This window comes from Streptomyces typhae (assembly GCF_009755605.1).
In the GTDB taxonomy this organism is placed as follows: Bacteria; Actinomycetota; Actinomycetes; order Streptomycetales; family Streptomycetaceae; genus Streptomyces; species Streptomyces typhae.
Genome location: NZ_WPNZ01000014.1, coordinates 1 through 56,194 on the forward strand (window position 1 = coordinate 1; position 56,194 = coordinate 56,194).

The window sequence follows — 56,194 nt, forward strand, 5'->3', positions numbered from 1 at the left end:
GGGGCGCTCGGCGCGCCGGCCACGGGCGGTCCCGGCCGAGGCTCCGGCGTCCCCCGCAGCCCCTGCGGCCCCCACGTTCCCTGCTGCCCCTGTGCCCCCTGTGTCCCCCGTGTCCTCGACCGGCTCGGCCCTGCGCGCCGGTGCGGGGCGCAGCCGCGGGCGGGGCACGGCGCGGCGCAGGCGGCCCGGTTCAGGGACGACGCGGCGCAGCCGGGCCGACGTCGACGACGGCACGTCGGACGCGTCGGGGATGGCGGCGGACACGTCGTCGGGGTTGTCGGCCGCCGCGTCGACGAGGTCGTCGGGCGAGCCGAGGCGGTCCAGGATGCGGCGGACCGCGGCCGGGCTGTCGGCGGCGCCGGCGCGGCGGCGGTCGATCTCGCCGCGCAGCCCCGAGACCAGCCGCATCCGCGTGCCGGACGGCAGTTGACGCTGCTGGGCCACGTCGCCGACGCGGCTCAGGTAGTCGAAGACGAGCTGGTCGCTCTCGATCCCCACGAAGTTCCCTCCGGGGCTGCGGTGTTGTGGGCCCGGACCTCGACGTTACCGTGATCCGCCGCGCCGGGCCCCCTCGTGTCCGGGGAGATCATCCACACTCGCCGCCCGGCCCTTCCCGGTCCTTGTGTCACAGAACGTCGACAGCGGTGCCCGGCCGCCAACCGAACACACGTCTCCCGCAATCTTCTTGGGCGTCCGACGCCCCTGACCGCTGACAGTTGCCTGTACGTGTACCTGTGCCTGTACCTGTGCCTGCCGAGGAGACATCTGCCATGCCCGCGACATCCTCTTCCGCGTTCCGCCGTCTCCGTGGCCGGGCCACGGGGCTCGCCGTGGCCGGTACGGCCCTCGCGCTCGTCGCCTCGGTCCCGGCGACGGCCCTGACCGCGCAGACGGCGACCGAGCGGGCGACGTCCGTGGCCGCGGCGGCCGACCCGGTGTCCGTGCTCAAGTACAAGGCGTCGGAGCGTAAGGAAGCTCTCGCGTACTGGACGCCCGCCCGGATGAAGGCCGTCGGGCGGTCCGTGGACCTCGGTCCGACCGGGCCGAAGGCCAAGCCGTGGGAGGGCCCCGAGCTGAAGACCGTGGGGCGGCTGTTCTTCGTCAACTCGACGGGCGCGGACACGTGGTGCACGGCCACCGCCGTGAAGAGCGACAACCGCTCCACCGTGATGACGGCCGCCCACTGCGTACGCCGGGGCTCCTCCCCCTGGAACACCAATACGACGATGGTGTTCGCTCCCGGCTACCACCAGGGCAAGGCGCCGCACGGCGTGTTCCCCGTCCGCCAGGCTGCGACCCCGCGCGCGTGGGAGACGGAGTCCACCGACGACCTGGCCGCGCTCGTCGTCTCCCCCGACAAGAACGGCAAGAAGCTCACCGACGTCGTGGGAGGCCGTGCGGTCGCCTTCAACCGTCCCGTCGGCGGCACCGTCTCCGCCCTCGGCTACTCCGCCACCCGCCCCCAGCGCGGCGAGTCGCTGCTGCGCTGCGTCGGCAAGGCCAAGAAGGACCAGGGCACGCAGTCCATCCCCTGCGACATGAGCGGCGGCTCCAGCGGCGGCCCCTGGTTCGCCGACTTCAGCGCCGCCACCGGCAGGGGGACCCTCATCTCCGTCAACAGCTCGCTCGACTCGCTGGAGCCGACGAAGATGTTCGGGGAGATCTTCGGTTCGCTGGCGAAGAAGGTGTACGACAAGGCGCGCAGCGCCTGACGGCGGGTCGGGCGGGGTACGGCGGTGTGGCGTCACCGGGTGTTCCGGTGATGCCACACCGCGTTCCGCGCACCGCGTTCCGCGCACCGCTTCCCGCGTTCCGCGTACGGCGTTCCGCTGTCTTCGGTTCAGTCCCCGATCGCGAGGCCCCGCTGGCGCTGTCTGTGCAGCCTGCCGACGGCCACCAGTTGCCTGTGCTCCCACTCCGTGGCCGGGCGCAGCCGGTAGAAGGCCACCCGCCACTCCATTCCCGTCGGACGGGACAGTTCCACGTACAGCCCGTCGACGAGGCGTACGACGGCGGGCATCTGATACACCCGGTCGAAGACCACCATGCCGCCGGACAGTTCCTGCGGCGACGCGAACATCCCTGACACCGGCGCGGTCATCCCTTCGACGCCTTCCAGCTGCGCTCGTTCGCCACCGCGACGCGGGCGCTGAGCAGTTCTGTGGCGTCCACGGGTTCCACCCGTGCCGGGTCCGCGTCCCACTCCTTGCCGCCCGCCAGGGGGCGTAGTTGTACGTAGGGGCCCTCATGGCCCATGACGTGTCCGAGGGCGCCGGTCTTGCCGTCCCTGACGGTGCTGCCGAGCGCGGGCTTGGCTGGGTACATCCGCTCCACCTCCCGGGTCCGGACCCGCTCCGCAGGAAGTCCTGTGCGGAGCGCGACGGTTGGGCTACCGTGCGTATTCCGGGTACTTCGAGCATGACCGGGGATTCGGGGGTGAATACCGCCGACCGGCTGTAGTTCCGGGGCGTACGGGGGTAGTTCCGCATCTGCCGTGGAGGAGACCGTCATGCCGCCCAGGCGCGCAGTCACTGGCCGTAGCCAGGAACCGAGGCTCCGCTTCGCGGAAGAGCTGCGCGCGTTGCGCGCGGGGCGCGGGGAGAGCCTGCGGCGCTTGGGGGAGGTGGTGGGGTGGGATCCGTCCCTCTTCGGGAAGATGGAGAAGGGGGAGACCCTGGGCGGGCCCGAGGTCGCCGAAGCCCTGGACCAGCATTACGGTACGGCTGGCTTCCTGCTCACGCTGTGGGAGCTGGCGCTGGGCGACCCCACGCAGTTCAAGGAGCGGTACCGGCGGTACATGGCCCTTGAGGCCGAGGCGGTGAGCCTGTGGCACTACGCGGTGAGCGTGCTCCCGGGCTTGTTGCAGACGGAAGCGTATGCGCACACGCTGCTCGCCGCAGGTGGCCTCAAGGGCGATGAGCTGACCAAGCAGGTCGCCGCACGACTGGGACGGAGCGAGTTGCTGGCCGGGGAGGACCCACCCAGCTTCCGATCCATCCTGTCCGAGGCCGTCTTGCGGACACCGCTGGGGGATCATACGCAGTGGCGGCAGCAGTTGGAGCACCTGTTGGCGATGAGCGAACGGCAGAACGTGAAGATCCACGTCGTCGAGCAGTCCGTTGGGCTCCACGCCCTGACCAACACGCACACCATGTTCCTGCGGACCATGGACGCACGCACGGTCGCCTGGGTGGAGACCGGCTACTCGGGGGACTTGGTAGAGGAGACGGCCCCCGTCGAACGACTGCAACTCAGCTACGATTCCGTGCGCGATCTGGCCCTGTCCCCGGCCGCCTCCCGGAAGTTCATCGCGGAGATGTTGGAGGAAGCACCTTGCGTTCCATCGACCTGAGCACTGCAACTTGGTGCAAGAGTTCGTACAGCAACCAGGACGGCGGCGAATGCGTGGAGGTCTCCCCCGACTTCCTGGACGCCGCCGCCTGGCGCAAGGGCAGCCACAGCAACCAGGACGGCGGCCAGTGCATAGAAATCACCCACGACTTCGAAGGCCTCGTCCCCATACGCGACAGCAAGAATCCCGCCGGACCGGCGCTGATCCTCTCGGCCCCCGCCTGGGGCGCCTTCGTCGACGGCGTCAAGGCGGGCGGCTGACGCCTGACGCCTGACGCGGGAAGGAGTGCCATGCGCACCGTCGACCTGAGTAGCACAACATGGCGCAGGAGTTCGTACAGCAACTCGGACGGGGGCGCGTGCGTCGAGGTCTCCCACGACTTCCTTGCTCTCGCCTCCTGGCGCAAAAGCAGCCACAGCAACTCGTCCGGTGGCGAATGCGTCGAGATCTCGCACGACTTCCTGGACGCCGCCGCTTGGCGCAAGAGCAGCTACAGCAACCCTGACGGCGGCCAGTGCCTGGAACTCACTCACGACTTCGAAGGCATCGTCCCCATACGCGACAGCAAGAACCCCGCCGGACCGGCGCTGATCCTCTCGGCCCCCGCCTGGTCGACCTTCCTCAACGGCGTCAAAGCAGGCGGCTGACGCGGGAAGGAGTGCAGTGCCATGCGCACCGTCGACCTGAGTAGCGCAACATGGCGCAGGAGTTCATACAGCAACTCTGACGGCGGCGAATGCGTGGAGGTCTCCCCCGACTTCCTGGACGCCGCCACATGGCGCAAAAGCAGCCACAGCAACCAAGACGGCGGCGCATGCCTAGAAGTCGCCGTCAACAGCCCAGGGGCCGTCGTGCCCGTACGCGACAGCAAGAACCCCGCCGGACCGGCGCTGATCCTCTCGGCCCCCGCCTGGGGGGCCTTCCTCGGGAGTGTCAAGGCGGGGGGCGGCAGGCGACAGGCCTAGCGGAGGCGCCCGCGCCCGGCCCGGCGGGCGAACCGCTACCGTGGCCAGGATGAGCACCCCGGACGCACCCCGTTCCCTGGCGGAAGCCCTCCGGGCGTGCGACGACGCGGCCATGGTCGCGTTGTTGCGGGCCCGGCCCGACCTCCTGACGCCGGTTCCGAACGATCTGACGCAGCTGGCGACGCGCGCGGGCACGCGCGCGTCCGTCGTGCGCGCCCTGGAGCGGCTCGACCGGTTCACGCAGCAGGTCGCTGAGGCCCTCGCGGTGGCGCCGGAACCGGCCACGTACGGGGAGCTGCTCGGCCTGGTGGCGGGCGACGACGAACCGGACGGGGTGCGGGACGCCCTGGACCGGGCCCTGGGCACACTGCGCGGGCAGGCGCTGGTGTGGGGCGGCGGCGACAGGTTCCGCCTGGTGCGGACCGCGAGGGAGCTGCTCGCGCCGACCCCGCAGCGGCCGTCGCCGACGGGCCTCGGGCCGACCGTCGGTGAGGCGATGGCGGGGATGTCGCCGGGCCGCGTACAGAGCCTGGTGACGGCGGCGGGCCTCGCGGCGACGCACGACGCGGTGTCGGCGGTGGAGGCGCTGACGGCACTGTTCACCGACCGCAAGCGGATGGCGGCGCTCCTGGACGAGGCGCCCCCGGAGTCCGTGGAGGTGCTGTCGCGGCTCGTGTGGGGGCCGCCGTACGGGCAGGTCACCGCCGAACCGGCGGGACATCTGCGCTGGCTCATCGACCGGGGCCTGCTCCTGCCGACGGCGCCGGGGACGGTGGTGCTGCCGCGCGAAGTGGCGCTGCATCTGCGCGGGGGCCGCGCCCACCACGTACTGGAGGCGGTCGCGCCGCCCGTTGTGGCCGCACGCGAACACCGTCCACAGGTTGTGGACAACACCGCGGCGGGCCAGGCGCACATGGCGCTCGCCACCGTCGAGGAGCTCCTGAAGGACTGGGACGAGGGCGGGCCCGCGGTGCTGCGCGCGGGCGGCCTGAGCGTGCGCGACCTGAAGCGGACCGCGGTGGCCCTGGACGTACCGGAGCCGCAGGCGGCGTTCTGGGTGGAGCTCGCCTACTCGGCGGGACTGCTCGCGGCCGACGGCGAGGCCGACGAGCGGTACGCGGCGACACCCGCCTACGACACCTGGCAGGAGCTGCCGGTCGCCGAGCGGTGGACGCGGCTCGCCACCGCGTGGCTGGCCGGGACCCGCACGGCGGGCCTGGTCGGCGGGCGGGACAGCAAGGACCGGACGCTGTCCGCGCTCGGCCCCGGCCTGGACCGCTCCGCCGCACCCGAGGTGCGCACACGCGTGCTCGGGCTGCTCGCCGAACTGCCCGAGGGCGCGGCGCCCGACGCGGAATCGGTCCAGGCCCGGCTCCGCTGGGAGCGGCCCCCCGGCACGGGCGCCTCCGACCTGCGCTCCCGCCTCGCGCACTGGACCCTGGAGGAGGCCGAACTCCTCGGCGTCACGGGCCGCGGCGCCCTGTCCGCCCACGGCCGTGCGCTCCTGGCCGAAGGCCTTGATCAGCACTCGCCGTCCCCCGGGAGTGGTGGAGCGGGGACCGGCGCCGCGGGTGAGCGCGCGGCCCGGCTGCTCGCGCCGCTCCTGCCCGAGCCCCTCGACCACGTGCTGCTGCAAGCCGACCTCACCGCCGTCGCGCCCGGACCGCTGCGACGGCCCCTCGCCGACGCCCTCGCGGTGCTCGCCGACATCGAGTCCAAGGGCGGCGCGACCGTGTACCGGTTCACGCCCGGCTCCGTACGACGAGCACTCGACGCCGGACAGAGCGCCTCCGACCTGCACGCCTTCCTCACCGCGCACTCCCGGACACCCGTGCCGCAGCCCCTGTCGTACCTGATCGACGACGTGGCGCGGAAACACGGCCATCTGCGCATCGGCGCCGCCTCCGCCTACGTACGCTGCGACGACGAGGGCGTGCTCAATGAAATCCTCGCCGACAGGCGGGGCGAAGGGCTGCGACTGCGGCGGCTGGCGCCGACCGTGCTCGCCACCCCCGCCGACCCCGCGACCCTCCTCGAAGGGCTGCGCTCCATGGGCTTCGCGCCCTCCGCGGAGAGCGCCGAGGGCGACGTCCTCATCACCCGCGCGCACAGCCACCGCACCCCGCCGCGCACCGCGCCCGAACCCGTGCCGGACGGGCCGCCGCTGCCCGACGCCACCCTCCTCGGCGCCGCCGTCCGCGCCATCCGCGCCGGCGACCTCGCCTCGACGGCACCGCGCAAGGAAGCGCCCACCGCCGCCCCCGGCGAACTGCCCCGCACCACCGCCGCCGAGACCCTCGCCACCATGCAGGCGGCCGTCCTCACCGGCGAGGCCCTGTGGATCGGCTACGTCAACGCCGAGGGCGCCGCCAGCCAGCGCGTCATCGCGCCCGTCCGCGTCGAGGGCGGCTTCGTCACCGCGTACGACCACACGGCCGACGAGGTCCGCACCTACCCGCTGCACCGCGTCACGGGCGTGGCGGAACTGGCGGACGAGGCGGGCTGACCACGGGCCCCGGCAGGGGCGTGCCGCCGGGTCCGGCCGGTTCCGGCAGGGGCGTGCCGCCGGACCTGGCCGGTTCCGGCAGGGGCGTGCCCCCGGGCCTGGCCGGGTCCGGCCGCCGCGTCCAGCGGTGCCACCAGTGGTGGCGCCGCGGGTGCAGCGCGCGGCCCAGGCGCCGCCCGGCCAGGAGATAGCCGATCAGCGCACCGGCCGTGTTCAGCAGGACGTCGTCGATGTCGAAGGCCCGCCCGGTGACGAGGACGCCCTGCGCGCTCTCCACCATCAGCATCACCAGGGCCGTCACCGCGGCGACCCGCACCAGGCCGCGCGCCCTCGGCATCAGCATCGGGAGCAGCACACCGAAGGGCACACCGAGCAGGACGTTGCCGCCGATCTGCTTGATCGTGTCCTTGAAGTCGGGCTGGTCCAGATAGGCGCTGATGGAGTCGCCGGGGCGCAGGTTGGTGTGGGTGAGGTCCGTGGACCCCGGCGAGGGCACCAGGGTGGCCCTGGCCAGCAGCACGGCGAACCCGACCATGCAGACGAAGCTGACCAGGAGGACCAGGCCGCGGGCGAGCAGCGCGGTGCGGGTGCCGCGCTGGAGCGGCGGCACCGCGCTCTTGTCGTGACCGTGACCGTCACCGGGCGCCGCGCTCTTTCCGCGACCGTGACCGTCACTGTGACCGTCTTCGGGCGCCGCGCTCTTCCCGCGACCGTGACCGTCACCGTGACCGTCTTCGGGCTCAAGGCCCTTCTCGTAACCGTGCTCTTGCGTCGGCTCGGCAGTCATACCCCCCGGATACCCCCGACCACGCGACGTAGCGGAGCCGTTCGGGAGAGCGGGGTTCACCGGGAGGAGAACCCCGCCCGGCGCACGCCCAGGCGCGCCAGGCGCGTCGCGCCACCCCGCCCGGAGCCCCGTGCCCCGGCCCGTCCGGACCACCTTCGGCGAACTCCCGCACGAGCACGGATCGTTACCCATAGCCTACGTAGGGTGACCGTCACCACCTCTCAGCTGAAACAGCTGCTGGACTCCGATCCGCGGCGCCTCGGGCCCTACCGGCTTGTTGGCGTGCTCGGGCGCGGCGGCATGGGCGAGGTCTTCCTCGGGCGGGACCGCGGGGGACGGCTCGTCGCCGTCAAGCGGGTGCGCCCGTCGCTGGTGCACGAGCGGGACGCCAGACGGCGGTTCGCACGCGAGGTCACCGCGGCCCGCCAGGTCGAGAGCCCCCTCGTCGCCCAGGTCCTCGATGCCGAACCGGAGGCCGACCAGCCCTGGCTGGCCACGGAGTACGTACCGGGCATCCCGCTCTCCGAGGCCGTCGACACCTACGGCCCGCTCCCGGAGCCGTACGTGCGCGCCATCGCCCGGCAGCTCACGGACGCCCTCGCCGCGATCCACCGCGCCGGGCTCGTGCACCGCGACTTCAAGCCGTCGAACGTCCTGCTGAGCGCGCACGGCCCACGCGTACTGGACTTCGGCGTCGCCCGGCACCTGCACGCGAGCACCTTCACCACCAGCCAGGCCTTCCTCGGCACGCCCGCGTTCGCCGCGCCCGAGCAGTGGGACGCGGCCGGCATCACCGGCGCGGCGGACGTCTTCTCGCTGGCCTCCACGCTGGTGTTCGCGCTGCGCAAGCGGGCGCCGTTCGACGCGGAGGACATGTGGCGGGTGATGTACGCGATCCGCTTCGAGGAACCCGACCTGTCGGACCTGCCCTGCCGCTGGCAGGCCCTGACGGCGCTCTGCCTCGCCAAGGAACCCGCCCGGCGCCCCTCCCTGGCCGAGCTGGCCACGGCCCTGGACCACTTCCCCTCCGCCGGACAGGACGTCGTCCTGCCGGACGGCCTCGCCGAACTCCTGCCCGCGCCCGCCGTGCCCCGGCCCCGGGAGCCGCGGCCGGAGCCGGGTCCCGGGCGGCGGCAGGTGCTCCGGGCGGGGGCCGCCACCCTGCTCGGGGCGGGCTGCGCGGGCCTGCTCGCGGGGGACCGGCGGGCGGGCCCCGAGGTGTGGACGTTCCCCACCCATGGCGCGGTCCACCAGCTCCTGGCCACCGACGGGACCCTGTACGCGGTGGACGGCACGGGCTACGTGTACGCCCTGGACGCACGCACCGGCGAGCTGTTCTGGAGCAGATGGCTCCAGAGCGGGAGCACCCAGCCCTGGCTCGGCGCCCCGGCCGCCGGCGCCACCGGGCTCTACGTCACGGGCGACTCCCTGTACGCGCTGAACGCGACGTCCGGGCAGGAGCGGTGGAGCCTCGGCCTGAGCGCGCTCGGCCCACCGGTGGTGACGCAGCAGGCCGTCTGCCTGATCACGCCCGACGCGCACGGCACCGGCGACCAGCTGTCCCTCGTGGACCCGTACCTGGGCGAGCAGATCTCCGTGGGCCGCGACGGCCTCGCGGCCCGGGTGCGGGCCGGGCGCGGCGCGCTCACGGCACCCGCGGCGATCGACGACACCACGCTCGTCGTCGGCGAACGCGGAGGGCTGCTGCACCGCGTCAGCCTGGAGAACCGGCGCGACCACCGCACACTGCGCCTGCCCGGCGCCGTCCTCGTCGACCCCGCCGCGCCCCTCGTACGCAACGGCATCGCCTACCTCGGCACCACGGACCCCGGCGCCGGTCTCACCGCCGTCGACGTGCACGCCATGCGGCCCGTCTGGTCCCGCCCCCTCGGCCCGCCCGGCGAAACCTGGTCGACTCCCGTCCTCGACGACCTCACCGGCCTCGTCCACCTCACCGGCCGGAGCACCGGCGTCCACGCCGTCGACCGCGGCACCGGCGAACCCGCCTGGTCCCACCGCCCCACGGCACCCACCCCGAGCGCCCCCGCCCTCGCCGACGCCGTCCTGTACGTCCTCACCGAGGCCGGCGACCTCCTCGCCCTGAACACCCGCGGCGGCGGCAGGCCCCTGCTGCGCCGCTCCTACGCCCCCTTCGCCACCGGCACCCCGGTCGCCGCCCCCGTCACCACCCACGGCCTCGTCCACTTCGCCACCGCCGACCACGTCGTCCGCGCGATCCCGCAGACGTCGGCCCTCGGCTCATAAGGACGGACCGGCAACACGGGACGGGTACGAGCGGCGATGCGGCACACTGGATGTTTGGCCTAGCGAAAGGGCACCCACCGGTGAACGGACCGCTCATCGTCCAGTCGGACAAGACTCTGCTGCTCGAGGTGGACCACGAGCAGGCCGACGCCTGCCGCCGCGCCATCGCCCCGTTCGCGGAGCTGGAGCGCGCCCCCGAACACATCCACACCTACCGGCTCACGCCCCTCGGCCTGTGGAACGCCCGCGCCGCCGGGCACGACGCCGAGCAGGTCGTCGACGCCCTCGTCGCGTACTCGCGCTACCCCGTCCCGCACGCCCTGCTCGTGGACGTCGCCGAGACCATGGCCCGCTACGGCCGCCTCACCCTCGCCAAGCACCCCGCGCACGGCCTGGTCCTGACCACCACCGACCGGCCCGTCCTGGAGGAGATCCTCCGCTCGAAGAAGATCCAGCCGCTGGTCGGCACCCGCGTCGACCCGGACACGGTCGCCGTGCACCCCTCCGAGCGCGGCCAGATCAAGCAGACCCTCCTGAAGCTGGGCTGGCCCGCCGAGGACCTCGCCGGGTACGTCGACGGTGAGGCGCACGCCATCGACCTCGACGAGACCGGCTGGGCGCTGCGCCCCTACCAGCGGCAGGCCGTGGAGAACTTCTGGCACGGCGGCAGCGGCGTCGTCGTGCTGCCCTGCGGCGCGGGCAAGACCCTCGTCGGCGCGGGCGCCATGGCCGAGGCCAAGGCGACCACCCTCATCCTCGTCACCAACACCGTCTCCGCCCGCCAGTGGAAGCACGAGCTGGTCAAGCGGACCTCCCTCACCGAGGACGAGATCGGCGAGTACAGCGGTACGAAGAAGGAGATCCGCCCCGTCACCATCGCGACCTACCAGGTCCTGACGACCAGGCGGAAGGGCATCTACCCGCACCTGGAGCTGTTCGACTCCCGCGACTGGGGCCTCATCCTCTACGACGAGGTGCACCTGCTGCCCGCGCCCGTCTTCAAGTTCACCGCCGACCTCCAGGCACGGCGGCGGCTCGGGCTCACCGCGACCCTCGTCCGCGAGGACGGCCGCGAGTCGGACGTCTTCTCGCTCATCGGGCCCAAGCGGTTCGACGCTCCCTGGAAGGAGATCGAGGCCCAGGGGTACATCGCGCCCGCCGACTGCGTCGAGGTCCGCGTCAACCTCACCGACAGCGAGCGGCTCGCGTACGCCACCGCCGAGGCCGAGGAGAAATATCGGTTCTGCGCGACCACCGCGACCAAGCGGAAGGTCACCGAGGCGCTCGTGCGCAAGCACGCCGGGCAGCAGACCCTCGTCATCGGGCAGTACATCGACCAGCTCGACGAGCTGGGCGAGCACCTGAACGCCCCCGTCATCAAGGGCGAGACCACCAACGCGCAGCGCGAGAAGCTCTTCGACGCCTTCCGCGAGGGCGAGATCTCCGTCCTCGTCGTCTCCAAGGTCGCCAACTTCTCCATCGACCTGCCCGAGGCCACCGTCGCCATCCAGGTCTCCGGCACCTTCGGCTCCCGCCAGGAGGAGGCCCAGCGCCTCGGCCGCGTCCTGCGCCCCAAGGCCGACGGCCACGAGGCCCGCTTCTACTCCGTCGTGGCCCGCGACACCATCGACCAGGACTTCGCCGCCCACCGCCAGCGGTTCCTCGCGGAACAGGGGTACGCCTACCGGATCCTGGACGCGGACGCGGTACTGGCGGAGGACGCCTGACAGCGAAGATCGGCGCTGCGCACCTCGTCCTCAATCGCCGGACCGGCTGAAATCGCGCCGGCGCGCTCGTCCTCAATCGCCGGACGGGCTGAGAACTTCGCCGGTGCGGCAGCGTTTCAGCCCGTCCGGCGATTGAGGACGAGGCCGCAGGCCGACACGGGGTCTGGGGCGGAGCCCCAGGTTCGGGAAGGGGCGGAACTGGGGCGCACCCGCGAGGACCACCCACCCGCACACAATCGCCCCCACCCCCACCCCCACCGCATACGGCGAAGCCAACGGCTGCTGCCACCACGCGAGGTGGAGATCGGCGGACCCGGCATGCGGCACGAGCCACAGGGTGCGCGCCGTGAACAGCAGGGCGACCACCCCCGCAGCCCCTCTCCGCCCCTCCCCCAGCAACACCACGACCACCGGCACACACCACACCCAGTGATGCGACCAGCTGATGGGCGAGACGAGCAGCCCGGCAAAGGCAGCCACGAGCACCCCCCGAGCAGCCGCCCCGGAGCCGGAGGCCCTCCGGGCGCCCCACAGCCCCCCGACGGCGACGAGAAGCGCGGGCCCGGCCCAGAGAATCCCCGGCTCCGGCTCATGGAGGACCCGGGCGACGACCCCCTGCAAGGACTGGTTGTCGACGATCCACGCCTTCCCGACCCGCCCGGTCTCGAAGACCCGCCGCGTCCAGAAGTCGACACTGGCCCGGGGCAGCGCGACCGCCCCGAGCAGCACGGTCCCCGCAAACGCGGCCACGGCGGTCACGGCTTCCCGTACCCGCCGGGTGAGAAGCAGGTAGAGGATGAAGAAGGCCGGGGTCAGCTTGATCCCGGCGGCGACCCCGACGGCGAACCCCCGCCCCACGGCCCCCGGCGCCCGCGTCAGATCCCACAGCACCAGGCAGGCCAGCGCCAGATTGATCTGCCCGAACAGCACGGTCTGGAAGACGGGTTCGAGCCAGAGCGCGAACGCGGCGCCCGCGCACAGGGCCGCGGGCCGCGAGGGCAGCCCGGCGAGGCGGCAGGAGAGGTGCAGGAACAGCAGCAGGAGGGCGACGTTGCCGACGAGGAAGGCCGCCTTGAGGGCGGCGAGCGGCAGCCAGGTCGTGGGGACGAAGAGGAGGGCGGCGAACGGCGGGTAGGTGGCGGGCAGTTCCCACCGGGTGACGGTGAACCCGTACAGATCCCGACCGCCGACGACGGCGGCCCCCTCGGCCCGGTACACCAGGGCATCGGCCATGGGCAGCCCGTGCACGCCACAGAGGACGGCGAAGCCCGTACAGGAGAGGGCAAGGAGGGAGATTCCGGCCACCGCGTTGGGTGACCAGCTGGCCACGTACCGTCGCATCACGGCCGTGACCCTAGCGAACGACCACGAACGTCCGGTGTATCCGGCGCGGCGGGCAGCCGCCCAGGGGTGGGCGGAGGACGGTCGCCCAGGGGTGGGCGGAAGACGGTCGCCCAGGGGTAGGCAGGACGGTCGGCCAGAGGTGGGCGGAGGACGGTCGCCCAAGGACGGGCGGAGGGCGGTCGTCTCAGCGGCGGCGGACGCCCGCCTCCTCCGCGAACTCGCCGAGCACGGCCACGCCGAAGGCCGTGCCCATGAAGACCTTGGCGGCCCGCAGGGCGGTGCCGACGCGGTGCGGACGGTGGTCGCCGGAGAGCGCCGTGGCGCCCGCGGTGGGACGGGGGCCGGCCGGCCCGGAGGACAGGGACGCTGAGGTGAAGGTTGCGCTGCTCATGTATCCATGGTCCGCCCGCGGGGGCACCCGCACATCGGCCTGGCGGGGTAACCGCCGGAGCCGCCCGGTACGACTCACGGGCGGTGCTGTCCGTCTCGGGACGGAGTCGCGAGGATGACGTCCCTCAGGGTTTTCTCGGGGATGCCTCAGGGTTTCGTGTGGCGGCGGAGACCGGCCCCGCGGCCCTGATCGCCCCTGGCGCGGGAAAACCGTTGGCTCCGCCACCGGCCGCTCACCTAACCTTTCCCCTTCCCGTCTCCCGCCCAGCGGAGCGCCGCCGTCCGGCCGGAAACCGGCGGCCCCGAGCACGCACAGAGCACCGCGCCACACGCGCCACACGCACCACCCGTAGCCGCCGGAGGCCCCGCAGTGAACGCCCCATCCGTACCCGTGCCCGACAACCCCCTTGCCCGCGAGCAGGCGCATCTCACCGCGTCCCGCTCAGCCCTGCGCGCCATGCGCGAGGACGTGGCGTCACTGGACATCCGTGACGTGACGGCGAACTGGGTCAACGCCGCCGTGCTGCAGAGCCAGATCGACGACCGGATCAAGGCGCTCGCGGACCTCGCGCACACGCCGCTGTTCTTCGGCAGGCTCGACTTCCTGCACGCGCCGGGCGCCGAGCAGGCCGAGGGCGGCGAGGGCGAGCAGTTCTACATCGGGCGCAGGCACGTGCACGACGCCGACGGCGACCCCATGGTGATCGACTGGCGCGCGCCCGTCTCCCAGCCGTTCTACCGGGCGTCGAAGAAGGACCCGCAGGACGTCGGTCTGCGCCGCCGCTTCGGGTACACCGGCGGCGACCTGACCGCGTACGAGGACGAGCATCTGACGGACCCCGGCGAGGCCGAGCAGGTCAGCAAGCTGCTCCAGCAGGAGATCGAGCGGCCGCGCGTGGGCCCGATGCGGGACATCGTGGCGACGATCCAGCCGGAGCAGGACGAGATCGTGCGCGGCGGGCTCGCCGGTTCGGTCTGCGTGCAGGGAGGCCCCGGTACCGGAAAGACGGCGGTGGGCCTGCACCGGGTCGCGTACCTCCTGTACGCGCACCGGGAACGCCTCGCCCGCACCGGCACCCTCGTCATCGGCCCGAACCGGTCCTTCCTGCACTACATCGAGCAGGTGCTTCCCGCGCTCGGCGAGTTGGAGGTGCGGCAGGCCACCGTCGCCGACCTGGTCGCGCACGTCGAGGTGCGGGGCACGGACGATCCGGCGGCGGCCCTGGTCAAGGGGGACGCGCGGATGGCGGAGGTGCTGCGCGGGGCGCTGCGCTCGTACATCACGATGCCGCGGGAGGGCATCGTGGTGGTGCGCGGCTCGCGCCGCTGGCGCGTCCCGGTGTACGACCTGGAGGAGATCGTCGAGGAGTTGCTGGCCCGCGACATGCGGTACGGGGCGGCCCGCGAGGCCCTGCCGCAGCGCATCGCGCACGCCGTCCTCGTCCAGATGGAACGTTCCGGTGAGGCGCCGGACGACCGGGTGCAGGACGCGGTGGCCCGCAACGCGGCGGTGAAGGCGGCCGTGAAGGCGATCTGGCCGCCCGTCGACCCGGCGAAGCTGGTGCTGCGGCTGCTGTCCGACGCGGAGTTCCTCGCCGCGCACGCCGGGGGAATCCTCGACGAGGCGGAACAGAAGGCGGTGCTGTGGGAGCGGCCGGGGCGCGGGGTGAAGAGCGCGAAGTGGTCGGCGGCGGACGCGGTCCTGATCGACGAGGCCTCCGACCTGGTCTCCCGTACGCACTCACTCGGACATGTCGTCCTCGACGAGGCGCAGGATCTGTCGCCGATGCAGTACCGGGCGGTGGGGCGCCGGTGCACGACCGGTTCGGCGACCGTCCTCGGGGACCTGGCGCAGGGGACCACGCCGTGGGCGACGCGGAGCTGGGACGAGGCGCTCGCGCATCTCGGCAAGGCGGACGCGGTGGTGGAGGAGCTGACGGCTGGTTTCCGCGTGCCGCGCGAGGTGATCGCGTACGCGTCGCGGCTGCTGCCGGTGATCGCGCCGGGGCTCGCGGAGGTGGGTTCTGTGCGGGAGGCTCCCGGCTCGCTGTCGGTGCGCCGGGTGGCCTCCTCCGGTCTGACGGAGGCGGTGGTGGGCGCCTGCGTCACATCCCTGTCCCAGGAGGGGTCGATCGGTCTGATCGCGGCGGACGCGCGGGTGCCCGAGCTGGCGCGGGCCCTCGACGCTGCCGGTCTCGGCTGTCTCTCCCCCGGCGAGGAGACCACCCCCGACGTCCGGCTCACCTTGGTCCCGGCGTCCCTCGCCAAGGGCCTGGAGTACGACTACGTGGTCCTGGACGAGCCGGCGGCCGTGGTCTCCGGCGAGCCCGACGAACGCACGGGCCTGCGCCGCCTGTACGTGGCCCTGACCCGAGCGGTGTCGGGCCTGACGGTGCTGCACTCGGCCCCACTCCCCCCGGCGCTGGCCTCGACCGAACACAACGGCTAGCCCAAGGGGGCCCTGTGCCCACCCGTTCCGCCCGTGGCGGACCAGCTGCCCACAGGGGGACGGCCCGCCCCACTGACCGGAGGCCGCCGAACGACGGCGGTGGCACGGGCGACCCGAGCCGGAAACCGGCTGGAAACGGGCGGGCGGGTGGGAGAGCTTTTCCCGGCGCGAAGCGGCGGGGCAGCCCCACCGGCCGACGGCCGCCGAACAACAGCCGTGGCACAGGAGACCCGAACCGGAACCCACCCGGAAACGGGCGGGCGGGTGGGAGAGGACCCCCGGCGCGAAGCGGCGGGGTCAGGCGTCCAGGGCGCGGCGCCAAGCCGAAACGGCGGCGGAGGAGAGCGGAGCGCCCCACCCGTGGGGCCGTGCGGCTCCGCCGATGTGAAAACCGTCGAGCCCCCCCGCCCGCAACCCCCCAAGATGCTCAAGCCGCAACCCACCCCCCACGAGGATCCGCGCCCCGTACCCGGGCTCCCCGCCCCGCGCGGCCTCGGCGAGCAGCGTGGGCAGCCCCTCGTCGACGCCGCCCGCCGCCCCGGCGGTGAGGTAGGTGTCGAGTCCGGGCAGATCGGCAAGCTGCTTGCGCAGGGCGTCGCGGTCGGCGGCCCGGTCGATGGCCCGGTGGAACGTCCACCGGCACCCGTCGAGCGCCCCCACGACCCGTTCGACGGCGGCGACATCGGCCCCGCCGGTCTCGGCGTCGAGGAAGCCGAGGACGAACTCGTCGGCCCCCGCGCCGCGCAGCTCCCGCGCCCGCCCCACCAGCGCGTCGACGTCCCCCGCGTCGAACCCGTCGGCGAGCCGCAGCATGACGCGCAGGGGGATGTCCACGGAGGCACGGATCTCAGCGAAGGCCTCGACGGACGGCGTGAGCCCGTCCGCGGCCATGTCGGTGACCAGCTCGAGGCGGTCCGCCCCTCCGGCCTGGGCGGCGACCGCGTCCTCGGCGTCGAGTGCGATCACCTCCAGGAGCGCGCGTCTGCTCATGGATGTCTTCCTTAGGAAATCGGCGCCTGCTGTCGGCGGGTGTGGGAGTCGTGCGGGGCGACGACCACAGAAACACAGGTCTAGTCCAATTACCAGGGTACGCGCAGATCACCCCGGCGGGAATTCGACCGCGCCGGGGTGATCAGGCCAAGCGCCGCGACGATCAGGCCACGCGGCACCGGAAATCTCAGCTCAGTGGCCGAAAGCCGCGCAGCCGCAGGCTGTTGCCGACCACGAAGACGGACGAGAAGGCCATGGCCGCACCGGCGAGCATCGGGTTCAGGAGCCCGGCGGCGGCGAGCGGCAGCGCGGCGACGTTGTAGGCGAAGGCCCAGAAGAGGTTGGACCGGATCGTGCCGAGGGTCTTCCGGGCAAGGCGGATGGCGTCGGCCGCGGCCCGCAGGTCACCCCGTACCAGGGTCAGGTCACCCGCCTCGATGGCCGCGTCAGTGCCCGTGCCCATGGCGAGCCCCAGGTCGGCCTGCGCGAGGGCCGCCGCGTCGTTGACGCCGTCGCCGACCATGGCGACCGAACGCCCCGCTGCCTGGAGCCTCTTGACCACGTCGACCTTGTCCTGCGGAAGCACCTCGGCGATGACGTGCTCGGGTGCGATGCCGACCTCGGCGGCGACGGACTCGGCGACGGCGCGGTTGTCACCGGTGAGCAGCATCGGCGTGAGCCCGAGCGCGCGCAGCCGCCGGATCGCCTCGGGGCTGGTCTCCTTGACGGCGTCGGCGACTTCGAGCACGGCCCGCGCCTCGCCGTCCCAGGCGACGGCGACGGCGGTGCGCCCGGCGGCCTCGGCGGTGTCCTTGGCCCGCTTCAGCTCCTCGGGCAGCGGGATGGCCCACTCCGCGAGCAACTGCTCCCGCCCCACGAGCACCGCGTGCCCCTCGACGATCCCCTGCACCCCGAGCCCCGCCACGTTCGCGAAGTCCGCCGGTGTCGGCAGCGTCCCGACCCGCTCGGCGGCGCCCGCGGCGACGGCCTGGGCGATGGGGTGCTCGGAGGAGTGCTCCAGGGCCCCGGCGAGCCGCAGCACCTCGTCCACCTCGGCGGACTCCTCCACCCCGGCATCGGTGGCGCCGCCTGCCACCCGGGTGGCGAGCAGCGTCATCCGTCCCGTGGTCACCGTGCCGGTCTTGTCGAGCACGATGGTGTCGACGCGCCGCGTGGTCTCCAGGACCTCGGGGCCCTTGATGAGGATGCCGAGCTGGGCGCCGCGCCCGGTGCCGACCATGAGCGCGGTGGGCGTGGCGAGGCCGAGGGCGCACGGGCAGGCGATGATCAGGACGGCGACGGCGGCGGTGAAGGCGGCCGTGAGGCCCGCGCCGTTGCCGAGCCAGAAGCCGAGGGTGGCGATCGCGAGGGCGATGACGACCGGCACGAAGACGCCGGAGACGCGGTCGGCGAGTCGCTGGGCGGCGGCCTTGCCGTTCTGCGCGTCCTCGACGAGCCGCGCCATCCGGGCGAGTTGGGTGTCGGAGCCGACGCGGGTCGCCTCCACGACGAGCCGGCCGCCGACGTTCAGGGTGGCGCCGGTGACCGCGTCGCCCACGGCGACCTCCACGGGCACGGACTCGCCGGTGAGCATCGACGCGTCGACGGCGGATGCGCCTTCGAGCACCCGCCCGTCGGTGGCGATCTTCTCGCCGGGCCGCACCAGGAACCGGTCGCCGCTCCTCAGCTCCCCGACCGGCACGGTCTCCTCGCGCCCGCCCCGGAGCACGGTCACGTCCTTCGCGCCCAGTTCGAGCAGCGCCTTCAGGGCCGCGCCCGCCTTCCGCTTGGAGCGGGCCTCGAAGTACCGCCCGGCGAGGATGAAAGCGGTGACGCCCGCGGCGGCCTCCAGATAGATATTCCCGGCGCCGTCGCTGCGCTCGATGGTCAGCTCGAAGGGGTGCGTCATGCCGGGCGTGCCCGCCGAGCCGAGGAACAGCGCCCACAGCGACCACAGGAACGCCGCCGACGTGCCGACCGATATCAGCGTGTCCATGGTGGCAGCGCCGTGCCGGGCGTTGGTGACGGCCGCCTTGTGGAAGGGCCAGGCCGCGTAGGTCACGACCGGGGCCGCGAGGGTCAGGGACAGCCACTGCCAGTACGCGAACTGGAGGGCGGGGATCATCGCCATCGCGATGACGGGCACGGAGAGCACGACGGCGGTGATCAGCCGCTCGCGCAGCGGCCGCAGCCCGGCGTCCCCCTCGGCGCCCTCGTCCCCCTCGTCACGGCCGCCACCTCCCCCGTCGTCGGCCGCCCGGGGCGGGGCGGGTTCCCGGGCGGTGTACCCGGTGGCCTCGACGGTGGCGATGAGGTCGGCGACCGCGACGTCCGTGCCGTCGAAGCTGACCTTGGCCTTCTCGGTGGCGTAGTTGACGGTCGCCGCGACGCCGTCCATGCGGTTGAGCTTCTTCTCGATACGGGCCGCGCACGAGGCGCAGGTCATACCGCCGATGGCGAGTTCCACCTGCGTGGTGTGCGGGGTCTGCGTGGAGGTCATGTCAGCCGCTCCTCATGCCCGGCATACCCGGGCCCGGTATCGCCTACGAGATCCATGTGTACCCCCAGGGGGTATCAAGACGCAAGCGTTCCCACCGCTTGACTTAATACCCCAGGGGGGTATGGTCGGGACCCATGAGGACCGGATTGAGGATCACCGCGTACACGGCCGCCGTCGCGGCGGCGTTCACCGCCGCGTACGGCGTGGGCACGAGCGTCGACAGCGTGAGCACCCCGGCGGCGCACAGCGAGAAGAGCGGCCACGGCGAAAGCGGCCACGAGGACTCAGGAGCCGGTACCAGGACGACGACGTCCACCCCGGCAGGCCTCCAGACAGCCTCCGACGGCTACGCCCTGGACCTCAGGACCAGGCGCACGGAGGCGGGCAAGCGCACGGGCCTGCGCTTCACCATCACCGAGGAGTCCTCGGGCGCGCCCCTGAAGTCGTACGCGAAGGAGCACGGCAAGGAGCTGCACCTGATCGTCGCCTCACGCGACCTGACGACGTACCGTCATCTGCACCCGGTGCGCGCCGCGGACGGCACCTGGTCGGTCCCGGCGACGCTGCCGAAGGCCGGGGACCACCGCGTGTTCGCGGACTTCAGGCCCGCCGGCGCCGAGAAGAAGGTGACGCTGGGCACGGACCTCGCCGTCACCGGCGCCTACGCCCCGGCGGACCTGCCGCCCGCGCGGGCCACCGCGAAGGCGGGCGACGGCTACGAGGTGCGCCTGACCGGCACCCCGGCCCCCGGCAAGCCCCGCGAGCTGGCGCTGCGCGTCCTGCGCGACGGCAAGCCGGTCACCGACCTCCAGCCCTACCTGGGCGCCTACGGCCACCTGGTCGCCCTGCGCGCGGGCGACCTCGCGTACCTCCACGTCCACCCGAACGGGGAGCCCGGCGACGGCAGCACGGAGCCCGGCCCCGCGGTCTCCTTCACGACGACGGCGCCGAGCGCGGGCACCTACCGCCTGTTCCTGGACTTCCGCCACGAGGGAAAGGTCCGCACGGCGGCGTTCACGGTGCACACGGCGCACACCCACTGAGCGGATACCCGGCGCGGGTCGGATGGCTCACGAGAAGATCGACAGCTCCTCCGGCGTGGCGCCCGCCAGCTCGAACGCCGAGTCCGTGAGGGGGCGGCCCGCGTACAGCCGGACCAGCGTCGACGCGTCCCCGATGAACCGGGCGGGCGGCCTGCTGCCGTCGTTGACGCCGAGGATCAGCGGCTCGTCGAACCCGTCGAGGTCGGCGTGCAGGGGCAGCGCCGCACGCTGCTTGCTGAACGCGGCGAGCAGCGGCAACGCGTCACCGAGCCCGTCGCCCCCGTACGCGCCCGGCAGTCCCCAGGCGTCCCGTACGTCACCGGCGTGCACCCACTCGCCGAGCGCCACCCCGTCGAGGAGCCCCTTGGAGGCGGCGATGGGACCGCCCGCGTGGGTCATGCCGTGCTCCAGTTCGTCCACGATCCGGGAGTTCGGCCAGTCGGCCCGGTCGGCGATGTCACGGTCGTTGCCCGCCGCGGTGAAGGCACCGTCCTCGAACCGGCTCTCTATCACCCGGTCGAGCACCGCCGAGCAGTGCGCGAGCACATCGCGCACCGTCCACCCCGGGCAGCAGGTGGGCGCGGCGAACGCCGCGTCGCCGGCGGAACGGAGCAGCGGGATCAGCGCGACGCACTCGGTGCGCAACAACCGTCCCGGACGATCGGATTCGTACGTTCCGTCGGGGGAGATCACGTCGTACGTCATGGCGGCCAGCCAAGCGCCCACCGCCCGGAATGGCAACGTCCGCGCAGCAATTGCCCAGGTGCAGTCCACACCGGCGAAGTATTCAGCCCGTCCGGCGTTTGAGGACGAGGCGCGCAGCGCCGACAAGAGCTGGGGTCCAGGGGGCGCAGCGCCCCTGGTTACGGTGAAGGGGCGGGCCCGGGGCGCCCCGCGAAGGCCTAGGGTCACCCCATGCCCGACGACGACACCGCCCCCGCCCCCCTCACGGAACCCGACAGAGCAGCCCTCCGCCAGGCCTGGCGGGAAGCCCTCGTCGGGGCCCGGGGGACCCCCACGGGCCCCGACCCCGACCCGTACGCCGACAATCTCCTGACCCGCTGGTCCGAACCTCACCGCCGCTACCACACCCTCACCCACCTCGAAGCCGTCCTCGCCCACCTGGACACCCTCCAGGACCACCCGGAGCACCCGCACGTGGTGCGCCTCGCGGCCTGGTTCCACGACGCCGTCCATGCCCCCGACCGCTCGGAGAACGAGGAGCGCAGCGCCCGCCTCGCGGAACGCGCCCTCCCCGAGGCGGGCCTGTCCCGGGAGGCCACCGCGGACGTGGCCCGCCTGGTCCGCCTCACGGTCACCCACGACCCGGCCGACGGCGACCGCGACGGCGAGGCCCTGTGCGACGCGGACCTCGCGATCCTCGCCGCGGCCCCGGACGCGTACGCCGCGTACGCCGCCGCGGTCCGCGAGGAGTACGCCTTCGTGCCCGACGAGGCGTTCCGCGCGGGCCGCGCGGACGTCCTGCGTCAACTCCTCGCCCTGCCCCGCCTGTTCCGCACCCCGTACGGGGCCGCCCACTGGGAGGCCGCCGCCAGGGAAAACCTCACGACGGAGCTGGAACTGCTCACGTAGCCTCACCGCATGCTCTTCAACGGCGGGGACCTGATCGACGAGGCGACGGCGCACGCGGTCGCCGCGCTGCGCGCGGTGGCGACGGACGCGTACGACTGGACGACGCCCGCGGGCGGCCTGGAGTGGAGCTGCCTGGACACGGCCGAGCACATCGTGAGCGACTTCACCGCGTACGCGGCGCAGCTCACGGGCCGCACGGCGGGCACCGGCACCTACGTCCCGATGGAGATCCGCCTGGACGCGGGCACCGGCGCGGACGGCGCGGTGCGCTGCGTCGAGGCGAGCGCGGGCCTGCTCGCGGCGGTCGTGCGGACGACACCGCCGGGCGTGCGCGGCTGGCATCCGTTCCCGTACGGCAGCGCGGACGCGGCGGGCTTCGCCGCGATGGGCGTCGTCGAGCTGGTCCTGCACACGTACGACATCCTGCGCGCCTTCGCCGTGCCGTACGAGCCCCCGGCCGGGCTGCCCGCGGCCGTCCTCGCCCGCCAGTTCCCGCACGTGCCGCCGGCCCGGGACGGCGAGGACCCCTGGCGGGTGCTGCTGTGGGCGACGGGCCGCGCCGACCGCGCGGGCCACCCCCGCAAGGACCGCTGGCGCTGGCACAACCCGATCCAGGTGCCCGCGGGCCCCGTCGAGCTGATCGAGGTGTCCCCGGACGCCGCCGCCGACCTGGCCGCGGGCGGCACGGGCGGCAGCCACTGGACCGAGGGCGGCCCGTTCGAGGGCACGCGCGGAGCGGCGGGGCGCACGGCGAGGGCGTACGCCGCCGGGACGCACCGCCCCGAGTGGGGCATGTTCACCGTCGTGCGCGTCGCGGACCGGCGCGCGGTGGGCGCCATGGGCTTCCACGGCGTGCCCGACGACGAGGGCTGGGCGGAGGTCGGTTACGACCTGGTCCCCGAGGCCCGCGGCAACGGCTACGCCACCGAGGCCCTGCGCGCCCTCACGGCCTGGGCCCTGGACCACCCCGACCACACCGCCGTCAGCGGCCTACGCGCCCTCACCGACCGCGACAACACCGCGTCCCACGCGGTCCTGACCCGAGCGGGCTTCACCCGCGCGGCGGACCGCGACGACAGCCATACCTTCGAGTACGCACGCACGCGCGCATGATCTGTGGGCCCGGCTGGGGGCTATTCACAGCCCGTCCGGCGTTTGAGGACGAGGCGCGCAGCGCCGATGAGGCTGGGGTCCAGGGGGCGCAGCGCCCCTGGTCACGGTGAAGGGGCGGGCCCGGGGCGCCCCGCGCGGGCCTACCGCCCCGCACCCTTCCGCCGCCGCAGCCCCGCCCCCAGCAGCACCCGCACCAACTCCCGGGAGGGCACCTCCACGGCCCCCGCCCGCACGGCGTCCCCGTACCGGTGCGAGGGAAGGTCGTAGTGGTCGCGCTCGAAGGCACGCTCGGGCACCCCGATACGCGCCGCGAAGGCGTGCAGTTCGTCGTACGAGAGGTCGCTGACGAGGTGGGACCAGAACCGCCCGTGACCGGGCCAGGTGGGCGGATCGATATAAACCGTCACCGGCCCACCCCACCGAGCGACCCCACAGCCGCGACCACGACCCCCGCCTTCCCGCACACCCAGTGCGGATCGGCCCCCAACTCCGGCTCCACGTCGAGCGCGTGCGGATCCCCGGAGCCGCACACGGGGCACAGCGGCCACCGCCCGTACCGCTCCAGGAGGGCGTCCTGCACGTCCTGGGCGACGAGCCCGGCGACGTACTCGGCGCCCTCGGGCCACTGCTCGACCCACCAGCGCCGCTGCGCCACGGAGTCCTCGACGAAGGAGACGACGTCGGGCTCGGCCACCTCGTCCGCGACCAGGTCGGCGAGGACCAGCGCGCGGGCGGCGTGCAGCGCCCGCTCCAGCGGGCCCACGGGGACGGAGGATGCGGAGGAGTCCATACAGCCATTGTGCGCCCGAAGCCTTGACCACCCCGCACCCCGAAAATATCTTTCACATGTGACCCAAGACGTGAAGGAAATTTTCGCGGGCGGCGCACCTCCGGCACCGGCCGCCCTCGCGGCCAAGGTGCGCACCCTCGCCCCGTCGATGACCCGGTCCATGCAGCGGGTCGCCGAGGCCGTCGCGGGCGACCCGGCGGGCTGCGCCGCGCTCACGGTCACCGGCCTCGCGGAGCTGACCGGCACCAGCGAGGCCACGGTGGTCCGCACCGCCCGCCTCCTCGGCTACCCCGGCTACCGCGACCTGCGCCTCGCCCTCGCGGGCCTCGCCGCCCAGCAGCAGTCGGGCCGCGCGCCCGCCGTCACCGCCGACATCGCCGTCGACGACCCCATCGCGGACGTCGTGGCGAAACTCGCGTACGACGAGCAGCAGACCCTCGCCGACACGGCGGCGGCCCTCGACACGGTGCAGCTCGGCGCGGCCGTCGCCGCGCTCGCCACGGCCCGCCGCGTGGAGGTGTACGGCGTCGCCGCGTCCGGCCTCGTCGCCCAGGACCTCGCCCAGAAGCTCCTGCGCATCGGCCACGTCGCGCACGCCCACTCCGACCCGCACCTCGCCGTCACCAACGCGGTGACGCTCCGCGCGAAGGACGTGGCGATCGCCATCACCCACTCCGGGTCCACCGGCGACGTCATCGAGCCGCTGCGCGTCGCCTTCGAGCACGGGGCGACGACGATCGCGATCACCGGGCGTCCCGACGGCCTGGTGTCCCAGTACGCCGATCACATACTGACCACCTCCACCGCCCGCGAGAGCGAGCTGCGGCCCGCCGCGATGTCCTCACGGACCAGTCAGCTGCTCGTCGTGGACTGCCTGTTCGTGGGGGTGGCGCAGCGTACGTACGAGACGGCGGCGCCCGCGCTCGCCGCTTCGTACGAGGCCCTTGCGCACCGCCACAACCCTGGCGCGGGCGCCGGCAGTCGTTGAAGTCCCGCCCAGCCGGGGTGGCCGTCGATCGGCCTTCGGCCTCGTCCTCGAACGCCGGACGGGCTGATTCCCCCTTTCCCGACCTTGTGAAAGAGCCGCACCCCATGACCTCCACCACCGATGGATACGGTGAACTCCGGGCCCAGTTGGAGTCCCTCACCACCGAGGCGTTCCGGCCCGAGCTGTCCGAGATCGACCGGCTGCCGACGTCGGAGATCGCGCGGATCATGAACGGCGAGGACGCCAGTGTCCCGGCCGCCGTCGCCGCGCAGCTGCCGCGCATCGCCGCCGCCATCGACGCCACCGCCGAGCGCATGGCCCGCGGCGGCCGGCTGATCTACGCGGGCGCCGGGACGGCGGGCAGGCTCGGTGTGCTCGACGCCTCCGAGTGCCCGCCGACGTTCAACACCGACCCGGACGACGTCGTCGGTCTCATCGCGGGCGGGCCGACGGCGATGGTGACGGCGGTCGAGGGCGCCGAGGACCGCAAGGACCTGGCCGCGCAGGACCTCGACGCGCTCACCCTGACCGCCGACGACACGGTGGTCGGCATCTCCGCGTCCGGCCGTACGCCCTACGCCGTCGGCGCGGTGGAGCACGCCCGCGCCCGCGGCGCCCTGACGATCGGCCTGTCCTGCAACGCGGACAGCGCCCTCGCCGACGCCGCCGAGCACGGCATCGAGGTCGTCGTCGGACCCGAACTCCTCACCGGCTCCACCCGGCTGAAGGCGGGCACGGCCCAGAAGCTCGTCCTGAACATGCTGTCGACGATCACGATGATCCGGCTCGGCAAGACGTACGGGAACCTCATGGTCGACGTGCGCGCCTCCAACGAGAAGCTGCGCGCCCGCTCCCGCCGCATCGTCGCCCTCGCCACCGGCGCGGGCGACGCGGAGATCGAGGCCGCGCTCGCCGCCACCGACGGCGAGGTGAAGAACGCGATCCTCACCCTCCTGGGATCGGTCGACGGCCCCACGGCGGCCCGCCTGCTCACCGAGTCCGACGGTCATCTGCGCGCGGCCCTGGAGAACTCCCGTACCGAGTAGGGCGCGCTCTGGTCACCCGGTCACCCGGTCACCCGGTCACCCGGTCACCCGGCCCAGCGTCCCGTGGTGAACGCCAGGGCGAACACCGTGGTCAGCGGCGCGAGCACGCCCACGAGGACATGGGTGAGCCAGGCGCGCCGCAGCGACCAGACGGCGAGGAGCGTCCACAGCGGCCACCACAGGAGAGTGGCGCGGGGCAGCGACATGTACCAGTACGAGGTGCCGAGCGCCCACAGGCTCAGGGCGATGTAGGTCGCCTCGGGCCAGCGGCGGCGGCGCAGGAGGACCGCGAGGAGGGCGAGGCCGACGACCATCGCGACGAGTTCGGCCGCGAACATCAGGGCGTACCCGGTGCGGTAGTCGCCGTCGAAGGCGGCCCGCCAGGTGTTCGCCCACGCCTCCCACGGCGCGTGGAACTCCCGGTTCCAGCCGCGTTCCTGCGCGTGCTTCCACGCCATCCAGTCACCGGTGAGGTGGTGCAGGTACCAGGTGTACGCGAGGGCGGGGAGCGCGGGCAGGGCGAGCCACGGCAGCGGGCGCCGGCGCCGACCCGCCGGGCGGGCGCCGAGGCTCACCACGAACTGCACGGCCAGGGCGGCGGCGAGGAAGAGGCCGCTGACGCGGACGGCGGTGGCGGCCGTGGTGAGCAGCGCGGCGAGCGCCCAGCGTCCACGCAGCGCGGCCAGCCAGGCGGGCAGGGCGAGCGCGAGGAACAGGGACTCGGTGTATCCCGCGGCGAGGAAGACCGCGCACGGCGAAAGCAGCACGAGCAGCACCGCGCGCTGCCCGCCCGCCGCGCCCGCCCCACCGGTGGCCGCCGCGATCCGGGCCAGCGCGAGCACGGCGACGGCCCCGCTCACCAGGGATATCAGCAGCCCCGCCACACCCCAGTGCGGCACCACCGTGTGCACCGCCCGCAGCAGCAGCGGGAAGCCCGGGAAGAAGGCCTCCTCGTTGGTGAACCCCGGCGCGGCGTCGGAGGCACGGCTGTAGCCGTGCTCCGCTATGTGCTGGAAGTGCACCCAGTCCCACTGCTCCCAGACGCTGAGCACAGGCGCACCGTGCCGGGCCTGCGGGTCGCGCGGAAAGAGCTGCGCCCCGCAGTAGGCGGTGAGCCACAGCCCGGCCCGGGTGAGCAGATAGACGAGCAGCACGTCCCGGTCACCGGCCCCGAGCCGCACCCGCTGCCACCGGGAGGCGCCCCTGAGGGCGACCGGTACCGGGGCCGGTGGCGGGGCCGGGGCCGGTGCCGGTCGGGGAAGGGCTGTGGGCATGGGGGATCTCCGTTTCGGGGCACGGGGTTTTCAGCTCGTCCGGCAGATGGGGTTTTCAGCCCGTCCGGCGTTTGAGGACGAGGCGCGGAGCGCCGATGAGGGGGGTCCGGGGGCGCAGCCCCCGAAGTGCGGCGCGCTACCCGGGGGGCGCCCCCGACGAGGACACCGGCCCCTCAGTGGGCGACTCCGTCCCGGCGGGCGGATACGTACGCACCGGCGCGGAGCCGGACGCGTCAAGGGTGGGCGGCGGCGCCCCGGTCCCGGAGGCGGACGGCACCGTGGTGGGCCCCGGCGAGTCACCGGAGGACGGCGCGGGCACAGGCGCGGGCCCGTCCGTACGCCCGGCGGGCCGCACCCGCTCCTCGCCCTGGTCGGCAACCCCGACAACCCCGACCAGCACCCCGCTCACCCCGCCGAAGACGACGACCGCGGCGGCCGCGAGCACGGCGAAGCGCCGCCGCCGCATACGGTCACCGCGCCCGGTGATCTCCATGGCGGGCGCGGGGGCGGCGAGCCCCTGCCCCTGGCCCGCGAGGTCCCTGAGCGCGGCGGCCAGGGTGATGTCGTCGTCGGGGTGGGCCCCTGAGCCGTGGTGGGCCCCGGGACCGGAGTGGGCGCCATGACCGGGGTGGGCCCCGGGACCGGGGTGCCCGTGGCGCGGCTGCTCAGCCACCGTGCGCCTCCTGCGTGTGGGAGTCCCGCAGCCGGGGCGCGAGCGCGGCCCTGCCTCGGGAGAGATGGGTCTTGACCGTGCCGGTGGACAGGCCCGTCTCGTGGGCGATCTGCTCGACGGACAGATCGCACACGTAGCGCAGGGCCACGGTCCTGCGCTGCTGCGGGGAGAGTTCCTTGAGCGCCTCGACCAGGACGACCGCGCCGGGGTCGGGCGCGTCGGCGGCACCGGGGCCGCCGTGCCGCTGCCAGGCCCGTTCGGCCCGGAACAGACCCTGCTTGCGGCGCAGCGCGAGCCGCCAGGCCACGGTCCGCACATAGGCCTCGGGCGCGGCCTCGCGCCTGAGCCGCCCACGCCTGCTCCAGGCCTTGACGAACGCCTCCTGCACGACGTCCTGCGCCTCGTGCAGATCGCCGAGCATCACATAGAGCTGTCCGGTGAGCCGTCTGACCGCGTGGGCGTAGAACTCCTCGAATTCCTCAGCGGTCAATGACGTGCTCCCCATCTGGTCGGTACACCTTCTCTAGCCCCGCGCCCTCCGATCCGGTTGACACCTGTCCGAAGATTCTTTCGGACGAGGAAACGTGAGTGGGTGGGCGGTCCGTGAAGAACGGTCCCGCCCACCCACTCATGTCTGCTCCGCGCCCGCGGCCCCCCTCTCCCCCGGGAGGCTCAGCTCAGCGTGGACAGCGCCTTCGGGTCGTACGCCGACAGCTCGTCGAAGGACCCGCCGATGACCTTCGCCGCCCACCGCGGGTCCGCCAGGAGGGCGCGGCCGACGGCGACGAGGTCGAACTCGTCGCGCTCCAGGCGGTCCAGGAGGTTGTCGAGGCCCTGGACGGGAGCGCCCTCGCCCTGGAAGCCGCGGATGAAGTCGCCGTCGAGGCCGACCGAGCCGACGGTGACGACCGGCTTGCCGGTGAGCTTCTTCGTCCAGCCCGCCAGGTTCAGGTCGGAGCCGTCGAACTCGGGCAGCCAGTAGCGGCGCGTGGAGGCGTGGAAGGCGTCCACGCCGGCCGCGGCGAGCGGCGAGAGGAGGGCGTCCAGCTCCGCCGGGGTGTCGGCGAGCCGGGCGTCGTAGGCGTCGGCCTTCCACTGCGAGTAGCGCAGGACGACCGGGAAGTCGGGGGCGACGGCCTCGCGGACCGCGGCGACGATCTCCGCCGCGAACCGCGTACGGGCCACCGGGTCGCCGCCGTACGCGTCCGTGCGGCGGTTGGTGCCCGCCCACAGGAACTGGTCGAGCAAGTAGCCGTGCGCGCCGTGCAGTTCGACGCCGTCGAAGCCGATGCGCTCGGCGGCGGCAGCGGCCTCGGCGAACGCCCCGATCACGGCGTCGAGGTCGGCGCGCGTCATCGCCCTGCCGGTGCCCTCGGTGCCGTCGAGGCGCAGCCCGGAGGGGCCGAGGGCGGGGGCGTCCGGGAACGGGGGCTGACCGGCGCTGCGCACCATGCCGATGTGCCACAGCTGCGGCATGATCTTCCCGCCCGCCGCGTGCACGGCGTCCACGACCTTCGCCCAGCCCGCGAGCTGCTCCGCGCCGTGGAAGCGCGGGACACGGTCGCTCTCGCCCGCCGACTCGTGGCCCACGTACGTGCCTTCGGTGACGATGAGGCCGACCTGTGCGGCGGCCCGCCGTGCGTAGTACGCGGCGACGTCCTCGCCCGGCACGCCGCCGGGGGAGAACTGCCGGGTCATCGGCGCCATCACGATCCGGTTCGGGACGGTGAGCCCGCCGAGAGTGAAGGGCCGGGACAGGATCGCGGCGGCGCGGTCGACGGCGGCGGTGGTCACGGGTGACATGAGGCTCCCCAAGGAGATCGGTCGACGGAACGGAGGCATCCTCCGCATCCGTCAACAGCCCACTGGACCACCGCATTCCGCCTGCGGCGCACCCAGCGGGAAAGCGTCCGCGCGCCCGGCGGGAGAACGTCCGCGCACGCCGAAGGGGCGGCACCCCCCGCAGGGAGGGCACCGCCCCTTCGTACGACTGGGAACAGCCGATCGACCACAGGGGCCGATCAGAAGTCCATGTCACCGCCCGGCATGCCGCCCGGAGCGCCCGCGGCAGCGGCCTTCTCCGGCTTGTCGGCGATGACGGCCTCGGTGGTGAGGAACAGCGCGGCGATGGACGCGGCGTTCTGCAGCGCGGAACGCGTGACCTTCGCCGGGTCGATGATGCCCTCGGCGATCATGTCGACGTACTCGCCGTTCGCGGCGTTGAGGCCGTGACCCGGGGTGAGGTTGCGGACCTTCTCCACGATGACGCCACCCTCGAGGCCGGCGTTCACGGAGATCTGCTTCAGCGGGGCCTCCAGGGCCAGCTTCACAGCGGCGGCACCGGTGGCCTCGTCACCCTCGAGCTCCAGCTTCTCGAAGACCGAGGAGGCCTGGAGCAGGGCCACGCCACCACCGGCGACGATGCCCTCCTCGACGGCCGCCTTGGCGTTGCGCACGGCGTCCTCGATGCGGTGCTTGCGCTCCTTGAGCTCGACCTCGGTGGCGGCACCGGCCTTGATGACGGCCACGCCGCCCGCGAGCTTCGCCAGGCGCTCCTGGAGCTTCTCGCGGTCGTAGTCGGAGTCGCTGTTCTCGATCTCGGCGCGGATCTGGTTGACGCGGCCCTGGACCTGGTCGCTCTCACCGGAGCCGTCGACGATGGTCGTCTCGTCCTTGGTGATGACGACCTTGCGGGCGCGGCCGAGCAGGTCGAGACCGGCGTTCTCCAGCTTGAGGCCGACCTCCTCGGAGATGACCGTGCCACCGGTGAGGATGGCGATGTCGCCGAGCATGGCCTTGCGGCGGTCGCCGAAGCCCGGGGCCTTGACGGCGACGGACTTGAAGGTGCCGCGGATCTTGTTGACGACCAGCGTGGACAGGGCCTCGCCCTCGACGTCCTCGGCGATGATCAGCAGCGGCTTGCCCGACTGCATGACCTTCTCCAGGAGCGGAAGGAGGTCCTTCACGTTGGAGATCTTGGAGTTGACGATCAGGATGTACGGGTCGTCGAGCGACGCCTCCATACGCTCCATGTCGGTGGCGAAGTACGCCGAGATGTAGCCCTTGTCGAAGCGCATACCCTCGGTGAGCTCCAGCTCAAGACCGAAGGTCTGGGACTCCTCGACGGTGATGACGCCTTCCTTGCCGACCTTGTCCATGGCCTCGGCGATGAGCTCGCCGATCTGGGTGTCGGCGGCGGAGATGGAGGCGGTGGAGGCGATCTGCTCCTTGGTCTCCACGTCCTTGGCCTGCTCGAGCAGGGCGCCCGAGACGGCCTCGACGGCCTTCTCGATGCCGCGCTTGAGGGCCATCGGGTTGGCGCCGGCCGCGACGTTGCGCAGGCCTTCCTTGACCAGGGCCTGGGCGAGGACGGTCGCGGTCGTCGTGCCGTCACCGGCGACGTCGTCCGTCTTCTTCGCGACCTCCTTGACCAGCTCGGCGCCGATCTTCTCGTACGGGTCCTCGAGCTCGATCTCCTTGGCGATGGACACACCATCGTTGGTGATCGTGGGGGCGCCCCACTTCTTCTCGAGGACGACGTTGCGACCCTTGGGGCCCAGGGTCACCTTGACGGCGTCGGCGAGCTGGTTCATGCCGCGCTCGAGGCCGCGCCGTGCCTCCTCGTCGAACGCGATGATCTTGGCCATGTGAAGTGGTCCTCCCGGACGGATGGGGTCTCCCCCAGTTCCTCAAGAGCTTGGGGAAGGAAAAGCAAACGGACCGTGCTGGCGCCCGCGACGGACGGCCTGCTCGCCGTGTGGTTCCCTGCCCCACCCGGCCTGCGGACCTCACCGACCCGATCCAAGTTCTGTCACTCTCACTCGTAGAGTGCTAACGCCAATGATTAGCACTCGACCCCCGAGAGTGCAAGGTCGCCCCTCGGATCGGGACGGCGCACCCCCGCGTCCGCGCGCGGTGCGCCGGGGCACGACGAAGGGCCCGCACCCCGGTGCCGGGATGCGGGCCCTTCGTCTGCTGCGTCGTGTCGGTGGCCGATCGCGTCAAGCCGCTCAGACGGCGAGCTTGACCATGTCCGCCTGCGGACCCTTCTGGCCCTGCGAGATCTCGAACTCGACTCGCTGACCTTCTTCCAGGGTGCGGTAGCCGTCCATCTGGATCGCGCTGTAGTGGACGAATACATCCGCACCACCGTCGACCGCGATGAAGCCGTATCCCTTCTCCGCGTTGAACCACTTGACGGTGCCCTGAGCCATGCCTAACTCCCCTATTACTGGCCCTTGCGCAGGACCGCACTTCGCGGACCCGGGTCAGACCTCACTCCCCATGGGTTGGGGGTGTGCGCCGGAACGCGTCGACCGCGGCTGAATGTATCTGTCCAACTGCCGTCTGCAACAGGTCAATCGGACGAGAATTCTGGGCAAGGCTCTTCACCGATATGCGGAGAATTCATCGGAGTTCAGGGCAAGTCGGGCCGGACAAAAGCCACATAAGGCTCGAATAGGCCACTCACTTTGGCTGCTTCTTGTCGGCCCAAGGCCGACTTCGCATATGCGTCGGGCACCGCCCGGAGCGGGGAATCGAAGCTCCATTCCCAACTGTACCGCGCTCAACCATACAGAATTGCCCCCTCCGCTTCTCTCGCGGAGGGGGCAGTCCCGGTGACGCTGTGTACGGTCAGCAGCCGCCGGCGACGGCCGGAATGATCGAGACGCCCGCGCCGTCCGGCGTCGCCGTCTCCAGGCCCTGCTCGAACCGCACGTCGTCGTCGTTGACGTACACGTTCACGAATCGCCGCAGCTTGCCCTGGTCGTCGAGCACCCGGGCGGCGATCCCGGCGTGGTTCTTCTCCAGATCGGCGATGACCTCACCCAGGGTCGCCCCCTCGGCGGCCACCTCGGCCTGCCCGCCGGTGTAGGTGCGCAGGATGGTGGGGATACGGACGTTGACGCTCATGGGTTTCACCTCGGATGTACGGGGAGGGATGCGCCCCGTAAGGGGCGCGGGGCTCTGACATTTGCGGCTCCGCCGCGTGGGCGCGACCAGCCACAACGGACCCGCGGGAAAAGAACTACCCGGCAAGCCCCGCGGAGCGGAACGCCTCAAGGCTGGGCGGAATGGTCGCCGTGGCCTGCGAAGTCTCGGCGACAGCGTCGAGCGTCTTGAGCCCGTCCCCGGTGTTGAGCACCACCGTGGTGAGCGCGGGGTCGATGAGCCCGGCCTCGACCAGCTTGCGAGTGACGCCCACGGTCACCCCGCCCGCCGTCTCGGCGAAGATCCCTTCCGTGCGGGCGAGAACCTTGATCGCGTCGACGACCTGCTCGTCGTTCACGTCCTCCACGGCACCGCCGGTGCGCCGCGCGATGTCCAGGACGTAGGGGCCGTCGGCCGGGTTGCCGATGGCGAGCGACTTGGCGATGGTGTTCGGCTTCTGCGGGCGGACCACGTCCTGCCCGGCCTTGAACGCGGCCGACACCGGCGAGCAGCCCTCCGCCTGGGCACCGAAGATCTTGTACGGCTTGTCCTCGACCAGGCCGAGCGCGATCAGCTCCTTCAGGCCCTTGTCGATCTTCGTGAGCTGGGAGCCCGAGGCGATCGGGATGACCAGCTGGTCCGGGATCACCCAGCCCAGCTGCTCGCAGATCTCGTACGCGAGGGTCTTGGAGCCCTCGCCGTAGTACGGCCGCAGGTTGACGTTCACGAAGCCCCAGCCCTCGCCCAGCGGGTCGCCGATGAGCTCGGAGCAGAAGCGGTTCACGTCGTCGTAGTTGCCCTCGATGCCGACGAGCTCGCCGCCGTACACCGCGGCCATGACGACCTTGCCCTGCTCCAGGTCGTGCGGGATGAACACGCAGGAGCGGAAGCCCGCCCGGGCGGCGGCGGCGCCGACGGCACCGGCGAGGTTGCCCGTGGAGGAGCAGGACAGGGTGGTGAAGCCGAAGGCGCGCGCCGCTTCGAGCGCCTGCGCGACGACGCGGTCCTTGAAGGAGTGCGTGGGGTTGCCCGAGTCGTCCTTGACGAACAGCTTGCCCGGCTCGACGCCGATCTCGCGGGCGAGGTTGTCGGCCTTGACGAGCTTGGTCCAGCCCGGGTTGAGGTTCGGCTTGTCGGCCACGTCTGCGGGGACCGGGAGCAGCGGGGCGTACCGCCAGATGTTGGCCGGGCCGGACTCGATCTTCGCGCGCAGGGCCTCCGGGTCGCCGAGCGGCAGGTCGTAGGCGACTTCGAGGGGGCCGAAACACTCGGCGCAGGCGAAGATCGGGCCGAGGTCGAAGCGGGTTCCGCACTCGCGGCAGGAGAGCCCGGACGCGGGGCCGAGGTCGACGGTCCCGGAGGGAGCGGCGGTCCCGGAAGCAGGGGTCCCAGCAGCGGAGGTCCCGGAAGCGGCGGAGGTTTCGACAGTCTGCACAGCCATGGAGGCGAGGCCCTTTCTCCTCATCTTCCTCGCGACGCATCTCGCCGCGAGACGGAATTGGCACCTTCCCGAGCCGGGAGCCCCGCGACGCGTGATCCGATGGATCGCGTACGAGACCGACTGGGTGGTTGCCGGGGCTTCAACGGGCCGTATCCCTCTGCCCCTCTGGATGAGCGGTATGGCGCCGGACGGAGAACGCCCGGGGCGTTTGTGACGCGACGGCCACCGACATGCGATGGTCATGCGCGTTGTTCAAGACTGTAACCGAAGCCCTGGACGCTTGAGATAGTCGTCCGAGGCGCGAGATGCATCACAACCGGGAGGACCGCGCGTGCTGGAAGAGGTCGAGCGCTGGCTGAGCAGGCGTTCCTGGACCGTCGCCGATCGCCCCCTCCCCGCCCTCCTGGCCGCCAAACGGGCCGCGGGCACCTCGGTGAGCGTGGTCCTGCCCGCGCTCGACGAGGAGGAGACCGTCGGCGCCATCGTGGCCGAAATCCGCCGCGCGCTGATGCAGCGGATACCGCTGGTCGATGAACTGGTGGTGATCGATTCCGGTTCCACCGACCGCACCGCCGAGGTCGCCGCGGCCGCCGGCGCCCGGGTCGTGCACCGGGACGAGGTCCTGCCGCGGCTGCCCGCGCTGCCCGGCAAGGGCGAGGTCCTGTGGCGTTCGCTCCTGGTCACCCGCGGTGACGTCGTCGCGTTCGTCGACGCGGACCTGAAGGAGTTCTCGGCCGACTTCGTCTCCGGCATCGTGGGGCCGCTCCTCACCGAACCCGACGTGGACTTCGTGAAGGCGATGTACGACCGGCCCCTCGGCACGGCGGCGGGACAGGGCGGCCGGGTCACCGAGCTGATGGCGCGCCCGCTTCTGAACATGCACTGGCCGCAGCTCGCCGGGTTCGTGCAGCCCCTCGGCGGCGAGTACGCGGCCCGCAGGTCGCTCCTGGAGCGCCTGCCCTTCCCCGTCGGGTACGGGGTCGAGCTCGGCCTGCTCGTGGACGCCCTGCACACCGTGGGCCTGGACGCCCTCGCGCAGGTCGACGTCGGGGTGCGCGTCCACCGCCACCAGGACGGGCAGGCCCTCGGGCGGATGGCGGCGGCGATCTACCGCACCGCGCAGCTGCGGCTCGCCCGCGCCCATCTCGTCCGCCCCGAGCTGACCCAGTTCGTCCGCGGCGAGCACGGCTTCGAGCCGCGGACGCACCCCGTGGACACGGAGGAGCGGCAGCCGATGGGGGAGGTCGCGGAGTACGCGCGGCGGCGGGTGGCCTGAGGGGCCCTTGGGCCGGGTGGCCTGAGGGGCGGGCGTTCGGGCCGGGTGGCCCGAGAGGCCGGGGCCGTGCGGCGGGGGCCTGCGGGGCCGGTGGCCCGAGCAGGTGGTTCGCCGTCCGTACGTTTGAGCGTTTCCGTCAGCGGCTAGGTTCGCCTCATGGTCTCCGCGCAGGCAGCCGCCCAGATCCTCGTCGCGTCCAACCGCGGCCCGGTGACGTACTCCGTCGGTGACGACGGGACCCTCGACGCCAGACGTGGCGGCGGCGGGCTCGTCTCCGGGCTCAGCGCCATCGGCGACGAGGCCGAGGCCCTGTGGGTGTGCTCGGCGCTCGGCGACGGCGACCGGGAGGCCGTGCGGCGCGGGGTCGGCGAACCGGGCGTGCGCATGCTCGACATCGACGCCGCCGTGCACGCCGACGCGTACAACGGCATCGCGAACTCGGTCCTGTGGTTCGTGCACCACATGCTGTACCAGACGCCTCTCGAACCCGCCTTCGGGCCGGAGTTCCGGGCCCAGTGGGCTGCGTACGAGACCTACAACCGGGCCTTCGCCGAGGCCCTCGCCCAGGAGGCGGCGCCGGGCGCGGCCGTCCTCGTGCAGGACTACCACCTGACGCTGGTGCCCGGCATGCTCCGCGAGCTCCGCGACGACCTGCGCATCGGGCACTTCTCCCACACGCCCTGGGCGCCCGTCGACTACTTCCGGCTGCTGCCCGACGACATCGCCGAGCAGATCCTGCGCGGCATGCTCGGCGCGGACCGGCTCGGGTTCCTCACCGGGCGGTGGGCCGACGCCTTCACCGACTGCTGCGTGGCGCTCCTCGGCGGTACGACGGGCACGCGCATCGGCGTGCACGGGCTCGGGGCCGACGCGGACTTCCTGCGGGAGCGGTCACGTCGGGACGACGCCGAGGAGCGGCTCGCGGCGCTGCGGGAGCAGATCGGCACGGACCCCGAGGGAGCGGACCGGAAGGTCATCGTCCGGGTGGACCGCACCGAGCTGTCCAAGAACATCGTGCGCGGCCTGCACGCCTACCGGCAGCTCCTCGACGAGCGGCCGGAGTGGCACGAGCGGGTGGTGCACGTGGCGTTCGCCTACCCCTCGCGGCAGGACCTCGCCGTCTACCGCGACTACACGGCGGAGGTCTCGCGCGTCGCCGAAGCCATCAACTCCGCCTACGGCACGCCCTCCTGGACGCCCGTCATCCTGCACGTCAAGGACGACTTCGCGCGCTCACTCGCCGCGTACCGGCTCGCCGACGTCGCCCTCGTCAACCCCATCCGGGACGGCATGAACCTGGTCGCCAAGGAGGTGCCGGTCGTCTCCGACGAGGGGTGCGCGCTGGTGCTCTCCCGCGAGGCGGGCGCGTACGCGGAGCTGGGCGAGGACGCGATCACCGTGAACCCGTACGACGTGTCGGGCACCGCCGCGGCGCTCCACGAAGCGCTCACGATGCCTCCCGAGGAGCGGGCGGAACGCACCAAGCGCCTGGCCGCCGCCGCCACCGCCCTCCCCCCGACCCAATGGTTCCTGGCCCAACTCCACGCCTTGACCCCAAACTGACCCCACAACTGCCCCCCGCTCCGCGGGGGTCTCTCCCACCCACCCACCCTTTACCCAGGGGGAACTTTCTCCCGCCCTGGTCGAGCGCCCCGCCCCCGCTGCGGCCCCGGGGAACTCGCTCCCGCCCCGGGGACGTGCTCCCGCCCCAGGGACTCGCTCCCGCCCCGGGGAACCGCCCGGCCAGGCCGCACCCGCCCTTCGCCCGGCTGCGCCCGCCGCCCCCGCCGTGGGCAACTGCTCCGCCAGGACACGCCCGACCCCGACGGCGCCCGCCGCCCACACTGTGGACAACTGGCCCACCAGGACACGCCCCCCCGCCGACGGCGCCCGCCGCCCCCACTGTGGGCAACTGGTCCGCCAGGGGCGGAACGGGTGGGCACAGCCCCGGCCTACGGCACCTGTGATGTGGGCGGAGGGGCACGGCGAAGCACGACCAGCGGTCAGGTCACGGCCTACGGTCAGGCCACGTCAGGTCAGGCCACGTCAGGCCACGTCAGGTCCAGGTCAGGTCACTGCCGACGGCCAGACCAGGCCAGGTCAAGCCCGGCCAAGCCCCACGGCCAGGTCAATTCAGGTCAGCGCGGAGGCGAGACCCGCCAGGAGGGCGACCACGGCGCCGGGACCGTCGACGACGAGGTCGGCACGGTCCGCGAGCTCAGTGACCTCCGCACTGCCACTGCACACAAGCAACCCCCGAACATCCCCACCCAACCGCAACTTGTCCACGGCAGCAAAAGCAGGCAGATCCCCAAGATCGTCCCCCGCGTACAGCACGGACTCGGCCCCCACCTCCCGCACGTAGTCGACGAGGGCAACCCCCTTGTCCACCCCGGGCGGCCGAAGTTCGAGAACGAGCCGCCCCGGCTCGACGATCAGCCCGTGCCGAGCGGCCAGCTCCCCGAGCGGCCCCCGCAACTCCTCGAACGCCGCCTGCGGATCCCGCGCCCGCCGCGTGTGCACGGCGACGGCCCGCCCCTTCTCCTCGATCCAGGTCCCGCGCCACGCCCCGATCGCGTCCAGGAACCCGGGCAGCTCGGCCCGTGCCCCCGCCACCCCCGGATGCTCCTCGGCGGCCTGCACGGTCGCGCTGACGGCGTCCCACCGCTCGGCCCCGTAGTGCCCGAGAACGACGAGCCGCTCAAGACCGGGGACACCCGCGAGACCCCCGTAGCGGACGGCGACACCGGCGGGCCGCCCGGTGACGACGGCCACGGAACACACCCTCGGCGCGAGCGCGGCAAGCGCGGGCACCGCGTCGGGGTGCGCCCGCGCCTGCTCGGGATCGGGCACGATCGGCGCGAGCGTACCGTCGAAGTCGAGGGCGATCACGGCCCGTTCGGGCCGGGCCAGGATCGCGGCGAGTCCGTCGCGCCCGGCGGGCGTCAGCGGCTGCGGCAGGGATTGCGTCGGGTCACCCATGGGCCAGACCTTAGCCCTAACGCTCGCCGCGCCGCGCCTGCCGGACCCGCCGCAGCCGGTTCACGGTGACCGGATCGTGGGCCAGGGCACGCTCGTCGTCGAGCAGCGCGTTCAGGATCTGGTAGTAGCGGACCGGGGCGAGCCCCAGCTCCTCCCGGATGGCCCGCTCCTTGGCGCCGGGCCCGGCCCAGTTCCGCCGCTCCAGGGCGAGCACCGCCCTGGCCCGCTCGGACAGCGTGTGATCGTCCGTCATGACGACCACGCTAACCCCGGCCGCGCCGGGTCACCGCGCGTTCTCCTCCGCGCGGGCCTTCGCCTCGATCTGGCCGAGGATCGCCTCCGGGTTGCCGTTCTCGTCGACGGTCTTGCCGATGTACTTCTTGACCTGCACGGACACCTGCGCCCACGACGTCTTGTCGACCGGGTAGAGCTGCGAGGCGGGCAGTTCCTCCAGGAACTGGCCGAGCTTCTCGGAGTCCTCCTTGTCCTCCGACATCGCCTGCGACGCGGACGTCGTGACGGGCAGCAGGTCGTACTCGCGCGAGAAGTCGAGGACGTTCTCGGTGCTGTAGACGAAGTTGAGGAACTCGCCGACCTCCTTGCGGTGGCCGTTCTGCTTGAAGGCCATCATCCAGTCGGCGACACCCATCGTGGACTGGGCCTTGCCGTTGATGCCGGGCATCGGCACCATCCCGTACTTCAGGCCCTTCTTCGCCGCCATCTGCATCAGGGTGGGGTGCCCGTTGAGCATGCCGACGTCACCGCGGGTGAAGGCCGCGAAGGCCTCGGCGCGGTTCAGCTTGCCGGGCTGCGTCGGACCGGTGAGGCCCTTGCCGACCAGCTCGTCCTTCAGCCACTTGAAGGTCGTCACATTGGTCTTGGCGTCGATGTCGTACGAGCCGACGTTGTCGGTGTAGCCGCCGCCCCCGCTGAGCAGCCACTGCATCGTCTCGGCCTGCGCCTCCTCCGGGCCGAGCGGCAGCGCGTAGGGGATCTTCACTCCGCGCGCCTTCAGCTTCTGCGCGGCGGCCTGCAGCTCGGACCAGCTCTCCGGCGGCTCGATGCCGGCGCTCTTGAAGAGCTTCTCGTTGAAGAACAGCAGGCGCGTGGACGCGGCGAACGGCATCCCGTACTGCACCCGGTTCACCTCGCCGGCCTTGGAGAGCGGGGCGAGGAAGTCGGCCTGGGTGGGGATGGAGAGCAGGTCGTCGGCGCTGTACAGCTTGTCCTGCGCGGCGTAGTCGGCGTAGGCGCCGATCTGGGCGAGGTCGGGGGCCTTCCCGTCCTCCACCATCTCCTTGACCTCGCGGTCGACGTCCGTCCAGGGCAGGACGGTCACATCGATCTTGATGCCCGGGTGCTCGGCCTCGAACTTCTTCGACAGCGCGTCCCAGTACTTCTTGGACGAGTTGGCCGAGGAGTCGCCGTAGTCCGCGGCCACGAGCTCCAGGGTGACGTCACCGGAGTCGCCGGAGCCACCGCTACAGCCGGCGAGCAGTGCCGTCATGCTCAGCGCGGCCACCGCCGCGGTCAGACCTGTCACGCGCCGCTGCACTGCTGTTTCCCACCCTCGTCGTTCCTGGCCGAACTGCGAGTTTCCCTCGCGTCCCGATACAAGGTCTACACCACACGCGTATCACTTCTGCAACGGCCTTGGCTTATTGCAGGGGCCACGTACGCCTGCTAAGCACTCCCCTGCACCCGCCACACCGCACCGCACACCGCAACTCCCGCACCCGCAAGGAGCCTTGGCGCATGTCGCGTACCGCAGCAGAGACAGCCAGCCAGCCCGACTGCTGGCGACGGGCGGCCGACGCCGCCACCACCTTCGACGGCCTGCCGCAACCGGGCGAACGGGTCGCCGTGACCGGTTGCGGTACGTCCTGGTTCATGGCGATCGCGTACGCGGCGCTGCGCGAGGCGGCCGGGCAGGGCGAGACGGACGCCTTCGCCTCCTCCGAGTTCCCGACGGGCCGCGGCTACGACCGCGTCGTCGCCATCACCCGCTCCGGTACGACGACGGAGGTCCTCCAGCTCCTCGGCGAGCTTCGCGGCTCCGTCCCCACCCTCGCGCTGGCCGGCGACCCGAAGACGCCCGTCATGGCGGCGGCCGACACCGTCGCGGTCCTGGACTGGGCCGACGAGGAGTCCGTCGTCCAGACCCGGTTCGCCACGACCGCGCTCGCGTTCCTGCGGGCGGGGCTCGGCCCCGTCCCCGGCGTGAAGCCCGTCACCGAAGCCGCCGCGGACGCCGAACGAGCCCTCACCACTCCCCTGCCTCCCGCCCTGCTGACCGCCGAACAGTGGACGTTCCTCGGCCGCGGCTGGACCTACGGGCTCGCCCTCGAAGCCGCCCTGAAGATGCGCGAGGCCGCCGGGGCCTGGACGGAGGCGTACCCCGCGATGGAGTACCGCCACGGCCCCATAGCCATCACCGGCCCCGGCCGTGTCACCTGGACCTTCGGCACCCCACCGGAGGGACTCGCCGACGACGTCACCCGAGCCGGAGGCACCCTGATCACCCACCCCGCCCTGGACCCCCTCGCCGACCTGGTCCACGCCCAGCGCCTGGCCGTAACGGTGGCGGAGTCCCGCGGCCACAACCCGGACCACCCCCGAAACCTGACACGCAGCGTGATCCTGAACGACGGCGGGATCAGCCCCTCCGGCGCAGATTCCAGCCCCTCCGGCGTTTGAGGAGCGGGGTCTGGGGCGGAGCCCCAGGATCGGAGAAGGGGCGGGCCCGGGGCGCCCCCGCGAGGCCCCACCCCCAGGCCTGGTCCGGGGATAACCCCGAGGCCGGCCCCAGGCCGGTCCGGAGGCCGAACCCCACCCCAAGGCCCAGGGGCCAGAACATGTGGACTAGACCTCTCACGGGGTCACACGCGACACTGTCCCCGTGAGACATGTCATCGCCCTGGACGTGGGCGGCACAGGAATGAAGGCCGCCCTGGTCGGGGCGGACGGCACACTCCTCCATGAGGCCCGCCGCCCGACCGGCCGCGACCGCGGCCCCGAAGCCGTGGTGGAGACGATCCTCGACTTCGCCGCGGACCTCCGCGCCCACGGCCTCGCCCACCTGGGCGAACCCGCCGCCGCGGCCGGCGTGGCCGTACCCGGCATCGTCGACGCCGACCGCGGCATCGCCGTCTATGCGGCCAACCTCGGCTGGTCCGACGTACCGCTGCGCGACCTCCTCAGCACCCGCCTGGAAGGCATCCCCGTGGCCCTCGGCCACGACGTGCGCACCGGCGGCCTCGCCGAGGGGCGTCTCGGCGCGGGCCAGGGCACCGACCGCTTCCTGTTCGTACCGCTCGGCACGGGCATCGCGGGCGCCATAGGCATCGGCGGCACCATCGAACCGGGCGCCCACGGCTCGGCCGGCGAGATCGGCCACATCGTCGTACGCCCCGGCGGCCCGCCCTGCGGCTGCGGCCAGCGCGGCTGCCTGGAACGTCTCGCGTCCGCGTCCGCGGTGACCAAGGCCTGGGCGGAGGCCAGCGGCGACCCCACGGCGGACGCCGCGGACTGCGCGAAGGCCGTGCGCTCCGGCGATCCGCGCGCCGCCGGCGTCTGGCAGAACGCGGTGGACGCCCTCGCCGACGGCCTCCTGACCGCCCTCACCCTCCTCGACCCGCAGACCCTGATCATCGGTGGCGGCCTGGCCGAGGCCGGGGAAACCTTGTTCACGCCGCTGCGCGCGGCCGTCGCCGCCCGCGTGGTCGAGTTCCAGACACTGCCCGAGATCGCGCCGGCGGCACTCGGTGACGCGGCGGGCTGCCTCGGCGCGGGCCTGCTCGCCTGGGACCTCCTGGCCACCACCGAGGCCAGCGAGCCCACCGAACCCGGTGGACCCACCAAATCCACCGCACCCAGTGGACCCGGTGGACCCGGTGGACCCACCAAGTCCACCGCACCCACTGAACCCGGTGGACCCACCGAGTCCACCGAACCCCCAACCCCCATCACCCCCACGACTCCCCGGAGGTAACCACCTGATGGCCCCCAGCAAGGTTCTCGCCGGTGCCCAGGTGGTACTGCCCACCGGGACCGTCCCCAACGGCCGCGTCATCGTGACGGACGGCGGCCGCATCGCCGAAGGGGGTACCGCCCTGCTCGAGCGAAGCCGAGAGCTTGGGGGAGCTCCCGCGGACACCGAGACGGTCGACCTGACCGGCCACTGGCTGGTCCCAGGCTTCGTCGACGTGCACAACCACGGCGGCGGCGGCGCCTCCTTCACCAGCGGCACGGCCGAGGACATCCTGCACGGTGTCCAGACCCACCGCCTGCACGGCACCACCACCGTCGTGGCCTCCACCGTCACCGGCGAGATGGACGCCCTCGCCCAGCGCGCGGGCCTGCTCTCCGAACTCGCCGAACAGGGCGACATCGCCGGCATCCACTTCGAGGGCCCCTTCATCTCGCCGTGCCGCAAGGGCGCGCACAGCGAGGCGCTCCTGCGCCACCCGGACCCCGCGGAGGTCCGCAAGCTCGTCGACGCCGCCCGCGGCCAGGCCCGCATGGTCACCCTCGCCACCGAACTCCCCGGCGGCATCGACTCCGTACGCCTCCTCGCCGAACTGGGCGTGATCGCGGCGATCGGCCACACGGACGCCACGTACGAGCAGACGAAGGAAGCCATCGACGCCGGCGCCACCGTCGCCACCCACCTCTACAACGCCATGCCCGGCCTCGGCCACCGCGCCCCCGGCCCCATCGCCGCCCTCCTGGAGGACGAGCGGATCACCATCGAGCTGATCAACGACGGCACCCACCTGCACCCCGCCTCCTTCGAGCTGGCCTTCCGCCACGCGGGCGCGGGCCGCGTCGCCCTGATCACCGACGCGATGGACGCGGCGGGCTTCGGTGACGGCACCTACCTCCTCGGCCCGCTGGAGGTCGAGGTGAAGGACGGCGTCGCCCGGCTCACCGAGGGCGGTTCGATCGCCGGCTCGACCCTGACCATGGACCGGGCGTTCCAGCGCTCGGTGACCGTCGACGGGCTGCCCATCGGCGATGTCGTGGCCGCGATCTCCGCGAACCCCGCCAAGCTCCTCGGCGTGTACGACCGCGTCGGCTCCCTGGAGCCCGGCAAGGACGCCGACATCGTGGTCCTGGACGCCGAATTCGCACTCAAGGGCGTGATGCGCAAGGGCGAATGGGTCATCGACCCCACCGCGCCCTGACCCGGCCGGGTGAGGCGGTTGGTCCGAGGTCTGGGCCAACCGCCTTCTTTTTGGCATGATCAGAACCCGAAAGCCGCACGCAGCGCACCGCTCCGTGTTCCGTCGTCCCGGGGGTGAAGCAGTGATCGTCACGGTCACGCTGAACGCCGCCCTCGACCTCACGTACAAGGTCCCCGTCCTCACCCCGCACACCTCGCACCGCGTCACCGAGGTGACCGAACGCGCGGGCGGCAAGGGCCTGAACGTCGCCCGCGTACTCGCCACCCTCGGTCACGACGTGACCGTCACCGGCTTCGTGGGCGGCGACACCGGCCACGCCCTGCGCGACCACCTCAGCCGCGTCCCCGGCGTCACCGACGGCCTGTACCCGGTCGCGGGCGCCACCCGCCGCACCCTCGCCGTCGTGGACGCCCGCACCGGCGACACCACCCAGCTCAACGAGGCAGGACCGACCGTCACCCCCGCCGAGTGGACCGGATTCCTCGCCGCGTACGAGGAGTTGCTGCGCCGCGACGCCGTGCGGGCCGTGGCCCTGTGCGGCAGCCTGCCGCCCGGCGTGCCGGTGGGCGCCTACGCCGTCCTGGTACGCGCCGCCCGCGCCGCCGCCGTACCCGTGCTCCTCGACACCAGCGGCGAGCCCCTGCGCCGCGGCGTCGCCGCCCGGCCCGACATCGTCAAGCCCAACGCCGACGAACTCGCCGAACTCACCGGCGCCCACGAGCCCTCCCAGGCCACCCGCGACGCCCGCCGCCGCGGCGCCCACGCCGTCGTCGCCTCCCTCGGCGCCGAGGGCCTCCTCGCCCTCACCCCGGAAGGCACCTGGCGCGCCAGGCCGCCCGGCCTGATCCGCGGCAACCCCACCGGCGCCGGCGACTCGGCCGTCGCGGCCCTGCTCTCCGGCCTGGTCCGCCAACTCCCCTGGCCGGACCGCCTATCGAACGCCGTCGCCCTGTCGGCGGCCACCGTCGCCGCCCCCGTGGCGGGCGAGTTCGACGCGGCGGTGTACGAGGACGTCCTGCCGAAGGTCACCGTGACGGGCGCCGAGCCGCCTGCGCAGTGAGCGGAGCGGAACGGAACGGGGGGGCAGGGAACGGTGAACGGTGAGCGGCGTCACCAGCGGCACCGACACCCGACCCGACCACCACCCCCGCCCTACGCTGTGGCGGCTCGCCCCCGGCAGCCCGACCGAAGCAGCCCGACCGAAGCAGCCCAACTGACACGGCCCGACCGAAGCAGCCCGACCGAAGCAGCTCAACGGGCCGTGGCAGGCCCGGGAACGGGGTCAGCATGCCACTCACCACCACCGGCGAACTCGTCGCCCACGCCCACGCCCAGGGACGCGGCATCGCGGCCTTCAACGTCATCACCCTCGAACACGCGGAGGCCATCGCCCTCGGCGCCGAGCGGGCGGGCACCGCCGCCGTCCTCCAGGTGTCCGAGAACGCCGTGAGGTTCCACGGCGGCCGCCTCACCGCGATCGCCGCCGCGACCACCGCGGTGGCCCGCACCTCCTCCGCCCCGCTCTCCCTCCACCTGGACCACGTCACCGACACCACCCTGCTGCGCGCCGCACACGCCGAGGGCTTCAGCTCAGTGATGTTCGACGCCTCGAAGCTCGCCTACGCCGAGAACGTCAAGGAGACCGCGGACGCCGTGCGTTGGGCGCACGAGCGCGGCATCTGGCTGGAGGCGGAACTCGGCGAGGTCGGCGGCAAGGCCGGCGAGGCCCCCCTGGACGCCCACGCCCCCGGCGCCCGCACCGACCCGACGGAGGCCGCCGCCTACGTCACCGACACCGGCATCGACGCCCTCGCCGTCGCCGTCGGCTCCTCCCACGCCATGACCGAACGCACCGCCGCCCTGGACCACGGCCTCGTCGCCGCCCTGCGCACGACCGTCCCGGTCCCCCTGGTCCTGCACGGCTCCAGCGGCGTCCCCGACCACGAGATCCGCCACGCCATCAACGCCGACATGACCAAGATCAACGTGGGTACGGCCCTCAACACCGCCTTCACCAGCGCCGTACGCGACCACCTCGCCGCCCACCCCACCGGCGTCGACCCCCGCAGATACCTGACCCCGGCCCGCGAAGCGATGGCCGGGATCGTCGAGAGCTTCCTGCGCCTCACGAAGTGACGCACCCCGCTCCCCAGGGCGCGCCGCTCCTCGTCACGCACTACTCCTTGACGTGCCCGGCCTTCAGCCACACCCGGTCGAGGACCGCGTCGCACTTGTCGCCCTGCTGGCAGGAGACGGAGATCGTATTGGTGCCCTTGTTCAGCTGGACGAAGGCGAAGGTCTTCGTCCAGCCCTTCTCCCACGCCCCCTCGTCGGCGCCGGTGAAGTTGTCCATGTTGAGCTTGCGGCCGGACGGTGTGCCGTTGATGCCGAGGGTCGTCTCGGCCGCCTTGCCCGGCACGGAGTACCCCACGAAGACGGTGTAGGCGCCGCTCTTGGGAATCCCGTCGACCGTCCAGGACACCTGCGCCCCGGGCTTCTCGAGCCCGGCCACGTACACCCCGCCCGCGGACTTGGCGCCCTTGATGTCGGACGCCGTGGTGGTACCGCCCTCCAGCTTGAGGGCCTTGGCATCGGCCTCGGGCAGCTCGGCCGGGGGCTTCTTGCCGCCGTCCTCGGACTCCGTCGGGCTCGGCTCCTCGGACACGGACTGCTTCTGGGACGGCCCCGCCTCGTTCCCGTCGTCGTCCCCGCCACCGCCGCCGAACACCATCGCGGCACCGATCCCGATGGACACCACGGCGACCACCGCGATGGCACCGATCAGCAGCCCCTTGGTGTTGGGCCCCCGCCCGCGACCGCCACCGTTGCCCGCCTGCCCCGGTATCCCAGGCGCCCCGGGCCCACCGACCTGCCGAACCGGCGCCGTGACCCCCGGCTGCGCCTCCGGGGCCGCGTAGTGGGCGTTGGGCTGCCCGTACGCCTGCTGCGGCGCCTGCTGCACGGGCGGATAGCCGTACGCGGGGGCCTGGCCGTGGCCCTGGGTCTGCTGGCCGTACTGCTGGGGCTGCTGGCCGTACTGCTGCGCCTGGCCGTACTGGCGCTCGCCGACCGCGCGTACGTGGTTGTACGACCTCGGCCCGGGGTAGCCGTACCCGCCGCCCCCTGAGGGCGGAGTCGCGCCGGCCGCCTGGCCGTCCGCGTACAGATAGCCGAACGGGTCGTCATCGCCCTCTGGCGCGCGCGGCGTGTGCTCGCCGTTATTGCCGGGCGTCATTCGCAGGTCACTCCCTCGCATCGCGGATGCGGGCGAGCCTACCCGCTCCGGGTGACCGCCCATGGTGACGTTGACTTCTTCCAGGAAATCCCACAGGTGCGCGGGCGCCGAGCCCGGTGACCACCCGCCCCCGTCACGCCTCCCCCACGGCGCCCGAAGCCGCTTCCGCTACCGCGTACGGCAGTTCACGCGCGCCCGCCCCCGGCGCCCGACCCGCCACCCGTGGTCTTCGGACCCCGCCCTCACCCGGCCCGCCGATGCTGCTTGGCCCGAGAACGTTTCTCGACATACATCCGCTGATCCGCCGAATGCAGCACTTCGTCCGCGGACATCCCGCAATGTGCCCATCCGATACCGAAGCTGGCCCCCACGCGCACGGCCCTCCCGTCCACCCGGATCGGCGGAATGATCGCGTTCCGCAGCCGCACCGCGAGGTCCTGCGCGTCGGCCCTGCCCAACCCGTCAGCGAGCACCACGAACTCGTCGCCACCGAGCCGCGCCACCGTGTCCCCGTCCCGAACCCCGCTGGTCAGCCGCCTCGCGACCTCGATGAGGACCGCGTCACCGGTGTGATGCCCGAACCGGTCATTGATCGACTTGAAGCCGTCGAGGTCACAGAACAGGACGGCCAGGCCCTTGGTGCCGTCGTCCGGAACGGCCTCCTCCGGCGGGGCGATCGTGTGCACATGGTGGTCATAGCCGTCGCCCTGCGGATCCGCGCCCACGCCCTGCCCGTGCTGCCCGTGCCCCCCAGCATGTGCCGTCCCGTACAGCCCACTGTTGTCGTACGCCGCATCCAGCGAGTCCACCGTCGACGGCTGACCCGCATGCGGCCGACGACAGAGCCGGGCGCTGAGCCGGGCCCGCAGCTCCGCCGAGTTCGGCAGCCCGGTCAGCGAGTCGTGCGAGGCACGGTGCGCGAGCTGCAACTCACGCCGCTTGCGCTCCTCGATGTCCTCGACGTGGGTCAGCAGGAACCGGGGACCGTCCGCGGCATCGGCCACCACCGAGTTCCGCAGCGACACCCAGACGTACGTCCCGTCCCGCCGCCCGAACCGCAACTCCGCCCGACCGCCCTCCGCCGACGTACGCAGCAACGTACCGATGTCCTCGGGGTGCACGAGATCCGAGAAGGAGTAGCGCCGCATCGCGGACGCGGGCCGGCCCAGCAACCGGCACAACGCGTCGTTCGTCCGCAGGATCCGCCCATGCTGATCGCCCCCCATCTCGGCGATGGCCATGCCACTGGGCGCGTACTCGAAGGCCTGCCGGAAGCTCTCCTCGCTGGCACGCAGTGCCTGCTGCTCGCGTTCGAGACGGACCAGGGCCCGCTGCATGTTGGCTCGAAGCCGCGCATTGCTGATGGCGATGGCGGCCTGGAACGCGTACATCTGCAGCGCCTCACGCCCCCACGCGCCGGGGCGCCGCCCGTTGCGCGGCCGGTCCACGGAGATCACACCGATCAGCTCGCCGCCGGACGACCCGGTCGCGTACATCGGCGCGAACAGCCGGTCCGAAGGGTGCCACTCGTCCTCGAAGCGCGGCTCGGGCCCCTCGGTGTACCACTGCGGCACGTCGTCCTCGTCGAGGATCCAGCCCTCCGTGTACGGGATGAAGCGCAGCGCCCCCCAGGCCTCGCCCATGGTCAGACGCCGCTCCCAAGACTCACGGGAGCCCACTCGGCCGGTGATGAGGGCCTCGGCGGCCGGGTTGCCCGCGAAGGCGGCGACGACGAGATCGCCGTCCGGGCGCACCAGGTTGACGCACGCCAGCTCATAGCCAAGCCCGTTCACCACGCCGTCGGCGACGGTCTGCAGCGTGTCCGCGAGGCTGCGGGCCGTATTGAGGTCCGCAACCACCTGATGCAGCTGCCGCAGGGTCGCAAGACGGACGTACGGCTCCGACTCGGTCTCCATGCTCGCTCTCCCCGAGACCTCGACAGCAACTCCAGGATCCGCAGCGTCCTCAGTGTCCTCAGTGTCCGTATCTCTGACTCTTCCGACTCTTCCGACTGATCGTGCTTCTTCTGAGCCTCTGTGTCTCCGCGCTTGCCCGTACTGCCTGAACTGGTACGCACTACTGCCCGTACGGGCAGGTACCGCCACCCGTACTGCTGGATACTGCTGCCCGTGCTGGTCAGGTCTATCGCCCGTACCAGTGGTGGTGCCGGTCGATGCTTCTTGAAACCGCCGTGCGTTTCTTCCCGCCCCGTCGCGCCTTCGTGCCCTCAGCGTCCGCGCCGTCTCCATGCCTGTCCGATTGCCACGGTCACTGAATCACAGCGAGCAGCTCACCCGGTACACAGGGTCAACAAAATATGGGCCCTGTGACTCAAGTCACAGGTGAGAGATCCGATTTGAGTTCCTGAATTGAGCCCAATTTGAGCTATGGCGGGGAGGGATTACCAGCTTTGGCCAAGGCGTTGCTCTGCGAGCCCCTGTCCGGGGCTGCGATTCTCGCCGGTGCGCCATGGACCCACCCCGGCCCAACGGTGGACCTCGGTCCTAGGTCCACCCTAGGCCCGGAGGCCGATGCGGAACGTCAACCTCCGCAGTTAGCGTCGAAGCGTGGCTGCCGACCTGACCATGAAGACCCAGACCCTTCCCACCCCTCATCCTGTGGGGGTGAGCAACGACGAGTTCCGCGCCGCCATGTCCCGCCTGGCGGCGGGCGTGGTCCTGGTGACGGCCCAAGAGCCCCCGCTGGACCCGGACGACCCCACGGCCCCCGGCGGCGAGGACGTCGGCATGACGGCGACCGCCTTCCTGTCCGTATCCCTTGACCCGCCCCTGGTCATGGTCAGCCTGCGCGAGGGCTCCCGCATGGACGACCTGCTGGCGGAGCAGCCTTTGTGGGCCGTGTCGGTCCTGTCGGAGAGCCAGCGGCACATCGCGGGCCGCTTCGCGATGAAGGGCCGCATCAGCGACCGCCTGCTCTTCGAGGACCTCCCCTACGTGCGCGGCGAGACCGCTGGCGCCCCCCTGATGGGCGGCGCGCTCGCCACCCTCGAATGCCGCACGGAACAGACGGTGTCCGCGGGCGACCACACCCTGGTCATCGGCCGCGTACTGACAGCACAGCTCCCGAGCGCCGACGGCGGCCCGCTCCTGTACTTCAAGGGCCGCTACCGCCAGCTGGGCTGACCCCCGCCCGCCCCCGCCGAACCACCGCACGAGGGCCCTGCCACTATCCCCAGCCCTTCCCCGACCGCCCCTGCTTGGTCTCCCCGCGCCGCTTCTTCTCCCGCAGCCGCCGCTCGTTGATCCCGCGCGGGATGCGGGTGGCCCTGCGCGGCTTGGGCGGCGGAGCCGTGGCCTCCGCCAACAGGGAGGCAAGTCGGGTGGCGGCCATCTCCCTGTTCCGCCACTGCGAGCGGTGCTCGCTCGCCCGTACGCTGACGACACCGTCCACGAGCCGGGACGCCAGCCGCTCCAGCGCCCGCTCCTTCCACACCTCCGGCAAGGCCTCCGTGCGCGCGAGATCGAAGCGCAGCTCGACCTGCGAGTCACTGGTGTTGACGTGCTGCCCGCCAGGCCCGGAGGAGCGCGAGAAACGCCACATCAACTCGGCCTCTGGCAGCGAGACGGAGCCACGGATGACGTAAGGGCGGTGACCTGACATGTGCACCATGGTCCCGCGTGTGCACACCTCCGTCACCTGCTTTTCAGCAGTGATGCACCACATACGGAGACCCGAGTAAAGAAAGTAAAGACAGTCTCCGGCATATGGAACCTTCGATACCCCCCTCGGCGTTCATAGGGATGTCGGTAGCTTCGTCCCAGCACGAAGCCCGAAGGTACCTACGTACTACTCGGCTGTACTCACGCTAGGAAGGGACTCCCAACAATGGCTGTAAGCCTGTCCAAGGGCGGCAACGTCTCGCTCACCAAGGAGGCACCGGGTCTGACCGCCGTCACGGTCGGCCTCGGCTGGGACGTCCGCACCACCACGGGCACCGACTTCGACCTGGACGCCTCCGCCATCGCGGTGAACCCCCAGGGCAAGGTCTACTCGGACGCCCACTTCGTCTTCTTCAACAACAAGGCGACCCCGGACCAGACCATCGTCCACACCGGCGACAACGTCACCGGCCAGGGCGAGGGCGACGACGAGCAGATCAACGTCAACCTCGCGGGCCTCCCCGCCGACGTCGAGAAGATCGTCTTCCCGGTCTCCATCTACGACGCCGAGAACCGCTCGCAGAACTTCGGCCAGGTCCGCAACGCGTTCATCCGCATCGTGAACCAGGCCGGCGGCACCGAGATCGCCCGCTACGACCTCTCCGAGGACGCCGCCACCGAGACCGCCATGGTCTTCGGCGAGTTGTACCGCAACGGCGCCGAGTGGAAGTTCCGCGCCGTCGGCCAGGGCTACGCGTCCGGCCTCGTCGGCATCGCTCAGGACTTCGGCGTCAACGTCTGAGGTTCCACCGAGTAGTTGAAAGCCCCGGTATCTCCGAGCCGGGCAACTGAAGGGCCCCGGCCGGGCAACTGGTCGGGGCCCTTCCGCGTTCCCGCCCGCACCCTTGCTGCGTCGCTGGCCCGCACCCCGCTGCCTTGCGGGCCCCGCCCTCAAGGGCCCCGCCCTCGCTGACCCTCGCCTTCACGGCCTCCCAGCCTCCCGGCCTCCCGGCTGTCTTCCCTCGGCCCGCTGCGCGCTCGGCAGCCCACTTGGCGATCTTGGTGTTATTCCGCCGCCTCTACTATTCTGGAAACACAACTAGTCGAGAAGTGCAGCGACGGCTGCCGCCGATACGACTACGCCGACGAGTACAGAGCACCGAGAGCCGTTATCAAGCAAGAGGGGGAGTAGTCATGGGAGCCGCGCATGTCCATACCGCCTGGACCCGTGCCGCTCTCCCCCTCTGTCTCCTCGGCATTTTCGACACCGAGGAGAAGAGCTACGGCTACGCCTTGCTCAGCCGCCTCACCGATGTCGGCATCGACGGCGTGAAGGCCGCGACCCTGTACCCGGCCCTCACCCGCCTCGAAGAGGAAGGCGCCGTCGAGATCGAGTGGGGCGCCGGCGAGGGCGGACCCGGCCGCAAGTACTACCGGATCACTGACGCAGGGCGTGTCCGCCTGCGCCGCGACCGCGCCGCATGGGCAGCGTTTGCCAGCACGGTCGCCTCACTGACCAGAGCCGACGAACAGGACGCGGCCCCTTCCCCGGCACCCACCGGGGAAGGGGAGGACCAAGCTTGACCAAGGGGGAACCGCCATGACCAAGCACCACGACCAGAGCCTTCACCAGACCCAAACCTCGAACCCGGCTCCGGAGCAACCGTCCGACTCGGCTTCCGACTCGGCTCCGGATCACGCCCCGACGGCGGATCGAGAGCGCACGCGCAAGCCGACTCGTTGGGGACGCGGGAAGCCGAAGCCGGTTCGGGAGTACAAGCCGAAGCTGACGTGGGAGCGCAAGGAGGACGAGGTTTGGGCCGCCTCCCTGGAAGTACGCCTCGTCCTCGACCACGACGCACCCGCCGGTCTGGCCGACCAGGTCCTCATCGAGGTCCATGAGATCGTCCGCGAGGAAGGACGACCCGCCCTCGAACTCTTCGGCGCTTCCGAGGCCTACGCCCAGGTCGTCGCCGACGAACGCATCACCGAGGAACACCGTGCCCGTGTCGACGCCCACGGAATGACCCCCGGCGAGCGTCTCTCCGCCGCCTTCGTCTCGTTCGGTGTGGCCGGGTTCTTCTTCTGCGCCTTGGAATGGCTAAGGGGCGGGCTGTGGGTCGGCATCAGCTGGCCCGCTGTCACCTTGACCGTGATGATCGTCCTGGCCGTCGCGTTGAGCTCACTGGCCGTCGTCGCCCGAGCCGCCGGGCTGGTCCGGGGCGCTCTGTGGTTTGCGGCCGCCACCGTCGCCACGGTGTGTGCGGGTATCGGCGCCACTGCTGCGGTTCCCGACGGGCAACTCTTCACCGTGCCCGCTCCCGTCCTGATGCTGGCCTGCTTGGCGGGCATCGCGGCCGCCGTACGGTTTCCCGACGCCACCATCGACAGGTGGTTCGCGAAGAACCCCACCGACAGCGACGACGATGCCTGGTTCGCCCGTCTCGACGGTCTACTGCGTGGGCGCCACGCCATGTCCGCAGCACAGGCCGACGGCCACGTCCGCGAGGCCCGCCACCACCTCGCGTCGGCGCCCGGCGAAGCTGGCGCCGTGGATGTCTTCGGTGATGTCGAGGTCTACGCCCTTCGCCTGGCCGAGGGCCCCAGCCGCACCCGCCGCTTCGCCCGGCGCCAGTTCTACGGCTCGTGCGTACTCACCGTCTCTCTCACGATCCTGCTGATCGACAACCTGACCGACCCCGGCTCCTCCCCCTTCTGGCTCGCCGTCAACACCGGTGCGCTCGGTGCTGCGCTCTGGTCCCTTGTCACCGAGTGGCGCCGCTCCACCGCCCCCGACACCCCCACCCACACCCACCACTGAGGCGTCCACCTCCGCAGCGCGCGACCGTCCCGCCAGACAGTCACCCGAAAACAACGCGTATCGGGCCGAGCGTGCGGTTAGCCTGCGCCACATGATCCTCGAACAGCTCCCCGCCTTCACCAACGGCACCGAAGCCGGTGATCTGCCCGGTCCCCTCCTCACCGAGCTAACGGCCCTCTACGCCTCCAACCACGAGTTCTTCGCCCTCAGTGGCGACTTCCCCGACGCCCACGACATCAGAGCCGAACAGGTCGCCACGGCTCTCGCCGACGAACTCGCCCAGCCGAGCGCCGAAGTGCTCCTGGGGCGTTCCGAGGGGCGTCTCGTCGGCGTCGTCGTCACCCTCACTCGTCATCCAGACCCGGCCGATCCCGACCCCTGGATCGCTCTCCTCCTGGTAGACGCCCAGGTGCACCGCACCGGAATCGGAAAGAAGCTGGCAGCCGCCATCGAACAGCGCTTCCGCACGGCAGGCCGCACCGGCGTCCGTCTAGCTGTCCTCGACAACAACCCGAAGGGCCTCGCCTTCTGGACCGCCCTCGGCTACGAAGTGATCGACCACCGCAAAGACCTTGAACTCGGCCGTCCTTGCGCGGTACTGCGCAAGCCGCTCTGAATCCTCTTAGGCACGCGCCGACGAAGGGGCGGCGAAGGGGCGTGGGATGCCAGGTGAGGCGAGGGCAAGGGTGAGGGTGGGGGTGGGGGTGAGGTCGCCGCGGACTGCGGGGAGGGGACGGGCGCTGCCGGGGACTTTCTTCGCGCCGAAGGCGTCGCTTTCGTCCCCGCCCCCCACCCGCTTCAACTGCTACCCGATGCAATTGTCAAAGAACAGTGCCTCACACCGGGTTCCCGATGTCGACGGGCCGCGCACGAGCACCGCAGATTTCGAAGACCGAGCGATCAATCACGCTTCCCCCATTACGGGTTGTCAGGCTTTCCCTCTCCGTAGAGCCAGTCCGCCCACACCCGCTTCAGTTCCTCGCGCGACTTGTCATCTCCCGCATGCTTCTCGACATATGCCGTGAAGTCCTTGGTGTTCGCGTTGCTGTGGCGATAGGTATTCAACCAACCTTGGATGATGTCGTAGAAGGTTTCGTCGCCGACGGTTTCGCGAATCTTGTGGATCACCATCCCGCCCCGGTCGTACACGGGAGCGTCCGAGATGCTGGCTGCGTCCGATTGCCTGGCCGGCGGGAAGGCCCAGATCGCTTCGTTGTCCGCCTTCGACTCGTAGTACTCGCCTTCATAGAGCGCGTCGAAGGTGTCCTGTGCGCTGTCGCCGCCGTTGTCCTCCTCCCACAGCCACTCCGCGTAGGTCGCGAAACCTTCGTTGAGCCACATGTCCTGCCACGACTTCGGGGTGACCGAATTGCCGAACCACTGGTGGGCCAGTTCGTGGACGAGGGTGGACGCGTCGGCGGCCTCGACGGGGAACACCGGTTTCGTCTGCGTCTCCAGGGCATACCCCAAGTCCACCCGGCCGTCGACGATCGCGCCCGTCGAGGAGAACGGGTAGTCGCCGAAGTTGAGCTCAGCCCAGTCCATGATCTCGGGGATCTTCGCTAGGACTTTCTCTGTCTTCTCATACTTGCCCTCCGGGAGCGTCGGGTCGATTGCCGTGAACACCGGGATACCGGAGTTCGCCTTCGACGTCATCGACTTCTTCGTGTCGTACTCCCCGATCGCCAGTGTCGCCAGATAGCTGGCCATGGGTTCGGCGGTGTGCCAGGCGAACGTGGTGCGGCCGTTCGTCGTTGTCTCTTTCGTCAGCTCACCGTTGGAGATGGCCTGCAGTCCCTTGGGAACGGTGATCTGTATGTCGTAGGCGGCCTTGTCGCTCGGGTGGTTGTTGCTGGGGAACCAGGCCATGGAGCCAGCCGGTTCGCCGACTGCGAGGGCGCTCTTGTCTCCCTTCAGCCAGCCTTCTTTGGAGCCGTCCGCGTCCGTGACGGTCTGCGGAGCGCCGGAGTAGCGGACGGTCGCGCGGAATTTCTCACCCCGATCGAGGCCGTTGCGTGGGCGAACGGTCAGCTCGTCACCGGAGCGGTTGAAGCGGGCCTTCTTGCCTTCGACGGTGACGTCCTTGACCTTCAGGCCCTTGAGGTCGAGGTTGAAGGCACTGAGGTTCTTGGTGGCCCGAGCCGTGATCTCCGCTGCGCCAGTGAGGTGGTGGGACTCGGGGTCGTAGCCGAGGGTCAGGCCGTAGTGCGCCACGTCGTACCCCCCATTGCCGAGTTCCGGGAAGAAGGGGTCGCGGACGCCTGCGGCGCCGGGAGTGCCATCCGCACTACTGCTGGTGCAGCCTGCGACGGCGGTGAGTGTCAGGGCGGCGAGTACGGCGGGGGCGGTGCGTCGGGCGCGGAGCCCCCTGGTCAGAGGGGCGGTGGCTCGGTAGTTCACCTCGGTGATCCTATGACCACCGCCTCGTGATTCCTCGGGCCAGGGGCGCCGGTCGGTGACGACGCGTCCAGTTGTCTGCTCACCCGGCTGCCAGGTCATTCCGGCTACCAGGTCACCCGGCTGCTCCGTCAGCGGGGATTCGCGGCGGTCGGCGTCGGGCAGCGTCGGTCAGCGGCTGAGTATGGCCGCGCCCGCCTTGGCGAACTTCTCGTCCAGGTCCCCGCTCGGCGCACCCGCCACGCCTATGCCCGCGATCGGGGCGCCCTTGGCAGTAATGGGGGTGGCCCCCGCGAGGAACAGCGTGCCCGGGATGTCCTTCAGGTTCGGAGCCTGCTGGAGCCGCTTGGCGAGCTCGGAGGTGGGGGCGTTCCACGACACGGCCGTGTAGGCCTTCCGCTCTGCGGACTCGTACGACTGCGGGCCGGCACCGTCTCCACGCAGCGTGACGATTGTGTTGCCGTTGCGATCGACGACGGCCACCGTCACCCGCTGGTTCTCCTTCTTCG

General features: G+C 72.0%; 52 protein-coding genes, 1 pseudogene and 1 riboswitch (1 of these 54 cut by a window edge). Of the genes and pseudogenes, 26 read left to right on the plus strand and 27 right to left on the minus strand.

Going from position 1 to position 56,194, the window contains the following annotated elements:
- Positions 1-498, minus strand: a pseudogene (locus GPA10_RS42720) (hypothetical protein); the annotation flags it as partial.
- A 272-nt stretch (positions 499-770) separates the two neighbouring features.
- Between GPA10_RS42720 and GPA10_RS24515 the strand changes: the two are divergent.
- Positions 771-1,712 (plus strand): trypsin-like serine peptidase, encoded by a 942-nt coding sequence (locus tag GPA10_RS24515; protein ID WP_157167411.1) that lies wholly within the window; start codon positions 771-773, stop codon positions 1,710-1,712.
- Between the two features lie 128 nt (positions 1,713-1,840).
- On the opposite strand, the gene GPA10_RS24520 is transcribed toward GPA10_RS24515, so the two are convergent.
- Together GPA10_RS24520 and GPA10_RS24525 are read right to left on the minus strand one after the other, a co-directional pair.
- Entirely contained in the window at positions 1,841-2,101 is a 261-nt protein-coding gene (locus GPA10_RS24520) for a hypothetical protein (RefSeq protein WP_246259684.1), read from the minus strand.
- Positions 2,098-2,325: a hypothetical protein gene (locus GPA10_RS24525; protein WP_058846261.1), complete on the minus strand. Its 228-nt coding sequence runs from the start codon at positions 2,323-2,325 to the stop codon at positions 2,098-2,100. The genes GPA10_RS24520 and GPA10_RS24525 overlap by 4 nt, the downstream gene beginning before the upstream one ends.
- A gap of 184 nt (positions 2,326-2,509) precedes the next feature.
- Here GPA10_RS24525 and GPA10_RS24530 point away from each other — a divergent pair, with 184 nt between their 5' ends.
- Genes GPA10_RS24530 through GPA10_RS24550 form a run of 5 tightly spaced genes read left to right on the plus strand, consistent with a single transcriptional unit; the run spans position 2,510 to position 6,823 of the window.
- A complete protein-coding gene (locus tag GPA10_RS24530) occupies positions 2,510-3,352 on the plus strand; it encodes a helix-turn-helix domain-containing protein (RefSeq protein WP_157167536.1) in 843 nt (280 codons plus the stop codon).
- Positions 3,334-3,612: a DUF397 domain-containing protein gene (locus GPA10_RS24535; RefSeq protein ID WP_157167412.1), complete on the plus strand. Its 279-nt coding sequence runs from the start codon at positions 3,334-3,336 to the stop codon at positions 3,610-3,612. Before GPA10_RS24530 ends, GPA10_RS24535 begins: the two co-directional genes overlap by 19 nt.
- A 30-nt stretch (positions 3,613-3,642) precedes the next feature.
- Entirely contained in the window at positions 3,643-3,999 is a 357-nt protein-coding gene (locus GPA10_RS24540; protein ID WP_058846263.1) for a DUF397 domain-containing protein, read from the plus strand.
- Positions 4,000-4,020: 21 nt separating this feature from the next.
- Positions 4,021-4,317, plus strand: a complete 297-nt coding sequence (locus GPA10_RS24545) for a DUF397 domain-containing protein (protein WP_157167413.1) — start codon at positions 4,021-4,023, stop codon at positions 4,315-4,317.
- 49 nt (positions 4,318-4,366) lie between these two features.
- Complete coding sequence (locus GPA10_RS24550) at positions 4,367-6,823, plus strand: helicase C-terminal domain-containing protein (RefSeq protein ID WP_157167414.1); 2,457 nt, start codon at positions 4,367-4,369, stop codon at positions 6,821-6,823.
- On the opposite strand, the gene GPA10_RS24555 is transcribed toward GPA10_RS24550, so the two are convergent.
- Positions 6,786-7,400 carry a VanZ family protein gene (locus GPA10_RS24555; protein WP_246259707.1) on the minus strand — a complete coding sequence of 205 codons (615 nt, stop codon included), beginning with the start codon at positions 7,398-7,400 and terminating at the stop codon, positions 6,786-6,788. The two genes, GPA10_RS24550 and GPA10_RS24555, sit on opposite strands and share 38 nt — an antisense overlap.
- Before the next feature lie 414 nt (positions 7,401-7,814).
- Here GPA10_RS24555 and GPA10_RS24560 point away from each other — a divergent pair, with 414 nt between their 5' ends.
- Positions 7,815-9,875, plus strand: coding sequence for a protein kinase domain-containing protein (locus GPA10_RS24560; RefSeq protein WP_157167415.1), 2,061 nt, complete (start codon positions 7,815-7,817; stop codon positions 9,873-9,875).
- Positions 9,876-9,955: 80 nt separating this feature from the next.
- Complete coding sequence (locus tag GPA10_RS24565) at positions 9,956-11,602, plus strand: DNA repair helicase XPB (protein WP_058846266.1); 1,647 nt, start codon at positions 9,956-9,958, stop codon at positions 11,600-11,602.
- 72 nt (positions 11,603-11,674) lie between these two features.
- Here GPA10_RS24565 and GPA10_RS24570 read toward each other — a convergent pair whose 3' ends face one another.
- Both GPA10_RS24570 and GPA10_RS24575 read right to left on the minus strand, forming a co-directional pair.
- On the minus strand, positions 11,675-12,943 hold the full coding sequence (locus tag GPA10_RS24570) for a glycosyltransferase 87 family protein (protein ID WP_157167538.1): 1,269 nt from the start codon (positions 12,941-12,943) through the stop codon (positions 11,675-11,677).
- A gap of 187 nt (positions 12,944-13,130) precedes the next feature.
- Positions 13,131-13,337: a hypothetical protein gene (locus GPA10_RS24575; RefSeq protein ID WP_157167417.1), complete on the minus strand. Its 207-nt coding sequence runs from the start codon at positions 13,335-13,337 to the stop codon at positions 13,131-13,133.
- A gap of 456 nt (positions 13,338-13,793) precedes the next feature.
- Here GPA10_RS24575 and GPA10_RS24580 point away from each other — a divergent pair, with 456 nt between their 5' ends.
- Entirely contained in the window at positions 13,794-15,785 is a 1,992-nt protein-coding gene (locus tag GPA10_RS24580) for a HelD family protein (protein WP_157167539.1), read from the plus strand.
- Between the two features lie 297 nt (positions 15,786-16,082).
- Here GPA10_RS24580 and GPA10_RS24585 read toward each other — a convergent pair whose 3' ends face one another.
- Together GPA10_RS24585 and GPA10_RS24590 are read right to left on the minus strand one after the other, a co-directional pair.
- Complete coding sequence (locus tag GPA10_RS24585; RefSeq protein ID WP_058846269.1) at positions 16,083-16,775, minus strand: copper homeostasis protein CutC; 693 nt, start codon at positions 16,773-16,775, stop codon at positions 16,083-16,085.
- Positions 16,776-16,962: 187 nt separating this feature from the next.
- Positions 16,963-19,275 carry a heavy metal translocating P-type ATPase gene (locus tag GPA10_RS24590; RefSeq protein WP_157167418.1) on the minus strand — a complete coding sequence of 771 codons (2,313 nt, stop codon included), beginning with the start codon at positions 19,273-19,275 and terminating at the stop codon, positions 16,963-16,965.
- 134 nt (positions 19,276-19,409) lie between these two features.
- Between GPA10_RS24590 and GPA10_RS24595 the strand changes: the two genes are divergently transcribed.
- Entirely contained in the window at positions 19,410-20,318 is a 909-nt protein-coding gene (locus GPA10_RS24595; protein ID WP_157167419.1) for a hypothetical protein, read from the plus strand.
- 27 nt (positions 20,319-20,345) lie between these two features.
- Here the strand turns inward: GPA10_RS24595 and GPA10_RS24600 are convergent, their stop codons facing one another.
- Positions 20,346-21,023, minus strand: coding sequence for a maleylpyruvate isomerase family mycothiol-dependent enzyme (locus GPA10_RS24600; RefSeq protein WP_058846271.1), 678 nt, complete (start codon positions 21,021-21,023; stop codon positions 20,346-20,348).
- Between the two features lie 210 nt (positions 21,024-21,233).
- Between GPA10_RS24600 and GPA10_RS24605 the strand changes: the two genes are divergently transcribed.
- Both GPA10_RS24605 and GPA10_RS24610 read left to right on the plus strand, forming a co-directional pair.
- On the plus strand, positions 21,234-21,911 hold the full coding sequence (locus GPA10_RS24605; RefSeq protein WP_157167420.1) for an HD domain-containing protein: 678 nt from the start codon (positions 21,234-21,236) through the stop codon (positions 21,909-21,911).
- A gap of 9 nt (positions 21,912-21,920) precedes the next feature.
- Positions 21,921-23,024 (plus strand): GNAT family N-acetyltransferase, encoded by a 1,104-nt coding sequence (locus tag GPA10_RS24610; protein WP_157167421.1) that lies wholly within the window; start codon positions 21,921-21,923, stop codon positions 23,022-23,024.
- A gap of 140 nt (positions 23,025-23,164) precedes the next feature.
- On the opposite strand, the gene GPA10_RS24615 is transcribed toward GPA10_RS24610, so the two are convergent.
- On the minus strand, positions 23,165-23,431 hold the full coding sequence (locus GPA10_RS24615) for a DUF4031 domain-containing protein (RefSeq protein WP_343041289.1): 267 nt from the start codon (positions 23,429-23,431) through the stop codon (positions 23,165-23,167).
- Positions 23,428-23,814 carry a hypothetical protein gene (locus tag GPA10_RS24620; protein ID WP_058846274.1) on the minus strand — a complete coding sequence of 129 codons (387 nt, stop codon included), beginning with the start codon at positions 23,812-23,814 and terminating at the stop codon, positions 23,428-23,430. Before GPA10_RS24620 ends, GPA10_RS24615 begins: the two co-directional genes overlap by 4 nt.
- A 58-nt stretch (positions 23,815-23,872) precedes the next feature.
- On the opposite strand from GPA10_RS24620, the gene GPA10_RS24625 reads away from it, so the two are divergent.
- Both GPA10_RS24625 and murQ read left to right on the plus strand, forming a co-directional pair.
- Positions 23,873-24,802 carry a MurR/RpiR family transcriptional regulator gene (locus GPA10_RS24625; RefSeq protein WP_079085990.1) on the plus strand — a complete coding sequence of 310 codons (930 nt, stop codon included), beginning with the start codon at positions 23,873-23,875 and terminating at the stop codon, positions 24,800-24,802.
- Positions 24,803-24,906: 104 nt separating this feature from the next.
- Positions 24,907-25,848, plus strand: a complete 942-nt coding sequence (gene murQ, locus GPA10_RS24630; protein ID WP_058846276.1) for an N-acetylmuramic acid 6-phosphate etherase — start codon at positions 24,907-24,909, stop codon at positions 25,846-25,848.
- A gap of 44 nt (positions 25,849-25,892) precedes the next feature.
- Here the strand turns inward: murQ and GPA10_RS24635 are convergent, their stop codons facing one another.
- From GPA10_RS24635 to thrC, 8 genes are all read right to left on the minus strand, one after another.
- Entirely contained in the window at positions 25,893-27,122 is a 1,230-nt protein-coding gene (locus tag GPA10_RS24635; RefSeq protein ID WP_157167423.1) for a mannosyltransferase family protein, read from the minus strand.
- Between the two features lie 136 nt (positions 27,123-27,258).
- Positions 27,259-27,795: a hypothetical protein gene (locus GPA10_RS24640; protein ID WP_157167424.1), complete on the minus strand. Its 537-nt coding sequence runs from the start codon at positions 27,793-27,795 to the stop codon at positions 27,259-27,261.
- Positions 27,788-28,285, minus strand: a complete 498-nt coding sequence (locus tag GPA10_RS24645; protein ID WP_058846279.1) for a SigE family RNA polymerase sigma factor — start codon at positions 28,283-28,285, stop codon at positions 27,788-27,790. The genes GPA10_RS24640 and GPA10_RS24645 overlap by 8 nt, the downstream gene beginning before the upstream one ends.
- A 182-nt stretch (positions 28,286-28,467) precedes the next feature.
- Complete coding sequence (locus GPA10_RS24650) at positions 28,468-29,598, minus strand: NADH:flavin oxidoreductase (RefSeq protein WP_058846280.1); 1,131 nt, start codon at positions 29,596-29,598, stop codon at positions 28,468-28,470.
- 218 nt (positions 29,599-29,816) lie between these two features.
- A complete protein-coding gene (gene groL, locus GPA10_RS24655; protein WP_030569261.1) occupies positions 29,817-31,442 on the minus strand; it encodes a chaperonin GroEL in 1,626 nt (541 codons plus the stop codon).
- A 363-nt stretch (positions 31,443-31,805) separates the two neighbouring features.
- Complete coding sequence (locus tag GPA10_RS24660) at positions 31,806-32,009, minus strand: cold-shock protein (protein WP_005315736.1); 204 nt, start codon at positions 32,007-32,009, stop codon at positions 31,806-31,808.
- 421 nt (positions 32,010-32,430) lie between these two features.
- Positions 32,431-32,709 carry a MoaD/ThiS family protein gene (locus tag GPA10_RS24665; RefSeq protein ID WP_058846281.1) on the minus strand — a complete coding sequence of 93 codons (279 nt, stop codon included), beginning with the start codon at positions 32,707-32,709 and terminating at the stop codon, positions 32,431-32,433.
- Positions 32,710-32,824: 115 nt separating this feature from the next.
- Complete coding sequence (gene thrC / locus GPA10_RS24670) at positions 32,825-34,192, minus strand: threonine synthase (RefSeq protein ID WP_157167425.1); 1,368 nt, start codon at positions 34,190-34,192, stop codon at positions 32,825-32,827.
- Positions 34,186-34,344: riboswitch (SAM riboswitch) on the minus strand. It overlaps the preceding gene by 7 nt.
- 155 nt (positions 34,345-34,499) lie before the next feature.
- Here thrC and GPA10_RS24675 point away from each other — a divergent pair.
- Together GPA10_RS24675 and GPA10_RS24680 are read left to right on the plus strand one after the other, a co-directional pair.
- Positions 34,500-35,444: a glucosyl-3-phosphoglycerate synthase gene (locus GPA10_RS24675; protein WP_058846283.1), complete on the plus strand. Its 945-nt coding sequence runs from the start codon at positions 34,500-34,502 to the stop codon at positions 35,442-35,444.
- A 156-nt stretch (positions 35,445-35,600) separates the two neighbouring features.
- Entirely contained in the window at positions 35,601-37,007 is a 1,407-nt protein-coding gene (locus GPA10_RS24680) for an alpha,alpha-trehalose-phosphate synthase (UDP-forming) (RefSeq protein WP_157167426.1), read from the plus strand.
- A gap of 570 nt (positions 37,008-37,577) precedes the next feature.
- Here GPA10_RS24680 and otsB read toward each other — a convergent pair.
- The 3 genes from otsB to GPA10_RS24695 are packed head-to-tail and all read right to left on the minus strand — an operon-like array spanning position 37,578 to position 39,981.
- Positions 37,578-38,426: a trehalose-phosphatase gene (gene otsB, locus GPA10_RS24685; protein WP_058846285.1), complete on the minus strand. Its 849-nt coding sequence runs from the start codon at positions 38,424-38,426 to the stop codon at positions 37,578-37,580.
- Between the two features lie 16 nt (positions 38,427-38,442).
- Positions 38,443-38,679 (minus strand): DUF3263 domain-containing protein, encoded by a 237-nt coding sequence (locus GPA10_RS24690; protein ID WP_058846435.1) that lies wholly within the window; start codon positions 38,677-38,679, stop codon positions 38,443-38,445.
- A gap of 30 nt (positions 38,680-38,709) precedes the next feature.
- Complete coding sequence (locus GPA10_RS24695; RefSeq protein WP_058846286.1) at positions 38,710-39,981, minus strand: ABC transporter substrate-binding protein; 1,272 nt, start codon at positions 39,979-39,981, stop codon at positions 38,710-38,712.
- Between the two features lie 200 nt (positions 39,982-40,181).
- Here GPA10_RS24695 and GPA10_RS24700 point away from each other — a divergent pair, with 200 nt between their 5' ends.
- The 5 genes from GPA10_RS24700 to GPA10_RS24720 all read left to right on the plus strand — a co-directional run bounded on the left by GPA10_RS24700 (position 40,182) and on the right by GPA10_RS24720 (position 45,748).
- Complete coding sequence (locus GPA10_RS24700) at positions 40,182-41,123, plus strand: SIS domain-containing protein (RefSeq protein WP_157167427.1); 942 nt, start codon at positions 40,182-40,184, stop codon at positions 41,121-41,123.
- Positions 41,124-41,325: 202 nt separating this feature from the next.
- Positions 41,326-42,417 carry an ROK family protein gene (locus tag GPA10_RS24705; protein ID WP_343041290.1) on the plus strand — a complete coding sequence of 364 codons (1,092 nt, stop codon included), beginning with the start codon at positions 41,326-41,328 and terminating at the stop codon, positions 42,415-42,417.
- Positions 42,418-42,424: 7 nt separating this feature from the next.
- Positions 42,425-43,612: an N-acetylglucosamine-6-phosphate deacetylase gene (gene nagA / locus GPA10_RS24710; RefSeq protein ID WP_058846288.1), complete on the plus strand. Its 1,188-nt coding sequence runs from the start codon at positions 42,425-42,427 to the stop codon at positions 43,610-43,612.
- Between the two features lie 121 nt (positions 43,613-43,733).
- Positions 43,734-44,672, plus strand: coding sequence for a 1-phosphofructokinase family hexose kinase (locus GPA10_RS24715; protein ID WP_343041291.1), 939 nt, complete (start codon positions 43,734-43,736; stop codon positions 44,670-44,672).
- A 227-nt stretch (positions 44,673-44,899) separates the two neighbouring features.
- Positions 44,900-45,748: a class II fructose-bisphosphate aldolase gene (locus GPA10_RS24720; RefSeq protein WP_157167429.1), complete on the plus strand. Its 849-nt coding sequence runs from the start codon at positions 44,900-44,902 to the stop codon at positions 45,746-45,748.
- Positions 45,749-45,788: 40 nt separating this feature from the next.
- Here GPA10_RS24720 and GPA10_RS24725 read toward each other — a convergent pair whose 3' ends face one another.
- Complete coding sequence (locus GPA10_RS24725; protein ID WP_157167430.1) at positions 45,789-46,847, minus strand: carbohydrate-binding protein; 1,059 nt, start codon at positions 46,845-46,847, stop codon at positions 45,789-45,791.
- 242 nt (positions 46,848-47,089) lie between these two features.
- Positions 47,090-48,763 carry a diguanylate cyclase CdgB gene (cdgB, locus tag GPA10_RS24730; RefSeq protein WP_058846292.1) on the minus strand — a complete coding sequence of 558 codons (1,674 nt, stop codon included), beginning with the start codon at positions 48,761-48,763 and terminating at the stop codon, positions 47,090-47,092.
- Positions 48,764-49,432: 669 nt separating this feature from the next.
- Between cdgB and GPA10_RS24735 the strand changes: the two genes are divergently transcribed.
- The gene (locus GPA10_RS24735; protein WP_157167542.1) at positions 49,433-49,990 is read left to right on the plus strand and encodes a flavin reductase family protein; all 558 of its coding nucleotides are present in this window, start codon (positions 49,433-49,435) and stop codon (positions 49,988-49,990) included.
- A gap of 43 nt (positions 49,991-50,033) precedes the next feature.
- Here GPA10_RS24735 and arfB read toward each other — a convergent pair whose 3' ends face one another.
- Positions 50,034-50,477 (minus strand): alternative ribosome rescue aminoacyl-tRNA hydrolase ArfB, encoded by a 444-nt coding sequence (gene arfB / locus GPA10_RS24740; RefSeq protein WP_157167431.1) that lies wholly within the window; start codon positions 50,475-50,477, stop codon positions 50,034-50,036.
- A 216-nt stretch (positions 50,478-50,693) separates the two neighbouring features.
- Here arfB and GPA10_RS24745 point away from each other — a divergent pair, with 216 nt between their 5' ends.
- The 4 genes from GPA10_RS24745 (at position 50,694) to GPA10_RS24760 (ending at position 53,904) form a co-directional block, all read left to right on the plus strand.
- Positions 50,694-51,269 (plus strand): TerD family protein, encoded by a 576-nt coding sequence (locus tag GPA10_RS24745; protein WP_058846294.1) that lies wholly within the window; start codon positions 50,694-50,696, stop codon positions 51,267-51,269.
- 392 nt (positions 51,270-51,661) lie between these two features.
- Positions 51,662-52,051: a PadR family transcriptional regulator gene (locus tag GPA10_RS24750; protein ID WP_157167432.1), complete on the plus strand. Its 390-nt coding sequence runs from the start codon at positions 51,662-51,664 to the stop codon at positions 52,049-52,051.
- A gap of 16 nt (positions 52,052-52,067) precedes the next feature.
- The gene (locus GPA10_RS24755; RefSeq protein ID WP_157167433.1) at positions 52,068-53,288 is read left to right on the plus strand and encodes a hypothetical protein; all 1,221 of its coding nucleotides are present in this window, start codon (positions 52,068-52,070) and stop codon (positions 53,286-53,288) included.
- Positions 53,289-53,379: 91 nt separating this feature from the next.
- Positions 53,380-53,904: a GNAT family N-acetyltransferase gene (locus GPA10_RS24760; protein ID WP_157167434.1), complete on the plus strand. Its 525-nt coding sequence runs from the start codon at positions 53,380-53,382 to the stop codon at positions 53,902-53,904.
- Between the two features lie 302 nt (positions 53,905-54,206).
- On the opposite strand, the gene GPA10_RS24765 is transcribed toward GPA10_RS24760, so the two are convergent.
- Both GPA10_RS24765 and GPA10_RS24770 read right to left on the minus strand, forming a co-directional pair.
- On the minus strand, positions 54,207-55,688 hold the full coding sequence (locus GPA10_RS24765; protein WP_343041292.1) for a M1 family metallopeptidase: 1,482 nt from the start codon (positions 55,686-55,688) through the stop codon (positions 54,207-54,209).
- Between the two features lie 168 nt (positions 55,689-55,856).
- A protein-coding gene (locus GPA10_RS24770) for a GlcG/HbpS family heme-binding protein (RefSeq protein ID WP_157167543.1) crosses the window boundary here: on the minus strand, positions 55,857-56,194 show its 3' portion. The gene runs 220 nt beyond the window's last position; the window shows 338 of its 558 coding nt (coding positions 221-558); its start codon lies beyond the right edge, outside the window; it ends in the stop codon at positions 55,857-55,859.

Coding starts and splice junctions, on each gene's coding strand:
- otsB (WP_058846285.1), bottom strand. CDS start 38,426: ATGGGTGACCCGACGCAATCCCTGCCGCAGCCGCTGACGCCCGCCGGG.
- GPA10_RS24575 (WP_157167417.1), bottom strand. CDS start 13,337: ATGAGCAGCGCAACCTTCACCTCAGCGTCCCTGTCCTCCGGGCCGGCC.
- arfB (WP_157167431.1), bottom strand. CDS start 50,477: ATGGTGCACATGTCAGGTCACCGCCCTTACGTCATCCGTGGCTCCGTC.
- GPA10_RS24515 (WP_157167411.1), top strand. CDS start 771: ATGCCCGCGACATCCTCTTCCGCGTTCCGCCGTCTCCGTGGCCGGGCC.
- GPA10_RS24700 (WP_157167427.1), top strand. CDS start 40,182: ATGTCGCGTACCGCAGCAGAGACAGCCAGCCAGCCCGACTGCTGGCGA.
- murQ (WP_058846276.1), top strand. CDS start 24,907: ATGACCTCCACCACCGATGGATACGGTGAACTCCGGGCCCAGTTGGAG.
- GPA10_RS24745 (WP_058846294.1), top strand. CDS start 50,694: ATGGCTGTAAGCCTGTCCAAGGGCGGCAACGTCTCGCTCACCAAGGAG.
- GPA10_RS24605 (WP_157167420.1), top strand. CDS start 21,234: ATGCCCGACGACGACACCGCCCCCGCCCCCCTCACGGAACCCGACAGA.
- GPA10_RS24735 (WP_157167542.1), top strand. CDS start 49,433: ATGAAGACCCAGACCCTTCCCACCCCTCATCCTGTGGGGGTGAGCAAC.
- GPA10_RS24580 (WP_157167539.1), top strand. CDS start 13,794: ATGCGCGAGGACGTGGCGTCACTGGACATCCGTGACGTGACGGCGAAC.
- GPA10_RS24600 (WP_058846271.1), bottom strand. CDS start 21,023: ATGACGTACGACGTGATCTCCCCCGACGGAACGTACGAATCCGATCGT.
- GPA10_RS24725 (WP_157167430.1), bottom strand. CDS start 46,847: ATGACGCCCGGCAATAACGGCGAGCACACGCCGCGCGCGCCAGAGGGC.
- GPA10_RS24650 (WP_058846280.1), bottom strand. CDS start 29,598: ATGTCACCCGTGACCACCGCCGCCGTCGACCGCGCCGCCGCGATCCTG.
- thrC (WP_157167425.1), bottom strand. CDS start 34,192: ATGAGGAGAAAGGGCCTCGCCTCCATGGCTGTGCAGACTGTCGAAACC.
- GPA10_RS24660 (WP_005315736.1), bottom strand. CDS start 32,009: ATGGCTCAGGGCACCGTCAAGTGGTTCAACGCGGAGAAGGGATACGGC.
- GPA10_RS24540 (WP_058846263.1), top strand. CDS start 3,643: ATGCGCACCGTCGACCTGAGTAGCACAACATGGCGCAGGAGTTCGTAC.
- GPA10_RS24530 (WP_157167536.1), top strand. CDS start 2,510: ATGCCGCCCAGGCGCGCAGTCACTGGCCGTAGCCAGGAACCGAGGCTC.
- GPA10_RS24760 (WP_157167434.1), top strand. CDS start 53,380: ATGATCCTCGAACAGCTCCCCGCCTTCACCAACGGCACCGAAGCCGGT.
- GPA10_RS24545 (WP_157167413.1), top strand. CDS start 4,021: ATGCGCACCGTCGACCTGAGTAGCGCAACATGGCGCAGGAGTTCATAC.
- groL (WP_030569261.1), bottom strand. CDS start 31,442: ATGGCCAAGATCATCGCGTTCGACGAGGAGGCACGGCGCGGCCTCGAG.
- GPA10_RS24525 (WP_058846261.1), bottom strand. CDS start 2,325: ATGTACCCAGCCAAGCCCGCGCTCGGCAGCACCGTCAGGGACGGCAAG.
- GPA10_RS24720 (WP_157167429.1), top strand. CDS start 44,900: ATGCCACTCACCACCACCGGCGAACTCGTCGCCCACGCCCACGCCCAG.
- GPA10_RS24690 (WP_058846435.1), bottom strand. CDS start 38,679: ATGACGGACGATCACACGCTGTCCGAGCGGGCCAGGGCGGTGCTCGCC.
- GPA10_RS24550 (WP_157167414.1), top strand. CDS start 4,367: ATGAGCACCCCGGACGCACCCCGTTCCCTGGCGGAAGCCCTCCGGGCG.
- GPA10_RS24595 (WP_157167419.1), top strand. CDS start 19,410: ATGAGGACCGGATTGAGGATCACCGCGTACACGGCCGCCGTCGCGGCG.
- GPA10_RS24570 (WP_157167538.1), bottom strand. CDS start 12,943: ATGCGACGGTACGTGGCCAGCTGGTCACCCAACGCGGTGGCCGGAATC.
- GPA10_RS24750 (WP_157167432.1), top strand. CDS start 51,662: ATGGGAGCCGCGCATGTCCATACCGCCTGGACCCGTGCCGCTCTCCCC.
- GPA10_RS24665 (WP_058846281.1), bottom strand. CDS start 32,709: ATGAGCGTCAACGTCCGTATCCCCACCATCCTGCGCACCTACACCGGC.
- GPA10_RS24585 (WP_058846269.1), bottom strand. CDS start 16,775: ATGAGCAGACGCGCGCTCCTGGAGGTGATCGCACTCGACGCCGAGGAC.
- GPA10_RS24610 (WP_157167421.1), top strand. CDS start 21,921: ATGCTCTTCAACGGCGGGGACCTGATCGACGAGGCGACGGCGCACGCG.
- nagA (WP_058846288.1), top strand. CDS start 42,425: ATGGCCCCCAGCAAGGTTCTCGCCGGTGCCCAGGTGGTACTGCCCACC.
- GPA10_RS24755 (WP_157167433.1), top strand. CDS start 52,068: ATGACCAAGCACCACGACCAGAGCCTTCACCAGACCCAAACCTCGAAC.
- GPA10_RS24520 (WP_246259684.1), bottom strand. CDS start 2,101: ATGACCGCGCCGGTGTCAGGGATGTTCGCGTCGCCGCAGGAACTGTCC.
- cdgB (WP_058846292.1), bottom strand. CDS start 48,763: ATGGAGACCGAGTCGGAGCCGTACGTCCGTCTTGCGACCCTGCGGCAG.
- GPA10_RS24635 (WP_157167423.1), bottom strand. CDS start 27,122: ATGCCCACAGCCCTTCCCCGACCGGCACCGGCCCCGGCCCCGCCACCG.
- GPA10_RS24620 (WP_058846274.1), bottom strand. CDS start 23,814: ATGGACTCCTCCGCATCCTCCGTCCCCGTGGGCCCGCTGGAGCGGGCG.
- GPA10_RS24680 (WP_157167426.1), top strand. CDS start 35,601: ATGGTCTCCGCGCAGGCAGCCGCCCAGATCCTCGTCGCGTCCAACCGC.
- GPA10_RS24590 (WP_157167418.1), bottom strand. CDS start 19,275: ATGACCTCCACGCAGACCCCGCACACCACGCAGGTGGAACTCGCCATC.